Origin of the sequence: Bacillus sp. FJAT-47783 (genome assembly GCF_022808615.1) — a bacterium.
Taxonomy (GTDB): Bacteria; Bacillota; Bacilli; order Bacillales; family Aeribacillaceae; genus Bacillus_BZ.
The window spans coordinates 57672-115342 of record NZ_JAKZKS010000009.1; the positions used below are offsets into that span (position 1 = coordinate 57672).

Annotated in this window: 62 protein-coding genes and 1 pseudogene (1 of these 63 only partly in view); 28 read left to right on the forward strand and 35 right to left on the reverse strand. The window is 36.4% G+C overall.

Annotation, left to right across the window (positions count from 1 at the left end):
• The first annotated feature begins 321 nt into the window (after nt 1-321).
• From MLD65_RS08550 to MLD65_RS08560, 3 genes are all read left to right on the forward strand, one after another.
• Entirely contained in the window at nt 322-741 is a 420-nt protein-coding gene (locus MLD65_RS08550; protein WP_243291454.1) for an HIT family protein, read from the forward strand.
• Between the two features lie 189 nt (nt 742-930).
• On the forward strand, nt 931-2013 hold the full coding sequence (gene serC / locus MLD65_RS08555) for a 3-phosphoserine/phosphohydroxythreonine transaminase (RefSeq protein WP_243291455.1): 1083 nt from the start codon (nt 931-933) through the stop codon (nt 2011-2013).
• A 144-nt stretch (nt 2014-2157) separates the two neighbouring features.
• Complete coding sequence (locus tag MLD65_RS08560) at nt 2158-2685, forward strand: tryptophan transporter (RefSeq protein ID WP_243291456.1); 528 nt, start codon at nt 2158-2160, stop codon at nt 2683-2685.
• A gap of 157 nt (nt 2686-2842) precedes the next feature.
• On the opposite strand, the gene yhzF is transcribed toward MLD65_RS08560, so the two are convergent.
• Nucleotides 2843-3034 (reverse strand): membrane protein YhzF, encoded by a 192-nt coding sequence (gene yhzF, locus MLD65_RS08565; protein ID WP_243291457.1) that lies wholly within the window; start codon nt 3032-3034, stop codon nt 2843-2845.
• Between the two features lie 149 nt (nt 3035-3183).
• Between yhzF and MLD65_RS08570 the strand changes: the two genes are divergently transcribed.
• Together MLD65_RS08570 and MLD65_RS08575 are read left to right on the forward strand one after the other, a co-directional pair.
• On the forward strand, nt 3184-3555 hold the full coding sequence (locus MLD65_RS08570) for a YtxH domain-containing protein (RefSeq protein ID WP_243291458.1): 372 nt from the start codon (nt 3184-3186) through the stop codon (nt 3553-3555).
• Between the two features lie 285 nt (nt 3556-3840).
• On the forward strand, nt 3841-4455 hold the full coding sequence (locus MLD65_RS08575) for an HTH-type transcriptional regulator Hpr (protein ID WP_243291459.1): 615 nt from the start codon (nt 3841-3843) through the stop codon (nt 4453-4455).
• Here MLD65_RS08575 and MLD65_RS08580 read toward each other — a convergent pair.
• Entirely contained in the window at nt 4430-4768 is a 339-nt protein-coding gene (locus MLD65_RS08580) for a DUF1878 family protein (protein ID WP_243291460.1), read from the reverse strand. The genes MLD65_RS08575 and MLD65_RS08580 overlap by 26 nt on opposite strands.
• 443 nt (nt 4769-5211) lie before the next feature.
• On the opposite strand from MLD65_RS08580, the gene MLD65_RS08585 reads away from it, so the two are divergent.
• Together MLD65_RS08585 and MLD65_RS08590 are read left to right on the forward strand one after the other, a co-directional pair.
• Nucleotides 5212-5391: a hypothetical protein gene (locus tag MLD65_RS08585; RefSeq protein ID WP_243291461.1), complete on the forward strand. Its 180-nt coding sequence runs from the start codon at nt 5212-5214 to the stop codon at nt 5389-5391.
• A gap of 240 nt (nt 5392-5631) precedes the next feature.
• Nucleotides 5632-6495, forward strand: coding sequence for a peptidylprolyl isomerase (locus tag MLD65_RS08590; RefSeq protein ID WP_243291462.1), 864 nt, complete (start codon nt 5632-5634; stop codon nt 6493-6495).
• A gap of 237 nt (nt 6496-6732) precedes the next feature.
• Here the strand turns inward: MLD65_RS08590 and MLD65_RS08595 are convergent, their stop codons facing one another.
• From MLD65_RS08595 to MLD65_RS08625, 7 genes are all read right to left on the reverse strand, one after another.
• The gene (locus MLD65_RS08595; RefSeq protein ID WP_243291463.1) at nt 6733-6945 is read right to left on the reverse strand and encodes a sporulation YhaL family protein; all 213 of its coding nucleotides are present in this window, start codon (nt 6943-6945) and stop codon (nt 6733-6735) included.
• 119 nt (nt 6946-7064) lie between these two features.
• Nucleotides 7065-8009 carry a 3'-5' exoribonuclease YhaM gene (gene yhaM, locus MLD65_RS08600; RefSeq protein WP_243291464.1) on the reverse strand — a complete coding sequence of 315 codons (945 nt, stop codon included), beginning with the start codon at nt 8007-8009 and terminating at the stop codon, nt 7065-7067.
• 102 nt (nt 8010-8111) lie between these two features.
• Nucleotides 8112-9317 (reverse strand): MFS transporter, encoded by a 1206-nt coding sequence (locus MLD65_RS08605; protein ID WP_243291465.1) that lies wholly within the window; start codon nt 9315-9317, stop codon nt 8112-8114.
• A 6-nt stretch (nt 9318-9323) separates the two neighbouring features.
• Entirely contained in the window at nt 9324-12323 is a 3000-nt protein-coding gene (locus MLD65_RS08610) for an ATP-binding protein (RefSeq protein WP_243291466.1), read from the reverse strand.
• 9 nt (nt 12324-12332) lie between these two features.
• Nucleotides 12333-13568, reverse strand: a complete 1236-nt coding sequence (locus MLD65_RS08615; protein ID WP_243291467.1) for a metallophosphoesterase family protein — start codon at nt 13566-13568, stop codon at nt 12333-12335.
• A 356-nt stretch (nt 13569-13924) separates the two neighbouring features.
• The gene (locus MLD65_RS08620; protein WP_243291468.1) at nt 13925-15169 is read right to left on the reverse strand and encodes an ABC transporter permease; all 1245 of its coding nucleotides are present in this window, start codon (nt 15167-15169) and stop codon (nt 13925-13927) included.
• Complete coding sequence (locus tag MLD65_RS08625; protein WP_243291469.1) at nt 15162-16061, reverse strand: ABC transporter ATP-binding protein; 900 nt, start codon at nt 16059-16061, stop codon at nt 15162-15164. Before MLD65_RS08625 ends, MLD65_RS08620 begins: the two co-directional genes overlap by 8 nt.
• Before the next feature lie 111 nt (nt 16062-16172).
• Between MLD65_RS08625 and MLD65_RS08630 the strand changes: the two genes are divergently transcribed.
• A complete protein-coding gene (locus tag MLD65_RS08630; RefSeq protein ID WP_243291470.1) occupies nt 16173-16358 on the forward strand; it encodes a YhzD family protein in 186 nt (61 codons plus the stop codon).
• Nucleotides 16359-16447: 89 nt separating this feature from the next.
• Here the strand turns inward: MLD65_RS08630 and MLD65_RS08635 are convergent, their stop codons facing one another.
• Entirely contained in the window at nt 16448-17230 is a 783-nt protein-coding gene (locus MLD65_RS08635; protein WP_243291471.1) for an enoyl-CoA hydratase, read from the reverse strand.
• A 153-nt stretch (nt 17231-17383) separates the two neighbouring features.
• Between MLD65_RS08635 and MLD65_RS08640 the strand changes: the two genes are divergently transcribed.
• A complete protein-coding gene (locus tag MLD65_RS08640) occupies nt 17384-18442 on the forward strand; it encodes an FUSC family protein (protein ID WP_243291472.1) in 1059 nt (352 codons plus the stop codon).
• 311 nt (nt 18443-18753) lie between these two features.
• Nucleotides 18754-19368, forward strand: a complete 615-nt coding sequence (locus tag MLD65_RS08645; RefSeq protein ID WP_243291473.1) for a hypothetical protein — start codon at nt 18754-18756, stop codon at nt 19366-19368.
• A gap of 128 nt (nt 19369-19496) precedes the next feature.
• Here the strand turns inward: MLD65_RS08645 and MLD65_RS08650 are convergent, their stop codons facing one another.
• Together MLD65_RS08650 and MLD65_RS08655 are read right to left on the reverse strand one after the other, a co-directional pair.
• Nucleotides 19497-20027: a hemerythrin domain-containing protein gene (locus MLD65_RS08650; RefSeq protein WP_243291474.1), complete on the reverse strand. Its 531-nt coding sequence runs from the start codon at nt 20025-20027 to the stop codon at nt 19497-19499.
• A 246-nt stretch (nt 20028-20273) separates the two neighbouring features.
• Complete coding sequence (locus tag MLD65_RS08655) at nt 20274-20954, reverse strand: cyclic nucleotide-binding domain-containing protein (protein WP_279326015.1); 681 nt, start codon at nt 20952-20954, stop codon at nt 20274-20276.
• Between the two features lie 289 nt (nt 20955-21243).
• On the opposite strand from MLD65_RS08655, the gene MLD65_RS08660 reads away from it, so the two are divergent.
• Nucleotides 21244-21537, forward strand: coding sequence for a hypothetical protein (locus MLD65_RS08660; RefSeq protein ID WP_243291476.1), 294 nt, complete (start codon nt 21244-21246; stop codon nt 21535-21537).
• A 400-nt stretch (nt 21538-21937) separates the two neighbouring features.
• Here the strand turns inward: MLD65_RS08660 and moaA are convergent, their stop codons facing one another.
• The 4 genes from moaA to MLD65_RS08680 form a co-directional block, all read right to left on the reverse strand.
• Entirely contained in the window at nt 21938-22939 is a 1002-nt protein-coding gene (gene moaA, locus MLD65_RS08665; RefSeq protein WP_279326013.1) for a GTP 3',8-cyclase MoaA, read from the reverse strand.
• Between the two features lie 413 nt (nt 22940-23352).
• Complete coding sequence (locus MLD65_RS08670) at nt 23353-23661, reverse strand: hypothetical protein (protein ID WP_243291477.1); 309 nt, start codon at nt 23659-23661, stop codon at nt 23353-23355.
• Nucleotides 23662-23973: 312 nt separating this feature from the next.
• A complete protein-coding gene (locus MLD65_RS08675; protein ID WP_243291478.1) occupies nt 23974-25149 on the reverse strand; it encodes an MFS transporter in 1176 nt (391 codons plus the stop codon).
• A 342-nt stretch (nt 25150-25491) separates the two neighbouring features.
• Nucleotides 25492-26613, reverse strand: a complete 1122-nt coding sequence (locus MLD65_RS08680; protein WP_243291479.1) for a TIGR04053 family radical SAM/SPASM domain-containing protein — start codon at nt 26611-26613, stop codon at nt 25492-25494.
• Nucleotides 26614-26807: 194 nt separating this feature from the next.
• Between MLD65_RS08680 and MLD65_RS08685 the strand changes: the two genes are divergently transcribed.
• Nucleotides 26808-27512 (forward strand): Crp/Fnr family transcriptional regulator, encoded by a 705-nt coding sequence (locus tag MLD65_RS08685; protein WP_243291480.1) that lies wholly within the window; start codon nt 26808-26810, stop codon nt 27510-27512.
• Between the two features lie 170 nt (nt 27513-27682).
• Here the strand turns inward: MLD65_RS08685 and MLD65_RS08690 are convergent, their stop codons facing one another.
• Nucleotides 27683-28408 (reverse strand): YwiC-like family protein, encoded by a 726-nt coding sequence (locus MLD65_RS08690; protein ID WP_243291481.1) that lies wholly within the window; start codon nt 28406-28408, stop codon nt 27683-27685.
• A gap of 207 nt (nt 28409-28615) precedes the next feature.
• Between MLD65_RS08690 and ric the strand changes: the two genes are divergently transcribed.
• Entirely contained in the window at nt 28616-29314 is a 699-nt protein-coding gene (gene ric / locus MLD65_RS08695; RefSeq protein ID WP_243291482.1) for an iron-sulfur cluster repair di-iron protein, read from the forward strand.
• 54 nt (nt 29315-29368) lie between these two features.
• Here ric and MLD65_RS08700 read toward each other — a convergent pair whose 3' ends face one another.
• The 7 genes from MLD65_RS08700 to MLD65_RS08730 form a co-directional block, all read right to left on the reverse strand.
• Nucleotides 29369-30859: a coproporphyrinogen III oxidase gene (locus tag MLD65_RS08700; RefSeq protein ID WP_243291483.1), complete on the reverse strand. Its 1491-nt coding sequence runs from the start codon at nt 30857-30859 to the stop codon at nt 29369-29371.
• A 412-nt stretch (nt 30860-31271) separates the two neighbouring features.
• Entirely contained in the window at nt 31272-32135 is an 864-nt protein-coding gene (locus MLD65_RS08705; protein ID WP_243291484.1) for a Cof-type HAD-IIB family hydrolase, read from the reverse strand.
• 76 nt (nt 32136-32211) lie between these two features.
• Nucleotides 32212-33141 carry a DMT family transporter gene (locus tag MLD65_RS08710; protein ID WP_243291485.1) on the reverse strand — a complete coding sequence of 310 codons (930 nt, stop codon included), beginning with the start codon at nt 33139-33141 and terminating at the stop codon, nt 32212-32214.
• An 87-nt stretch (nt 33142-33228) separates the two neighbouring features.
• Nucleotides 33229-33930 carry a Crp/Fnr family transcriptional regulator gene (locus MLD65_RS08715; protein WP_243291486.1) on the reverse strand — a complete coding sequence of 234 codons (702 nt, stop codon included), beginning with the start codon at nt 33928-33930 and terminating at the stop codon, nt 33229-33231.
• Between the two features lie 23 nt (nt 33931-33953).
• Complete coding sequence (locus MLD65_RS08720; protein ID WP_243291487.1) at nt 33954-35864, reverse strand: heavy metal translocating P-type ATPase; 1911 nt, start codon at nt 35862-35864, stop codon at nt 33954-33956.
• A gap of 204 nt (nt 35865-36068) precedes the next feature.
• The gene (locus tag MLD65_RS08725) at nt 36069-36293 is read right to left on the reverse strand and encodes a heavy-metal-associated domain-containing protein (protein WP_243291488.1); all 225 of its coding nucleotides are present in this window, start codon (nt 36291-36293) and stop codon (nt 36069-36071) included.
• 468 nt (nt 36294-36761) lie between these two features.
• A complete protein-coding gene (locus tag MLD65_RS08730; RefSeq protein WP_243291489.1) occupies nt 36762-37115 on the reverse strand; it encodes a YlbF/YmcA family competence regulator in 354 nt (117 codons plus the stop codon).
• A gap of 208 nt (nt 37116-37323) precedes the next feature.
• Here MLD65_RS08730 and MLD65_RS08735 point away from each other — a divergent pair, with 208 nt between their 5' ends.
• Nucleotides 37324-37653 carry a thioredoxin family protein gene (locus MLD65_RS08735; protein ID WP_243291490.1) on the forward strand — a complete coding sequence of 110 codons (330 nt, stop codon included), beginning with the start codon at nt 37324-37326 and terminating at the stop codon, nt 37651-37653.
• 45 nt (nt 37654-37698) lie between these two features.
• Here the strand turns inward: MLD65_RS08735 and MLD65_RS08740 are convergent, their stop codons facing one another.
• Nucleotides 37699-38826 (reverse strand): DUF445 domain-containing protein, encoded by a 1128-nt coding sequence (locus MLD65_RS08740; protein WP_243291491.1) that lies wholly within the window; start codon nt 38824-38826, stop codon nt 37699-37701.
• Between the two features lie 120 nt (nt 38827-38946).
• On the opposite strand from MLD65_RS08740, the gene MLD65_RS08745 reads away from it, so the two are divergent.
• The 8 genes from MLD65_RS08745 to MLD65_RS08780 all read left to right on the forward strand — a co-directional run bounded on the left by MLD65_RS08745 (nt 38947) and on the right by MLD65_RS08780 (nt 46686).
• Entirely contained in the window at nt 38947-40323 is a 1377-nt protein-coding gene (locus MLD65_RS08745) for a YheC/YheD family endospore coat-associated protein (protein ID WP_243291492.1), read from the forward strand.
• 69 nt (nt 40324-40392) lie between these two features.
• Nucleotides 40393-41472: a YheC/YheD family endospore coat-associated protein gene (locus MLD65_RS08750; protein WP_243291493.1), complete on the forward strand. Its 1080-nt coding sequence runs from the start codon at nt 40393-40395 to the stop codon at nt 41470-41472.
• On the forward strand, nt 41472-42821 hold the full coding sequence (locus MLD65_RS08755; protein ID WP_243291494.1) for a YheC/YheD family endospore coat-associated protein: 1350 nt from the start codon (nt 41472-41474) through the stop codon (nt 42819-42821). Before MLD65_RS08750 ends, MLD65_RS08755 begins: the two co-directional genes overlap by 1 nt.
• Complete coding sequence (locus MLD65_RS08760) at nt 42818-43876, forward strand: YheC/YheD family endospore coat-associated protein (RefSeq protein WP_243291495.1); 1059 nt, start codon at nt 42818-42820, stop codon at nt 43874-43876. Before MLD65_RS08755 ends, MLD65_RS08760 begins: the two co-directional genes overlap by 4 nt.
• Nucleotides 43877-43983: 107 nt before the next feature.
• The gene (locus tag MLD65_RS08765; protein WP_243291496.1) at nt 43984-44193 is read left to right on the forward strand and encodes a YheE family protein; all 210 of its coding nucleotides are present in this window, start codon (nt 43984-43986) and stop codon (nt 44191-44193) included.
• 68 nt (nt 44194-44261) lie between these two features.
• Nucleotides 44262-44459 carry a hypothetical protein gene (locus MLD65_RS08770; protein WP_243291497.1) on the forward strand — a complete coding sequence of 66 codons (198 nt, stop codon included), beginning with the start codon at nt 44262-44264 and terminating at the stop codon, nt 44457-44459.
• A 101-nt stretch (nt 44460-44560) separates the two neighbouring features.
• On the forward strand, nt 44561-45436 hold the full coding sequence (locus MLD65_RS08775) for a PucR family transcriptional regulator (RefSeq protein WP_243291498.1): 876 nt from the start codon (nt 44561-44563) through the stop codon (nt 45434-45436).
• 119 nt (nt 45437-45555) lie between these two features.
• Nucleotides 45556-46686, forward strand: a complete 1131-nt coding sequence (locus tag MLD65_RS08780) for an ABC transporter ATP-binding protein (protein WP_243291499.1) — start codon at nt 45556-45558, stop codon at nt 46684-46686.
• Between the two features lie 55 nt (nt 46687-46741).
• Here the strand turns inward: MLD65_RS08780 and MLD65_RS08785 are convergent, their stop codons facing one another.
• Nucleotides 46742-46990, reverse strand: a complete 249-nt coding sequence (locus MLD65_RS08785) for a hypothetical protein (protein WP_347709283.1) — start codon at nt 46988-46990, stop codon at nt 46742-46744.
• Nucleotides 46991-47338: 348 nt separating this feature from the next.
• Here MLD65_RS08785 and MLD65_RS08790 point away from each other — a divergent pair, with 348 nt between their 5' ends.
• Nucleotides 47339-47557 (forward strand): alpha/beta-type small acid-soluble spore protein, encoded by a 219-nt coding sequence (locus MLD65_RS08790; RefSeq protein ID WP_243291500.1) that lies wholly within the window; start codon nt 47339-47341, stop codon nt 47555-47557.
• A gap of 206 nt (nt 47558-47763) precedes the next feature.
• Here MLD65_RS08790 and MLD65_RS08795 read toward each other — a convergent pair whose 3' ends face one another.
• From MLD65_RS08795 to MLD65_RS08830, 8 genes are all read right to left on the reverse strand, one after another.
• Nucleotides 47764-48024: a spore coat protein gene (locus tag MLD65_RS08795; RefSeq protein WP_243291501.1), complete on the reverse strand. Its 261-nt coding sequence runs from the start codon at nt 48022-48024 to the stop codon at nt 47764-47766.
• Nucleotides 48025-48039: 15 nt separating this feature from the next.
• Nucleotides 48040-48252, reverse strand: coding sequence for a hypothetical protein (locus tag MLD65_RS08800; RefSeq protein ID WP_243291537.1), 213 nt, complete (start codon nt 48250-48252; stop codon nt 48040-48042).
• 244 nt (nt 48253-48496) lie between these two features.
• The gene (locus tag MLD65_RS08805; RefSeq protein ID WP_243291502.1) at nt 48497-48919 is read right to left on the reverse strand and encodes a DUF2935 domain-containing protein; all 423 of its coding nucleotides are present in this window, start codon (nt 48917-48919) and stop codon (nt 48497-48499) included.
• 256 nt (nt 48920-49175) lie between these two features.
• Nucleotides 49176-49913, reverse strand: a complete 738-nt coding sequence (locus tag MLD65_RS08810) for an amino acid ABC transporter ATP-binding protein (protein WP_243291503.1) — start codon at nt 49911-49913, stop codon at nt 49176-49178.
• Nucleotides 49914-49948: 35 nt separating this feature from the next.
• Nucleotides 49949-50650 (reverse strand): amino acid ABC transporter permease, encoded by a 702-nt coding sequence (locus MLD65_RS08815; protein WP_243291504.1) that lies wholly within the window; start codon nt 50648-50650, stop codon nt 49949-49951.
• Nucleotides 50637-51452, reverse strand: coding sequence for an amino acid ABC transporter substrate-binding protein (locus tag MLD65_RS08820; RefSeq protein WP_243291505.1), 816 nt, complete (start codon nt 51450-51452; stop codon nt 50637-50639). The genes MLD65_RS08815 and MLD65_RS08820 overlap by 14 nt, the downstream gene beginning before the upstream one ends.
• A gap of 596 nt (nt 51453-52048) precedes the next feature.
• Nucleotides 52049-52363 (reverse strand): YbjQ family protein, encoded by a 315-nt coding sequence (locus MLD65_RS08825; protein ID WP_243291506.1) that lies wholly within the window; start codon nt 52361-52363, stop codon nt 52049-52051.
• Nucleotides 52344-52538, reverse strand: coding sequence for a hypothetical protein (locus tag MLD65_RS08830; protein ID WP_243291507.1), 195 nt, complete (start codon nt 52536-52538; stop codon nt 52344-52346). Before MLD65_RS08830 ends, MLD65_RS08825 begins: the two co-directional genes overlap by 20 nt.
• A 218-nt stretch (nt 52539-52756) precedes the next feature.
• Here MLD65_RS08830 and MLD65_RS18370 point away from each other — a divergent pair.
• The 3 genes and pseudogenes from MLD65_RS18370 to nhaC form a co-directional block, all read left to right on the forward strand.
• Nucleotides 52757-53305 (forward strand): annotated as a pseudogene (locus MLD65_RS18370) (protoglobin domain-containing protein); the annotation flags it as partial.
• 27 nt (nt 53306-53332) lie between these two features.
• Nucleotides 53333-54064 (forward strand): methyl-accepting chemotaxis protein, encoded by a 732-nt coding sequence (locus MLD65_RS18375; RefSeq protein WP_481748508.1) that lies wholly within the window; start codon nt 53333-53335, stop codon nt 54062-54064.
• A 475-nt stretch (nt 54065-54539) separates the two neighbouring features.
• Nucleotides 54540-55934: a Na+/H+ antiporter NhaC gene (gene nhaC / locus MLD65_RS08840; protein ID WP_243291509.1), complete on the forward strand. Its 1395-nt coding sequence runs from the start codon at nt 54540-54542 to the stop codon at nt 55932-55934.
• A 410-nt stretch (nt 55935-56344) separates the two neighbouring features.
• On the opposite strand, the gene MLD65_RS08845 is transcribed toward nhaC, so the two are convergent.
• Nucleotides 56345-56671 (reverse strand): winged helix-turn-helix transcriptional regulator, encoded by a 327-nt coding sequence (locus tag MLD65_RS08845; protein WP_243291510.1) that lies wholly within the window; start codon nt 56669-56671, stop codon nt 56345-56347.
• Between the two features lie 162 nt (nt 56672-56833).
• Between MLD65_RS08845 and MLD65_RS08850 the strand changes: the two genes are divergently transcribed.
• On the forward strand, nt 56834-57217 hold the full coding sequence (locus MLD65_RS08850; RefSeq protein ID WP_243291538.1) for a DoxX family protein: 384 nt from the start codon (nt 56834-56836) through the stop codon (nt 57215-57217).
• Between the two features lie 25 nt (nt 57218-57242).
• Nucleotides 57243-57671: the beginning of a VOC family protein gene (locus MLD65_RS08855; RefSeq protein WP_243291511.1), read on the forward strand. The gene runs 438 nt beyond the window's last position; only the first 429 of its 867 coding nucleotides appear in the window; its start codon is at nt 57243-57245; the stop codon falls past the right edge of the window.

The window sequence follows — 57671 nt, forward strand, 5'->3', positions numbered from 1 at the left end:
AAGTTCCCAACAGTTCAAGATGTATAAAAACCTCTTGATAAGGGGATGGTTACTTTGAACAAGATATCACCATTTAAATGACACTTTGTATAAAGTCAATCATTTTTATGGATAGTGTTTACGAATAAGTAAATGAGGTGTTTGTCAAAGACAATTGAACCCTTTTTCAACAGTCCGAATGATAACATTTCAATAGGAATGTTTGAAGGATCCCTCTTCAGGGGAACGGCAACTACGGTCCGTTCCCTTTTTAATTGTTTACATTTCCAACCATATCTCGGTGTGATAAGATAAAAGAAAAAGGGGAATAGGAGTGTTACAATGAGCGATTGTATTTTTTGTAAAATTGTCGAAGGTGAAATCCCTGCAGCAAAAGTGTATGAAGATGAACATGTCATGGCATTTATGGACATTATGCAAGTAACGAAAGGACATACACTAGTCATTCCAAAAGTACATAAGCAAGATGTTTTTGAATTAACACCTGAGCTCTCTCGCCATTTGTTTGAAGTCGTTACAAAGGTTGCCAAATCGATTAAAGAGACGTTTCACCCGGAAGGCTTAAACATCGTGAACAATAATGGCAAAGAAGCTGGACAAACCGTTTTTCATTACCATATGCACATTGTTCCGCGCTACGGTAAAGGAGATGGCTTTGGCGTCGTTTGGAAATCTCATGCCGAGCAATATACGTTTGATGACCTTCAACAGCTCGCTTCATCTATAAATGAAAAATTATAGTAATTTATTTGATGCCGGTTATCGATCGGCATCATTTTTTTGCAAAAAATGCATCACCACTCCTTTACACACTCTTAAAAAAACCATATTCGAAATCTCTTTCTATTCACTTTTCGAAAAATTCATATTTCAAGTATCTTTTTTTCATGGTAGGATGTAATAAAAACGTTTGATAGAGAGGGATTACAAATGAAACGAGTATATAATTTTAATGCTGGCCCTTCTGCTTTACCTTTACAAGTTCTTGAAAAGGCGCAAGCTGAACTGATCAACTTTAATGAAACAGGCATGTCCGTCATGGAGTTAAGCCATCGCAGTCAAGCTTATGATGATGTCCATAATCGTGCAAAGCAATTATTAAAAGACATTTTACGCATTCCAGATTCCCATGACGTACTATTTTTACAAGGCGGCGCAAGTTTGCAGTTTGCCATGGTTCCCCTTAACTTCCTTCCTAAACATAAAACAGGATATTACGTGTTAACAGGATCTTGGTCCGAAAAAGCGTTAAAAGAAGCGAGTAAAATTGGTCAGACAGAAGTCCTCGCTTCTAGTAAAGAGCAAAACTATTCGTATATCCCAGAGGTCGATGCTTCAACTGTTGACAATGACGGGGCTTATGTACACATAACATCCAACAATACGATTTATGGAACACAGTGGAAACAATTTCCGAACACTTCCATTCCGCTTATTGCTGATATGTCAAGCGATATTTTATCGCGAGAAATCAACGTGGAGCAGTTTGACGTAATCTATGCCGGTGCACAAAAAAACCTCGGCCCTTCAGGTTTAACGGTTGTAATTATAAAAAAAGAATTATTAACAGAAGTTCATGAACATGTTCCAACCATTTTAACCTATAAAACACATGCAAGTAAAAACTCTTTATATCATACACCACCGACGTTTTCTATTTATATGCTGTCACTCGTTTTAGAGTGGGTACAAGCTGAAGGCGGATTGCGTGCTGTTGAAGAAAAAAACAATAAAAAAGCAAAAATCCTTTATGATGTTATCGATGAAAGTGCAGGCTTTTATAACGGACATGCGGTTAAAGATAGTCGCTCAAACATGAATGTTACATTTACTCTTCCTAGTGAAGAGCTAACGAAACAGTTTTTATCTCAAGCAGAAAGTAAATGTTTTATTGGTTTAAACGGCCACCGCTCCATCGGGGGATGCCGTGCATCTATTTACAACGCAGTGACATTAGAAGCTTGCGAAGAGCTTTCAGCATTTATGAAAGAATTTCAACGCCAATATTCATAATATTGAATCACAACTTTTATTATCATAAAATTTCAAACTTTAAATTTTGCACTACCCTTGCTATAATGTTTATAAGTTTAGCTTAAGAGCCTCTTTCGTTAGCAAATGAAAGAGTAGTTGAGATTAGTAGAGGAGAGATGAGAAATGAATACGAGAGTTTTAGTGTCTTTATCTTTATTTGTCGCCATTGGTGCAGCACTTCACGGGATTATTCCACCTATTTTTAACGGAATGAAACCGGATATGATGCTATTAATGATGTTTTTAGGAATCATTTTATTCCCAGGGCTTAAAAATAGTTTCATTTTAGGAATTGTTACAGGCTTTTTGTCTGGCCTTACAAGTTCCTTTCCTGGTGGTTTTGTTCCGAACATCATTGATAAAGTGTTAACGTCTATTATTGTGTACGTTTTATATGTAATGCTTAAACGATTTGTCAAAGCATCACTTTCCACACTTATGATCACAGCGTTTGGTACGATGATTTCAGGAGTGATTTTTTTAACATCTGCTCTAACGATTGTCGGATTACCAGGCGGTGTTGGATTTTTACCATTATTTGTGGGAGTTGTTTTACCTGCAACCGTTCTAAACACAATAGCAATGGTGATTATTTATCCCATTGTTCAATCTATTTTAAGGCGCTCTCATTTTATTAGTGTAAGCAACTAACTGAACAATAAAATAAAGGGTCTGCGTTAATTGAAAACAAAATAAACATCAGTTCATGATAACAGAGATTCGGCTTTTAATGAATTTTATAATAAAATGAAACAACTTGACCATAACGATAACAACAACGAACCCGTCCACACTTGGCCGGGTTTCCTTATTGTATATAGTAAAAAATGAAGCCGAATAACAATGAAACGACACCACCTGCTGTTAAAGTTAACGCTCGTTTCCGTAACACTCGTTTTGGCGGATAAGAATTCGTCGTATTCGCTAATTTTAAATAGTGGATCGCACCGGCAAAAAACAACATTCCAATAATAATAAATAAAAAAATTAATCCAGCCAACTTATTCCCCTCCTCTATTCATAATTATGCAAATTGTTCCTAACCTATGTTTGTTCTGTTTAGAAGAAGGGAAAATAAACAAGTAAGACCTTTTCACAACGAATAAACTATCCTTACTGAAAATTTCTAAAAACGGAGTGATGAATGTTATGGCAAACAACAAATCGTTTTTCTTAGGGTTTATGATCGGAGGAATCATTAGCGGAGCTGCTGTTCTCCTTTCCACTCCTTCTTCAGGAAAAGATGTCAGAAATCGTGTTCAACAAGGTCGCAAAAGGCTAGATGACCTATTACAAGAGCTTAGAAAGGAAGGAAGCCATTTAAAAGAACAAATAACCGATTCTGCAAAAGAGAGCATATCGATTGTAAAAGATGTGACAACAGATATTAACAAATCCATTCAAGCATGGAAAAAAGATATTGAACCACATACGAAAGAAATTCAGCATGAACTAAAAGAAATCGAAGCGAAGATGAAAGAGCTAGAACAATCGATTCGACAAACAACTCTTAAATCATAACCCTTATAAGATGATTCTGAACCGTGCATCAGAATCATCTTTTTTATATATTGTTACAATATAGCAATCCTTCACCACTATTTTTTCGTATTTTTTCAAATAAAGCGTTGCTATCTTCAATAGTACAATAAGGAAAAATTATTTATTGAAAAATTTCGTAAATTTACATCTTTATTAATGTTTATTTTATTGGCATAATAGATATTAACAAACTTTGAAAGCAAAAAAGGATTCAATAACAAATTTCTTATGGAAAAGGACTAGAAATAAAGTAGGTGGGGGAATATGAAAAGGACGTATGATCAGTACACAGTGAAAGAAGCACTCTTATTTAGCCAACGTGTCGCTCAGCTAAGTAAAGCACTTTGGAAATCCATTGAAAAAGACTGGCAGCAGTGGATTAAACCTTATGATTTAAACATTAATGAACATCACATCTTATGGATCGCCTATCATTTAAAAGGAGCATCCATATCAGAAATTGCAAAGTTTGGCGTCATGCACGTCTCAACAGCATTCAACTTTTCGAAAAAGTTGGAAGAACGAGGTTACCTACAGTTTTCAAAAAAGGAAAATGATAAGCGGAATACGTATATTCAATTAACACCTCAAGGTGAAGAACTGCTCTTAAAAATTCTTGAAGATTATGAACCGACTAGAAATGCAGTTTATAAAGGGGCATTACCACTTCATGATCTGTACGGGAAATTTCCAGAAATAATCGAAATCATGACGATCATTCGAAACATTTACGGAGATGATTTTATGGAGATTTTCGAAAAATCATTTGAAAATATCGAATTAAATTTTGTTGAAGAAAACGGAAAGTTAAGAAAAAAAGAAGAGGATGAGTTTGAACCACTATTAAACGGGACTACAGATGGGAGAGTAGACGTTTAAAATCTTTCATTAAATCGATGAAAAGACCTTGGTTGAGCATTGCGTCAATTGTCTCATTCACCTCTAGTTTTTCATTCAGTTGACCTACAAAAAGCGTAAGAATATCTGTATAGTAAAGCAGGCCTTGCGCTTTTTGTTCTTTATGCTTTTGCTCAAGCTCTGTACATAGAGACATAATTTCATCGACTTCATTTCGTGATAATCCGTTTTGGACAACTAAGAAGTCAAAAGGATATTTTTGCTTGTTAGCTATTTTTAATAATAATTGCATATGATATTCCAATTTTTCTAACCTTATTTCAAACTCGTTCATATTATCCCATCTTTCCCATTTAAATCCGAATTACATCATATTTTATCCTATTTTTCGCTAGCGGAAAACACCCTTCTCCCTTTTCATCATAATATGTTATTTCAATAATTTAAACATGAATTTTCTCGACACTTCTCATCTCGTTCGTTCAATTTTTTATGTATTCAAATTCCTTCTTACTAGCTCATCACCATAACTTGGGAGTGACACAAAATCCATAACTTATTATCCATTGCAAATATCTATTTTACGTTCATAATTGCAAAAAAATAGGGAATTGATCTAAGTACATTTTTTATAGAAATTATCAACCCCGACTTTTGGTGATGAGCCTTCTTACTACATATATACTATATTTATACATTTATCGTTGAAAGTTTCAAGCTATCTTTTTCATAAAATATTTGTTAATGTAATATGTATGAGAGGAAGGGGGATCTCAAATGCTCTATTATTTTATCATTTTTGCAGTCTTTATTCTATTCTACATAAATAAACTGACAAACACTCTCTGTATCATTCGAGAGATTCCTGAGGAAAAACAGACAAATGTCTTTCGGACGATTAACGTCTTAATCACGATTTTACTGATTTCTTCATACATAGAAATTTTATACACGTAATACGAATGATACAAATTCATGAATCTCATCATTCATGAAAAAGTGATAGCTGACAGACATCCTACTGTCAGCTATTTTTATCATTTCTTTGGCACCTATTACGATTTTCTAAAACATTACAATTACAAGACAATTGCCATGATCACTCGGATCATAGTTGCAAAAAAACGTGCTTCATGTCAAAATGTGTTATATATGTTTTTTAGTTGTATTACATTTTGGGATTAGGAGTTGTAATGAATGAAGAAATTCGTACTAGCTACAGTGGCTGCAACAAGCCTCATTGTCACAAGTGCATGTAATAACGGCTCTAGTGAACTTATTGCCGAGTCAAAAGCAGGTGACATTTCAAAAGAGGATTTTTATGAAGCAATGAAAGACCGCTTTGGACAAGACATCCTTTTAGAACTCGTCCATGGAGTGGTTTTAGATGAAAAATATGACGTATCAGACAAAGAGATTGAAGAAGGTATTGAAGAATTACGTGCACAATATGGTGGTCAATTAGACCTCCTCATTCAACAGCAAGGTGAGGAAATTGTTCACGATATGGTGAAAGTCGATTTATTACGGAAAAAAGCAGCTGAAGATGCTGTGAAAGTAACAGAAAAGGACATCAAAGAATATTATGATTCGTTAAAAGGAAAAATCCGCGCAAGCCATATTTTAGTTGAAGATGAAAAAACAGCTAAAGAAGTGAAAAAGAAGCTTGATGAGGGTGCAAAATTTAAAGACTTAGCTGCTGAGTATTCAGCAGATCGTACGGCTCAAAACGGTGGTGACCTCGGCTGGTTTAGTAAAGAAGACATGGTCGAGCCTTTTTCAAAAGCTGCATTCGCATTAAAGGAAGGCGAAATTAGTGATCCTGTAAAATCAGACTTTGGTTATCACATCATTAAAGTCACCCAAACAGTAAAATCGTTCGATGAAATGAAAGACGATTTAAAAGAGGATGTTAAGCAACAAAAATTGAATGATCCTACTGTTATGCAAGAAGCAGTGAATAAAGCAATTAAAGAAGCAGACGTCAAAATTAATGACAAAGATTTAGAAGGTATCATTCAAACAGACGATAAGGACGAAAAAGAAAGTGATTCTAAATAATGTAAAAAAGCCTGGAATTGACTATGTCAAATCCAGGCTTTTCTTTATTGTTGTACCTTTTTACGCGAAACCCCAATTAGTAAGACATAGAGCCCAATTTATGAAAGAAAACCCCAAAGTATGAAAATAAAGCTCAATTTATGAAAATAAGGCCCAAATTATGAAAAAGAGCCCCAATTAGAAAGAAACCGTAAGCACCGAAATAAATAAAACAAGGTGCCGTTTTCGAACACCTTGTCACTGAGCTGAAGTCATATTATTATGCTCGTCTTGCTTTTGTTTTGCACGCTTTTCCCGCTCTTTTTTCATCCGTTCTAAATAAACATTTCCTTCTCGCTCGATAAATATCTTTTCTACTTCTTTCTCTTTTTTTGTTGTGCTATAAGCCATGTATGCACTATAAATGATACCGATTATACATAAATAGACCCACCAAGGTAGTATGACCATATTTTAAGGCTCCTCCTTTACCTTTTAGAGGTTGTTTAACATTTGTCCTTTTTTGGAACATCCACTTAGACAAGCTCTTACCACATCATATGCGAGGAGTCCTTAAATTATGATCTTCTTTATTTGTGAAAAGTCGGTTTATAAAAGGAACGATTATCTAGTGCAAAGATCCTTTCTGTAAACTCTCCTGGTTTCGTTTTTTCCAAAGCACGATCTAACATATTCATTTTCGCATCGATATTATCGATATAATGCAACATTTCAGCCTCTTTAATCATTGGCGGCTTAGGGCTTCCCCATTCTGCTTTCCCGTGATGGCTTAATACTAAATGTTGAAGAACCATCACTTCTTCCCCTTCAATTTGCAGTTCTTTTGCTGCCTCGGCTATCTCATTCACCATAATGGAAATATGGCCAAGTAAATTTCCTTCAGCTGTATAATTTGTGGCAATCGGTCCTGATAGCTCTGTTACTTTCCCTAAATCATGTAATATGACGCCGGCATATAGTAAATCTTTATCTAAACTTGGATAAAGGCTCGCAATGGCTTTGGCAAGGTCTAACATAGACACGACATGATAGGCTAAGCCTGAGGCAAATTCATGATGATTTTTCGTTGCTGCTGGAAAAGTAAGAAAAGCATTTTGATGTTTTCTTAGTAAGTGACGAGTGATTCGTTGTATTTTCGCATTTTTCATTTCAAAAACATATTGTGTTACCTTCTCCATCATATCGTCTTGAGCCATCGGGGCTGTTTCGATAAAATCGATGGCTGATACGTTTTCATGAGGCTGTACTAAACGGATATTGCGAATTTTCAATTGATTTCGTCCACGATAATGATGAATATCTCCGTATATTTTGACGATATTTTGAGCAACATAACTTTCCTCATCTTGCGGACTTGCATCCCATAATTTCGCTTCTATTTCACCTGATTGATCTTGTAAAATTAACGTTAAAAACGGTTTCCCATTACTTGCGATTCCTTTCGTAGAGGACTTAATTAATAAAAAGACATCTACTTGTTCGCCAACCTCAAATTGAACGATTCCCTTTGCCATATTTAAAGCTCCTTCCCCTGCTACTACGTACCCATAGTATATCATAGTTTTATGGATAGAAAGAAAAGGAAACAACGGAACAGCTGTTTCCATCCTTCCATATTAGGCTACTTGTTGTTTTATCCGTTTCCGAAGCCAAACTTTTGTTGAGATTAACGCAATGAGCATGACAAATGCTCCAAACAAATACGGTAAATGAAGATTTAGTTCAAATAAACTGCCCGCTAAGATCGGTCCTGCTACATTTCCTAAACTTAAAAATGAATTGTTCAATCCCATTATCATGCCTTGATTTTCTCCGGCAAGCTTGGAAATGAATGTATTCAACGCTGGGCGTAAAATGGAATTTCCAGCAAAGAATATCCCTGTTGTGATTAAGATCGTTGCAAAAGAGTTCGCAAAGGTCATCAAGACAAAGCCGATGGAACTAATGAAAAGAGAGCTCGTCACGACTTTTTCATCACCAAATTTCTCAACAAGCCTTCCGACAAGCCCACCTTGAATAACCGTTCCGATTATTCCAATGATTAAAATAATCACACCGACTGTTTGCGGACCGTACCCGTAACGTTCAAGCGCATAATAACCGAAAATCGATTGGAAATTGGCAAGCCCAAAGCTCATTAAAAAGACGAGTATGAGTAAAAACCCTACAGGACTTAGTAAAGCATTTTTCATTAAAGTCATTCGTCCCACGCGTGGCCCTTGATCATTTCGTGCTCGTTCTCGTGCTTCTTTTGAAAGCGATTCTGGTAATACTAATATTGAAACAAGCCCTGCTATCGTTGCCGCAATTCCAGCAAATAGAAACGGGTACGATAAATCAAATTCAGCTAACCAACCACCTATACCGGGACCAACAACAATTCCAAATCCCATAGCAGCTCCTAATATGCCCATTCCTTGCCCACGTTTTTCTTCAGTCGTCACATCTGATACATACGCCATAGCTGTCGGCATTAAAGCAGAACCAAATGTACCTGCTAAAATACGCGATAAATACAACATCCAAAAATCGGTTGCAAAAGCGAAGATGAATTCCGCTAAAGCAAAGCCCATAAGTCCAATCGTTATAAGCGGTTTTCTCCCGATTCTATCTGACAATCTCCCCCATATTGGGGCAAATAGAAACTGCATAAAGGCAAAAACCGCTACTAAAAAGCCTAATTCTGCTGCTCCAGCACCGAAAGCTTCGACATAAAACGGTAAGATCGGAATGACTAAACCAATCCCTACCATCACAATAAAAAGATTGAAGCTAAGCAGAAATAACGGTGTTTTCATATTCGATTTTGTCTTCCTATTCACTTGACATTAACCCCTTTTCATTTGTATCTGATCTTCATTTGAAGGAAGCCTATAAATTTCACTTTCGTAGAACGCGCTTGCTATATGATGATGACATGTAAATAATAAAACTTGGTAATCCTTTGACATCATTCGGATTAATTGTACCGCTCGTTTAAACCGTTCATGATCAAAGTTTACAAAGCTATCATCCACCATAATCGGTAATTTTACTCGCTCACTCATGTACTCAACGAGGGCAAAACGGATCGCGACATACAGCTGTTCCGCCGTTCCTTGACTTAATTCATTCGCATGAAAAAGCATACCATCCTTTCGTTTCACGAGTAAAGTAGGATGATCATCAAGGAGTAAAATGGATGTGTAGCGTGAATTTGTTAAAAATCGAAAATGCTGTTCTGCTTTTTTCAATAGCTGTGGTAATCGATGCTTCCGATGATGCTCTACTGTTTTCCTTAACAAGTCTTGAGCGACCGTATGAATGGCCCACTTTTTCGCTATTTGCTTCGCTCGAGATTTCTTCATCGCATATTCATACCTCAGCTCTGAATAAACACCCGATTCTTCAATTTTTTCTAGATGAATTTGCACTTCTGCTAATCGCTTTTGGCACGTTTCTTCCTTTTCCATGACTTCTGCTAAAGAAGCTTCGAGTGCTGTTTCTTCAACAAGTAAGTCTTCCTTGCTCTCCGGAAGCTCCTTAAGCTCTGTACTTGAAAGAAAACCTTTTGATTGGATTTGACTTTGAATCCATTGTAATTGCTTTTCAAGTTCGATTCGTTTTTCAAGCGCTGCTATTTTTTCTCGAAATTGTTCAACAGAATGGACATTTGCCTTATTCAATAACTCCCCTAATTCATGATGTAATTGTTCATATAACGTATGGACATCTCCCCACTCTTCTGTTACTCGTTCTAAAGCGGTTTTTGTTTGAACTAACCTTTCTAACGTTTGATTGAGCTTATGAATGGTTCGCTCAAGGTTGTCACGTTTTATCTTATATTTTTCGATGAACGGCGTTAACTCATTGTTAAATTCATTGATTTTCGTTTGCATAAACGATCTTTTTTGCTCGATCTGTTCTCTTTCTTTTAATCGTTTTTGACATTGAGCGATCATTTCATACCGCTCAAGGATTACATCGGCCGCAAAGTCCTCTGGTACGTTCAACAATTTGTATAATGGTCTCATCTCTTCCATCAACGTATGGAGCTCTTTTTCCCATTGTTCAAATTGCGATACAATTCGATCATAGGCCTGTTCTTTCTGGTCCACATTTAACCGTTCAAGTTCTATCTTCTGTTTCATTTGTTCTTCTTTTGCTAGCGAGAACTGTATGTGCGAAAGCCTTCTTTTCCAATCTTGAATTGCGGTTTCATGAACCGTTTCAACCATTTGTTTAAGCTCTGCCTGTCTTTCTTTTAAATACAGGAATAAATCGTCTTTTGCCGGCCGAAACATGAATGAAAAAACGTTCGCGAATAGAACACTAACAGCCAAGTATGGGAGATCAAGTAGAAAAAGAATAACGGCCGCAATAACACTCGCAATCGCAGTTGTCATGAATATTTGTTTAAATCTCTTTTGCGATTTTTCAAAATGCCGTTCACGCTTTCTTAATTGTTCACTTACTCGGTTGTATTCTTCTTGGCTTACATTGTATTGACTAGCTTGCTCGAGCTTTTCTTCTAGTTCATACTGCTCCTTTACTAACTGCTCATATTCAATACGGTTTAGCAATAAAGACTGGAATTTTTTTAATTGCTCTTCACTTTCTTCAAGCGCTTCCTTCGCTTTTTCAAATTGATCGTCCAACCATTGTTTTTTTGTCCAAAAGTGATTGTAATTTTTTACGAAGGCTTTAATCTTTTCCTTGACAATCATTGATGTATTTATATTTTCGATCACGGTCACATCGGTTGTTCCGAATAAATAGTGAAGATCTTCATGGATTCGCTCGGTTAATTGTTCCATTTCAAATGACAGGGATGTTTCCTCTTCAACATACTTGCGGATAAGGGAATAATTTTCTTTCAAATGGACGAATTGTTGCCAATCTTCCTCAATCCGTTCCCCTTTCATAGAAAATTGATCCCATTCTCGTTGTAACTCGTCTTTTTTTGTTTTCAGTGTATGTAATTGTCCTTCAAGCGGCTTAAGTCTTGCTAAAAGCTGTTCAAGACGCATACGGCCATTGTCTGGAAAGCTTTTTCGTTCAGGTAGTTTTTCCAGTGATCGTATGCACTCATTTCGTTGTTCCAATAAAGGAAATATCGCGTGTAGCTTCCCGACTCTCTTTAATTTCGACTGAATCTGTATTTTCTCAGAACGAAATTGCTCAAGCTCATCCTTTATTGTTTCCCTTTCCTTTAATAAACGTTGATAGTCATCTTCATATGCTTTCGCATTGACTAATGCTTCGTTTGTTTGTTTCAATTCTTCTAACATCGTATTTAATAGCGGTTTCCGACCATTTGGCTTATAGAGCTGCTCTTTTTTCTTCTCTAATTGATCTTGTAGAAAATATAGAGCATCCGAGCCAAACATGGTCGATAAAAATAAATACTTGCCTAATGCTTCACGATTTAATTCATATACATGCTGTAAGCCATTTAAGTCAAAAGAGAAAATCGATGTATAAGTCGATTTATCCATCCCTTTTAATAACTCTTGTAATTCAGATTGTTGTTTAATATGACCATTTTCATCATAAACAAAACAATCTCCTGTTGCTTTTCCAGCAATTCGTTCAACGGTTAAAACCGTATGTTCGTCTGTTTCAATGAGTATCGATCCACCATATTTTCCGCCTCGCTTCGGCTCATACCGCTTTTCATTTTGTTGCTTCGTTGGAAAGCCAAACAAAATACTATGGATAAAAGACATTAATGTCGATTTTCCTGCTTCGTTTTCTCCATAAATAATTTGAATTTCTTCGTTGGAAAGCGGAATGTGTTTATTTTCAAACTTTCCATACCCGTATATAGTAAGCTCTTTAAACTTCATTCCATCACCTTACTCTGCATTTGTTTTTAACCATTCGTGAAAAATTAACATTTTCGCTTCTTGTATGATTTCTTCCTTTTCTTCACGTGAAAACGACTCGATGTATCGCCTTGCCGCTTTATTTTTGTATAATGGTTGCAATGCTTCATGGACATCGTAATGCTCCAAAACTTCTTCAATATCACGCGTGAAAAGAGAAAACTTTTCTGTATACTGGGCTGTATCACAAGTAGCTTGATTATGTATGGCTAATACCCAAATAAAGTGACGTTCCTGCCCATCTTCTTCTTCGTTCACCATTTCTACTAAATCATCCAATACACCGTCTTTCATAAGTTCATCATAAAGACTCGTGTGCCCTGTTAATCGTAGTGAACAAAATGTATGGATTCCTTGTTGTTGGATCACAGTTTTTAAAGATTGGATCGATTCGATTAATTGTGTAAACGAACGAATGGATTCCATCTTGATTTCGTACTCACGAAAAATAATCGGGGCTGTCGGGATAAACTGATAATTTGCTCCCGTTTCCTTTAGTTCAACGAGATAAATACCTTTCTCTCCTAGCTCCTTTAAATGCCTTCCTTGAATATTCCCTGGGTAAACAATAACAGGCGTTTTATCATGCAACACTTGTCGCTTATGAATATGTCCGAGCGCCCAATAGTCGAAATCCTTTTCTATTAAATCAGAGAGACGAAACGGACAATACGGCTCATGTTCACGTTCGCCAGCGATACTCCCATGTAATAACCCAATATGAAAAGGAGTGTTTGCCGTTTTGTTATATCGCTTACTCATATTTTCTGTTACAACTCGTTCTGGATAACTATATCCATAAAGACTTGCAAGAGGTTCTCCATCTCGTTCGTAACAAACACATTCAACATCTTCGTCAGAAAAAATATGTACGTTTTCTGGTAAATCTAAATGAATAGAATTTCCTTTTGTATAATCATGATTTCCATGAATAATATACACGTTAATGCCCTTTTCATATAACCGCACCATTTGCTTTTGAAAAAAAAGCTGCGCTTTCAAGCTCCGGTCTTTTTGATCGTACACATCACCTGAAATTAACAAAAAATCAACCCGCTCTTTTATCGCAACATCAATCGTTCGTTTGAACGATTGAAACGTACTTTCCTTTATACGTTGAAAAATGGCGTCCGGTAAATGGTTCATGCCTATAAAAGGGCTGTCTAAATGAAGATCGGCTGTATGAATAAATGTAACTTGCTTCATTCGCTTCCCATCCTTTTTCTACTACTGCATTCATTCTATCACGCTAAGGAAGCGAATGCACGTTCTGACAAAGAGGGTTAATAAAGTGAATCTTCATTCAGTGGTTTTTTTCTTCCCCTACTGAATGTTAGTCCCTACGGGATGACCTAAAGGCCCTTGTGACCCACAGAACGCGGCGCTCTTAGTCTATGTTCTTTATTTTTAGACCTGCCCCACCTATCTTCTGTTCTTTACTACAAAATCTTGAGGTGGGGTCTTACTGCCCGTTAAGAGCGGGATAAAAAAATCCATACAATTTATAAAAGGCTGACAGCCATAAATCCAGTATTCCCTTGGACTTTGGCGTCAGCCACCGATTATCTTTCTTTAATTATTTGTATCGCCTTTTTAATATCTTTAAAGGATGAAGATTTTCCGTAAAGAAGCACTCCACCTTTATATACTTTTGCCCCAAACCATGTGAGTAAACCAATCGTTAATACGAGTAAACCGATTGATAAAGCAATTTCCCATATTGGGACATGGACCATTCCAACACGTAAAAACATGATCATCGGTGCAAAGAACGGGATGAATGATGTCACTTTAATGAAGGTAGCTTCTGGACTGGATAAACCAAACATCGCAATCATAAAGGCGGCAACAACAACAAATGTTAATGGAGTAATCATCTGTTGTACGTCTTCAATTTTGGAGACGAGTGAACCTAAAAATGCCGCTAACGTTGCGTATAAGAAATAGCCTAGTACAAAAAAGACAATGGCATAACTAAACGTTTGTATCGGTACGTCACTGAATTGAAAAAATCCTTCAATGGATTGGTTATTGTCACTGTTGATTTTCATTGATGCAAAGCCAACTGCGGCAATCAATACAAATTGTGTAAGACTAAGCAAGGCAATGCCTAGTATTTTTGCAAACATTTGTTGAATCGGTGCCATACTCGACACAAGAATTTCCATGACCCGCGAGGATTTTTCAGTCGCGACTTCCATGGCAATCATATTCGCATACATGATGACGGCAAAATAAATGACGAATAATAAAATGTAAACAAGCCCTCTCGCTTGATCCAACTCTTCTTCCGATTTTGCCGTTTCCAGTAATGCAACTTTTTCCATTTCAACAGGTATAAAGAGCTGTTGCAATTTTTCCGCTTCCACTCCTAACTGTTTCGTGCCAATCGCTAGCTTCATTTGCTGTAGCGATTGTTCAATCGCACGATGTAATTCGGAGTCTGTGATCGATTTTGCATAGTACGTAGCTGTAGGCAACCCTCCTTCATCTGTATTTAACACAAGGTAGCCGGTCAGATCATCATTTAAAACGTCTTCTTTCAAATCAGATACACTTTTTTTCGACTGTTGTACCTCAATATCGGCGTAAGCGGTCATTTGTTGTTCAAAGAGGGGATATAACGCTTTAGTTTCATCAATAACGGTAATTTCTTTTAATTCTTCTTTATCAAAGAGGGAAATAATATGATTAATGTTTGTAAGTCCAACAATAAAAAGAAGGGTAATAACCGTTGAAATAATGAACGATTTCGTTTTTAGTTTAGAAAAATATGTATGCCCAAGCATAATCCAAAACTTATTCATACGAGGCACCTACCTTTTCAATAAAGATATCGTTTAACGAAGGCTCTTCAAGTGAAAACGTTCGAACAAACCCTTTCCCATATAGTGCCTCAAAAATTTTCTTCGAAATTTCTTCTCCTTCAATCTGTAATTCCATTCCTTCTGGAGTCTTTTTATATTTTGTCACACCTTGGATGTTTGCTAGGAAACTGAGATCAAAATCGGCGTGTACGGTTACATTTTTCTTCCCAAATGAATGTTTAATGTCTTTCAATGAACCGTGTACAACCGGCTTTCCTTTTTGCATAATGCATAAAAATTCGCAAAGCTCCTCTACATGCTCCATACGGTGACTTGAAAACACAATAGATGTTCCTCTTTCTTTTAAATCAATGACTGCATCCTTTAACATTTCAACGTTTACTGGGTCAAGACCACTAAACGGCTCATCGAGAATGAGCAGCTTCGGTCGATGAAGAACGGCCGTAATGAACTGAATTTTTTGCTGATTCCCTTTAGATAATTCTTCTACTTTTTTATTCGCATATTCCGGCACTTTAAATCGCTCGAGCCAATACGCCAATTCTCTCAAAACGGTCTGCTTATCCATCCCCTTGAGGCGTCCTAAATAAACAAGCTGATCTTTCACTTTCAACTTCGGATAAAGGCCCCTTTCCTCTGGCAAGTAACCAATTTGCTCACTCTTTTCATAGTTGATCGTTTCCCCATCCCACGTAATTTTGCCATCTGTTGGCGATAAAAGGCCTAAAATCATTCGAAAAGTAGTCGTTTTCCCTGCACCATTTGCCCCTAAAAAACCGAAGATTTCGTTTTCAGGAATTTCGATTGACAAGTTGTCAACCGCTGTAAAATTACCAAATTTTTTCGTAACATTTTCAATTTTAAGTGTCATATTGTTCCACCTCTCCACACGTTACTACGTTTTATTCACTCATTATGTTTCAAAAAAGCAGGAATTTTACGATAAAAATTGAAGTACTTAACTGGGGAAGGAGGATGGAAGATGGCAACATATACATTAACGGTCTTTAGTAAATCTGGAGAAAAGTTACTTGACGAAACCTTTGAAGCTGCCGATGAAAAGGAAGCGAAAAAGATTGGCACAGAAAAGCTCCAGGAAAAAAATTATTTAGACGCAACACATCGTTGTACTTCTCCTACTGGGAAGCTTATTTTATTCCATCGCTAAAAGTTACAGCAGCGGGCCAACCCGCTGCTGAAGCTTTTTTTATCCCACTCATAACGGGCAAAAAGCCCCCCACTGAATGAAGTATCAATTTATTTTCCACTAAAAGTAGGTCTACGCTTTTCCAAAAAGGCTCGAATTCCCTCCTGATGGTCGGAAGTTTGTCTCATTTCCCCTTGAAAATGCGCTTCAAGCCGTAAGCTTTGCTGTAAACTCGGTTCATTCATTTGAACAAAAATTTCTTTACTTGCAACCATCGCTTTTAGCGGTTTATTCAGTAATCGTTCTTTTTCTTTTTCCAATTTATCCTCTACACGTTCCTCAAACACATCATCAATGATCCCTAATTCAAGCGCTGTCGTTGCAGCATGCGTTTTACCTTCCCATATAATTTGTTTCGCCTTTCCTTCTCCTAGACGCTTCGCCATGTGGAAATGCCCGCCGCCATCGGGAATAAGGCCTATGTTAATAAAGTTCATGGCAATTTTCGCATCGTTATGTGCGTATACATAATCTGACGCTAATGCAAGACTTAATCCTAATCCAGCAGCTGCACCATGGACAAGACTTACAGTGACAGCTGGAAGTCGATAAAGACTTAGTGTTATATGTTCAATCTTCTCCATAATTTCTTTAAACCTATCGTTGTTACTAGATTGAAGCATTGTTTTAATGTCTCCACCTGCTGAAAAAGCGCGACCAGCACCTGAAATAAACAAAAGTGGCACTTTCGCTGACTCGACAATGGATAACGCTTTAGATAAATCTGTAAGCATTTCTTCATCAAGTGCATTTAGCGAATCTGGTCGATTAAGCTGTAAATGTGCATAGCTTTCTTGTAATAATAGATTAACCGTTCGAAATGTTTCTCCCATAATCTTTTCCTCCTTTGTTTTACATCTTAAATAATTTCTTACTTCATTCAGAAAATTCCTGCAAATTTTCATAAAAAGATTGATTTTACGTTTTTGGTCTAAAATAAATCATATATAATAAAGGCTAGAAAGTATGTTAGAGGAGAAATCTTTATGACTAGGAAGTTTCGTTTCAATTTTGTTGGAGGCAGAGTCATTAAAACTGGTATCGCTATTTTCATCACAGTGATCATCTGTCAACTGTTTGAGTTACCGACAATTTTTGCTGTCATTACCGCTATTGTCACAATCGAACCGACTGCACATGATTCAATTAAAAAAGGAATGATTCGTTTTCCTGCGTCTACGATTGGTTCGGCTTATGCGATGACTTTTACATATTTACTGGGGCATTCACCATTTTCCTATGCACTTTCGGCCATGTTTACCATTGTCACATGCCAAAAATTGCGCTTAGAAGCAGGAACACTTGTCGCAACGATCACGGCAGTTGCAATGATTCCCATAACTGAAACTGGCTATTTAAGTGCTTTTTTCACACGGTTAATGACAACGTCTGTCGGAATCATCGTCTCTACCTTTGTAAACTTTTTTATACTCCCGCCTAATTATTCACCGTTCATTAACAAGCAGATTCATACCTTGTTTCATAAAGTGGCGGAATTATTGGAATTAAGACAGAAAGAACTCACTGGGGAAAAAACAGTAAAAAAAGTGACATTGAAAAACTTTGACGTTTTATCGAAAGATTTACATAAAGCGATGACATTTATTCATTATCAACAGCAAGACTGGAAATACCATCGTCATACGAAGATGGAGATGCGCCAGTTCCACCTTGAGCAAAAAAAGCTCACCATTTTACAGCAAATCAATTATCACCTAGGAAATTTACTTTACGTGTCTGTAGATCCATCTGAATGGACAAAGGATGAAAAGGAACTACTATCAAAAACGATTCGTTCTATTTCATCTATTTTAAAAGATTTTTGTCACTCAATACCGAAAGAGCATTATGAACTCATTGAAGAATTGGACAGAAAATTTTGGACGGTTAAGCACGATTTAAGTGAAATAAAACCGAAAAAGTATCGGCACCACTTCAACCCAAAAACGGTCGTGCTGTTTGAAATTTTATCGATCCATGACATGATAGAAGAATTGGAACCGATCTGCAAACAACCTGGTCGGTTGCAAATGTTAGAACAGTAAAGGGGCTGTATGAAAAGTCCTTAAAATGAAGAAAGTGGCGAAAAACGAGTTGTTTCTCTCCACTTACTTTTATAGTTTTTCAATTATGATCTGAAAGTAGCTGGCGGATGTCTGCTAATTTTAGTATGTTGTGGGCTAATGCCTCCCGTAAATAAATTTGCATCATGAGCAATTGCCCATGATGCGATATGTTGACTTAGGAAAATTCACGAATAAAGTAAGTGGAATTCAAAATGGAAAAAGATACAGCTGGTCATGGTGGTCGTAAATGGAAATTAAAAGATAAAAAAAGTAAAGAAGGGCGTCGTTAGATGAAAATGGAAGAATCTTATCTAAATAAAAAGTATCCTTTTATACAATCTTATAGTGAATTAAAATATTTAATTCATAATAAGTCTGTGATTGACTTAATAGATGAATTTGAAAATATACAGTCTAAGTTTAAATTATCGAGTTTCCTTATAGATAGATTTCCTAGAAAGATTGATTCACCTTTATTTTTTGAATGGTTTGATGTACATTTTTTAGTAGATGGTTCTGTTGAAGATAATAAACTTTATTTTGAAATTGAAAATATCTTTTTAAAAGTTACTAAAGTTTTATCTATGTACAGTCCCATTTGGATAGAAACTTCATATGGTTATGATCCAGAAGGAATTCCAGAAGAGATTTTAACCGAACAAGAAAAAAATTTACTAGATTCAATTAAAGGAAAAGAAGTTTTATCAATTCAATCACAAGAAATATATGATTTATTACTAAAGTTAAGCTTTAGAGGATATATTCGTTCAATAATTTATTTACCCGATTTAGAAGCAATACTTTCGATTAATGATTTAGTTGTTGAAGTAATTGCTTTTAGAGATACATCAATTTTCGAAACTATTTGTAAAACTGAAGGATTGTACTTTAGAAAGAATGATTAGGTGCTAGAGAAGATTATAGATAAAAAGGGCTGTCCATAAGTCGATTTCTCCACAAATGGACGCCCTTTACATGTTTAAGCCAAAATTTCAAAATAGAAAAAGTGACAAAAAAAAGCCGACTAAATTTATTAGTCAGCCTCACACTTCAGCAATTTTTTTGCAAGCTCCTCTTTCTCTTTATTGGATAAAAGTTTTTCTGCCATCGGAAAGAGCACCTGTTCTTCTTTTGAAAAATGATCCGTTAAAATATTGTAAGCATTGATCACATATGAAGCTAAGTCTTTTGCATCATGAGCGTTTATTGTTTCCGTTTTCTTTAAAAATGTCATAATATATTCTTTCGCCTGATCATGCTCATACTCCATTACGGCGATTGGTCCTACATCTTTTCCAATATAGCGAGCCACCATCGGGAAAAGAACTTCTTCTTCTCGATGAGAATGGAGTTCTAATTCTTGAAAAAATTGTTGCACATTCTCTCGCAAACGTTGAAGCGCTTGTTGAACTTCTTTCTCTTCACCCTTCGATATCTTCTCTGCCTCAACAAATAGTGCATATTTCTTCTCGTTTAATGGTCCATGCTCTTGTTTTAATTGCTTGAGAGGTGGACATAATTCAACCGGCTCATCTCTCATCATGCCACATGGTGAAAATTCCATCGCTTCTCCCTCTTTTCTATTAATCTTTTCTTCATTATTGTAATCGAGGTCGCAAATTAACGATGTGATGTAAATCATCATATCGAAAAAAAGCGTTCCCGCAAGTTAGGTTCAAATTCACGCAAGTTTTGAAAAGAGAGTGCAAATCATGAAAAAAAGCCGCAAGTCATGAAAAAGTCCGCAACCCAGTGTACCATCCAGGTTCCTTATTTGATCATCTTCCATCTTAATATCGCATCAAGAATCTTACTCGATATTACAATAAGAAATCGGACATCCTTCGCAATTAATTTGACGTTTTAAGTAATCGATACTATGAATAATAATTTTTCTCCCTTTGAACGATACAATTCCTTTACTTTTTAATACATTCAATTCTCGGTTAACACTTTCCCGTGATGTCGAGCTAAAATTGGCCAAGTCTTGATGAGTAACCGAAACATCTAACAATATCCCATTGCCTACTTCCTCTCCATAACTATTGGACATGCGAATAAGCGTCGAATAAAGTGCTCCTTTTTTTCCGTATAAGACGAGATCACGAAATTTCGTATGTTGTTTTCGAAAATGATCGGTCATCATTTTTAAAAATTCGACCGCAAATTCACCGTTTATTAGCATTTCTTTTTCGATGGATTTATTTTTAATCACTAATACTTCACTATCTTCCAATGCTCGACCGTTAAATAAATATCGGCCATTACTAGAGAAAACCATCAATTCTCCAATGACTGCATTCGGTCCGCATAAACGTAAACAAAGCTCTTTTCCATCACCAGAAAATTTACTGATTTGAAACTTACCAGAAACGACAACAAAAAAGTTTTCCCCTATTTGTCCTTCTTGAAATAAAAACGCTCCCCTTTTTACTGGAAGATTCATATAGGACAAGTTCTTTAACTGTTCAAAGTGCTTTTGATTTAACATGTTTGACACCTTTATTTCCCCCTATTCGAGTAACATGAGCGAGCTTTCCAAACGCCTCGTTATGATCTTTAAGTTCACTATAAAACATTTATTACCACGAACAGTGTGACACATGTCACAAAAACAACTTAAATGTGATATAGTTCACATTTTTGTCATTTCTAATAAAAATAGATGTACACATAGGTGTTAAAAGCAAAAGAAGCTTTACAAAAAAATACATTTATTATATAAATATATTGATTTAACATATTTTTTGTATAATTTATTATTTTAGGAGTTGTTAAGGATGTTTGTATTAATAGGCACTATTACCATTACAAGTATTGGTCTTTTTGTATTGTTTAATTGGTTAATGGGTTATAAAAAAGGGAATATTGTCATTGATTTTGATGAACGCTATTTCAATCAAAAAGAATATGTAGAAGCTATTAAAAACAAATTAATAAATGAAGGTAGAAACGTTCAATATATTGGCGGTGGTAAATTTATCATTGATGGAAAAAAATATTTATTCATCGAAAGAAATGTTAGTATGGGAAGAGTTCCAATGCAAAGAACAATTCTTAAACTTATAAAGTGAAACTTCATTCAGTGGGGGTCTTACTGCCCGTTAAGAGTGGGATAAAATAGATTTATTCAACTAACTGGTCTTTAATTGAATAAAATAAAACCCATATGCGCACGATCAGCCTCAGACAAAAATGTTCTTACGCCTTAAAGGCGCTTTCTGCCTTTAAGGCGTCACGTTTTTGACTTGAGGGGCCAGGTGGCTTTCGCTAAACATCGAAGGCTCTATTTGCCCTTGAAAGTTTTATTAAAAAAATATAAATTCAGATATTAAAATGAAAAACGCTTAGATTGATAACCAAGCGTTTTTTGTGCTACATATAATTTTTTTCACATGTGATTATTAGTGTTTTTCTCCACGTTATCCGAACTACTTAAATGTAAATTCGCCTCTCTATAAAAAATGCTTCTTTTTATCCTCCAATATAGGACATTTCAATCCGTTTTCCTCGTATCGTCGCCTGTTTTCCTCGCTCTTCTGAATAGCGATCGTCCCGATTCTCCCAAACATGCCGAATAGTAGTAAGCAATTCTTCATCAGATGCGCCATTCCGAATACTTGCCAGCAAATTCGTTCCTTTCGCTGAAAATAAACACGTATACAACTTGCCATCGGCTGAAATGCGACTACGTGTGCAATCGGAACAAAACGCAGCTGACACTGAAGATATAAAACCAACTTCGACGTTTGTGCCGACATAACGATAACTTTTTGCAACTTCACCGAAAAACTTTGCTTCTACCGGTTCCAATGGAAATTCATTTGTAATCAGTTTATAAATTTCTTTACTCGTAACGACTTCATCTAACTTCCATCCATTAAGAGAACCGACATCCATATATTCAATAAAGCGCAAGGTGATCCCTTTTTCTTTAAAATAGCGGGCCATTGGTAAAATTTCGCTATCGTTCATTCCTTTTTTTACAACCATATTCACTTTCACGGTTAAACCTTGATTGATCGCCTCTTCAATTCCTTCTAAAATTGCTTCTGATTTGATCCTTCTACCATTCATTTTCATAAAAACATCGTTATTTAATGCGTCTAAACTAACGTTTACTCGGTTTATTCCAGCTTTTTTGAGCCGCTTCGCATACTGCTTTAACAAAAATCCGTTCGTTGTAAGCGACACTTCTTGAAGACCCTCGATATTATTTAACATCGAAATAAGAACATCGATATCTTTTCGAAGAAGAGGCTCTCCGCCTGTTAAGCGAATTTTTCGCACCCCAAACCGAACAAAAAGTTTCGCTAAGCGAGTTATTTCTTCGAAAGTCATGATTTGCTCACGTTTCATAAAACAATATTGTTTTCCTTCTGTTTCAGGCATGCAATATATACAACGAAAATTACACCGATCGGTTACCGACATGCGTAAATCTAATAACGGGCGTTTATAAGTATCTCGCAACAAGTTTTATCCCTCATTTCTCATCAAAAGGTCTTATTTATAATGGTACATAAAGACGTAACAAGCCAATGTGAAGTACGTCACACTTTATTATATGTTCAAGTAATGTTCGAAATCATCTAGTTTTGACTTACACTCATTTTACTAAATTTGAAATGTTTTGTCTTACGATCGAAAGGTAAGGAAACTAAAAACATCTTCACAGGAGATGAAAGTATAGAGGATTATGATCGATGTAGAAATTAGAAGAAAGAATCACAAAACAGCCGTTTTGTGATTCTTCTAAATAAAGTGAAACTTCATTCAGTGGGGTCTTACTGCCCGTTAAGAGTGGGATAAAATATTAGTCGAAATGTTAAGCTAAATTTCTAAATAAATTCCTTTTTTAAAGAATCACTATTTTTTCAAATTCATATTTAAAGTGGAAAACTAATATTTTTTAATTGCTCTTTTAAATAATCACGATAAACCTTATTATTAGTTTGGAACTTTTCTGGGTATCTTTTTGGTTGAAAAATTACTGCACCATCCTTAATCCATTTATCTCTATAAATACGATGAGTTTCTTTTACTGGCATCAAATCACCATCTTCCATTTCAACATAGTCATCGTATCCGAATTCAAAACCATAGCAAACACATATTTCAAAAGATCCATACCCATCTTTATCATAAGCAGGCTCAAATAACCCTTTAAACCCACATACAGGACACATATATTTCATAGACATTCCCCTTATTAGTTTAAAAAGTATCCATATCTTTTGTCACTGCTTTTTCCCCATTGATTGATAGCATCAATGTAAGCAGTAGCGATATTAGAGACGAACAAAAGCGTAGGTCATTCGCTAAAGCGTCGTACAAACTCAGGCGACGTTTCAGTCGATGTTGACTTATCGTACGGATGAAGTGGGAAGTTTGCTAGTCGCTAATGCCGGCGTGACAGAAAAAAATCCTCCTCATACAGTCAGCCGATACGGACTTTATGAGGAGAATGGTTTGAAATTCTTATTTGAATTGTTTATAACTTCCTAAGACTAATTTGTCACAACCTCAGCAGTTCTTACATTTTTCTTTCCAAAGACTAATCGATTGAATAAGAAGCAGATAATTGCAAATAAACTGAGTAAAATAAATCCGAGCATGTAAGAACCCGTTGCATCTTTAACAATTCCCATCAAAATAGGTGGGAAAAAGCCTCCTAATCCACCCCATGCACCGACAATACCTGTTACGGCTCCGGTTTCATTTGGGAAAAGTTGAGGAACGAATTTGAAAACAGCTCCGTTTCCTAAACCAGCCATAATCGCGATGAAAAGACATGCCGCTGTCATCACGATTAGATTTTCCATACCGAATGCGATAATAAGCGCTCCCATCGCCATTCCTGCATAGACGATCGTTAAGATACGTTCTGCTCCTAATTTATCGCTAAGATTTCCGCCAATTGGACGTGCAAATGTTGCGATCACCGTAAAGCCAGCGGCACGTAAGCCTGCATCAACTGGAGTCATCCCATATAAGTCAATAAGCAATGAAGGCAAATAAATACCAAATGCTACAAATGCACCGAATGTCACAAAATAAAAAAGTGACAATGTCCACGTATGTTTATACTTTAATACCGATAAAGAATTAAGCATCGTTTTCTTTTCCTTCGGCTTAGGCATTTCAGGTGTAAAAAACCAAACGAGGATAAGCATGACGACAACTGGAATAATGAGTCCCCAGAACGCCCATTTCACTCCAAAGAAAGCTGCAATGGATGGTACAGAAAAGCTTGCAACGGCTGTTCCGATATTCCCCATTGCATTAATTCCTAACGCTGTACCTTGCTTTTCTGGTGGTGTGAGCTTTGAAACAAACGCAATGGAAATCGCAAACGATGTTCCCGCCATACCAATAAAGAATGCCCAAAACATTAACATTTCAAATGAATTAGCAAATCCTGCACCGACGAGTGGAACGATAATGAATAGCAATAATAAGGAAAAAAGCTTTCTTCCGCCGAAGCGATCCGTTAATATCCCAAGTGGAATCCTCATGACCGATCCTAGTAACACGGGAGTCGCAACTAAAATACTTTTTTGAGTAGACGTTAACCCATACATCTCTTGGAAAGTGCTTGCTAACGGTGAAAATACAGCCCAAACCGCAAACGCAATGGTCATGGCTAACGTCGTAATCGGCAATAATGCTTTTTGTTTGTTCATTTTTAGAACCTCCTGAATTTAGGCTAACAACAAACCTAAGTTTTGTTACTTTCATCATAAGCAAATGAAAAGAAAAAGTTTGTTAAACACATCACATTTCTAACTCATTTCACATTTTTGTAAAAAGTTTAATTCCCTTAACCCAAGATTCAGCACAAGGGCATTGTTCACCCTCGGGCAAAGTGTTCTTCATCCCTTTATAGGATGAAGGTTATTTGACCTCGAGGGGTAGGTGGCTTTCGCTGGACAAAGCTCCATTCATTGTATTTTCATTTAACTTTCTGAAACAATAAAAAACTGGCCCTCATAAAACTGAACCAGTTTTTCTTACAAATATTCATGTCACTTTGATGTCATCTTTTTTTCCTTTCTTAATTTATTCGGTATATAAACACAATAAGGCTCACTTTCTAAGTAATCGCCTGTCATTGCATATGCACGTGATCGGGAACCACCGCAAACATATCGAAATTCACAAACACCACATTTTCCTTTATATTTATCCGGATTTCTCAAATCCTGAAAAACTGGGGAGTTTCGGTAAATATCTGCCAATTGCGTTTCTCGTACATTTCCAGCTTTGATTGGCAACAATCCACTTGGATAAACATCACCAATATGTGAGATAAATAGAAAGCCGTTTCCATCATTCACTCCTTTTGGAGCACGACCGAGCCCGTCTACTTGTCCCGTTATGCCTTTCATTAGTACATCTTCATACCGGATATCATGGTCCTGTTTATGGTTTTCTCGCATCTTTTGCTGAAGGACAACACGGCGATAATGCTGTCCAGCGGTTGTTTTAATATCAAAAGGGACTCGTTTACTCGTTTCATACAGCCATTTAAATACTTTTTCATGCTCGACAGGTGAAATCATATCCTCATCCTTCCCCCGTCCTGTTGGGACAAGAAAGAAAACACTCCAAAGTACGCATTTAAGCTGCTCAATCAGTTCAACCATTTCATCTAATACTTCCACATTATAGCGGGAAATGACCGTGTTAATTTGGACAGGAATCTCCAGCTCATGCAAATATTGTATCGCTTTGATCGTTAAATCAAATGAACCACTTGTTCCCCGAAAATGATCATGAATTTTAGCATTTGGACCATCTAGACTAAATGCCCAGCGTGCTAATCCGATTTTTTTCGCTTTTTGAATCGCTTCTTTTGTCACGTTTGGCGTTGCACTTGGTGTCATCGAAACACGCAACCCTTTAGCAATCGCATATTCCGCAATATCATATACATCCGGTCTCATTAAAGGATCTCCACCAGTAAACACTAAAAGTGGTTGATCCATTTCGTATATTTGATCGATTAGTTTTTTTCCTTCTTCAAACGTTAACTCACGGGGATCACGATGATACTGTGCCTCTGCACGACAATGAAGGCACTTTAGCTGACACGCTCTCGTTACCTCCCAAATAACAATAAATGGATTTTCATGGAAGTCTCTCATAGACTCACTCCTCCTTCGCTATTGATTGTAAAATAAAGAAAGAGGGGCTCATGTGATACACATCACAAAAAGACTTTTGTCATACAATTGTCACTTACTTAGTAATTTTTTTTCATTCAACTTGAACAACTATGATTTACTTCACAGATTCTTTTTTATAGCATAATAAAATGAAATGGAAGGGAGATGTCTACATGAAACAGAACTGGATTCAACAACGATTAAAAGATGTCCCACTTTTTCGTGAGTTATCAGACGAAGAATTAACGACAATAATGGACATTTCACAAGCCCGTATGTATAAACAACGATCATTTGTCTTTATGCAAGGTGATCCGTTAGAGCGTGTGTATTTTATTCATTCTGGATCAGTGAAAATATATAAAACAGATTTAAATGGGAGAGAACAAATTGTTTCAGTTTTACAAGCAGGTGAAATGTTCCCACATGCCGGTTTTTTCAGAAAAGGGAGCTATCCAGCACATGCGGAGGTGGTTGAAGAGGCCGTCTTAATTTCAACTCCCATTGCAGAATTTGAGCAAACACTACTTAAAAGTCCTGAATTATGTATAAAGTTATTTCGTGTCATGGGTGAAAAAATCATTGACTTACACAACCGGTTAGAAGAACAAGTTCTTCATAATACTTATGAACAAATTATCATGCTCCTTTTGCGACTTACAAAAACAAATGCTGTTGAACAGTCCCACTATTACCGCCTTACATCTCATTTTACAAACAGGGAATTAGCGAATATGATCGGGACAACTAGGGAAACCATCAGCCGAACATTCAGCCAGCTAAAAAAGAAAAAGATCCTAGACACCGACGATAACGGATTTTATTTAATCGATAGAGATCAATTAGAAAAGGAACTATTTTTCCCATTTGAAAAATAGTATCCGCCTTGATCAGCATCAGACCAAAATGTTCTTACGATGAAAAGGCGCTTTTTTGCCTTTACGGTGTCACGTGGCGCTGGACAGCGAACATTCCATTACACTGGAAACTTTATCAAAGAATAAGGGTGCCCAAACCGAATGGGACACCCTTTTATATTGAAATCGATTTATAAGAGAACGAGCATCGCAATGCAAAAGTAAATCGCATTTACAGTCTCCATAATCCCAACTTTCATAATTGTCATCTTTTTTCCATATAAATAAACAGCACGAAGAACACTTGGTACATAAAGAATCGTAAAGAGTGAATACCCCGACATGATTAATACAATTATTAACAATATGTGATATCCCCATGAAAACCATTTAAACATTTCGTTTTTCTTTTCCCGAATCATCGTTTTCACGTAAAATGTACTTCCGATAAAAAAGAAGAAGCAAAATATACTGACTAGAAAAGCATCGAATGTTAATTCGCCACTTCCAACATAATAACTAGTTAGCGCTCCAATACAAAACGACATAATAGCCGCAACATCGTTTATAAAAGCCCGTTCGTTTTTCTTCTTTGCATAATAAAGATTGATGAAAAAGAATGGGACCATTGCGATTCCAAAATAAATAAGTTTTATATTATAAAAGAGAAGAATGAGTAGCATCGTAATGGCAATAAAAAAATAACGATAAAACCATTGTAAATACTCTTTTTTTCTCTTTATTTTAAACGACATTAATAATGGATATGTCGCTAAATATAAAAATAACCATCCAATAAATAATGGAATATGAAACCATGAAAAACCACCCGCGTATCCCCCTAATAAAAATGGTATGACCAACATAGCCCAAGCGCCGTGTTGTTTTGGAAGTAGTAGCTTTTTAGAAGCACCCATTCTCTTTTCGACTCCTTTCTCCGTGCAAACCTTTTTTACTTTTTTAGTATATCGAAAAAGTTACCGCAGCAACGTGTTCGTTATCACACGTTGAAAATTTGACACATTTTATTAAAAATTTGTTAATGTTTGTGATATGTATCACGACCTTATCGATCAATACGCGATATGATTACGATGAAATCAAAAACAAACGGAGGGTTAAAGATGGAAAAAACCTTTACAGAACAATCAACAGTTGGAGAAATCGTTGCTGCGTTTCCAAAATCAAGTGATTTTTTCAAATCAAATAGAATTGACTTTTGTTGTGGAGGTAATCGACCTTTAAAAGAGGCTTTAACAGAGAAAAATTTACCGGTTGAAGACATTGTTCAACAATTAAATGAGCAGTTTCAGAATGCTAATAAGAAAGTTGAAAAGAATTGGGAAGAAGCGACGTATTCGGAATTAATTGAACATATTGTCCATAAACACCACCGTTACCTAAATGAAGAGCTACCACAACTTAGTCCTTATGTCACGAAAGTGTTACGCGTTCACGGTGGCGAACAACCTCATTTAGTAAAGATTCATAAGCTATTTAATGAGTTAAAAACAGAACTAGAGCAACATCTAATGAAAGAGGAAGTACAAGCATTTCCCCTTATCTTACACTATGAACAAGAGCCGACACCAGAAAATGAAGCAGCCATGAAAAAAGTTATTTTCGAGCTCGTTTCTGAACATGACAAAGCAGGAGACATCATAAAAGAAATGCGGGACATAACGAATGACTTCACACCACCAGCCCATGCTTGTGGAACATACCGACTTGTTTATAACCGACTAGAAGCATTGGAATCAGATTTGTTTGAACATATTCATTTAGAAAATAACATTTTATTCCCGCGTATTCTTAATGATTAACTTTTCCACATTAAAAACGCTTGAACGGATTCCATCCATTCAAGCGTTTTTAATTTAAGAAAATAACTCTTCTAATATGTTTATTTTCTCTTTTGTATAATGCTCATAGCCTTCATTATAGGATTTTGGGTCTTTCGGGTTGGCAAAATGTGAGATTTTACCCGTTTTTGGATGAACAAATTTACTGGATGCACCACAACCAAGTCCGATAATCGTTTGTTGTTCCTCCATAATCATAATGTTGTAAATACTGTCTTGCCCTTTTAGCGCATAACCAACATTTTCTAAATTCCCTAAAATATTTTTCATTCGGTATAAGTAGTACGGTTCATAGCCATGTTTGTCCGTCCACTCTACCGCACGATCCATCATTTGTTCAATTTCTTTTCGACTTGCCACTTTATACTTTTCTTTATTTTTCGTCATTTCCGATGCACGTTTAAACGATAACGTATGAACCGTTAACGACTCTGGCATTAATTTTTCCGTTTCACTTAATGTGTAATCGAATTCTTCTACACCTTCACCAGGTAAGCCGATGATTAAGTCCATATTAATATTGTTCATTCCCATGCTTCGAGCTAAATGGAACTTCTCGATTGTTTCATCCACCGTATGATGACGACCAATCGCTTTTAACGTTTCTTGAATATATGATTGCGGATTTATACTAATCCGGTCAATATTCCATTTCTTCAACACTTCAAGTTTTTCCGGTGTAATCGTATCTGGTCGACCTGCTTCAACGGTGATTTCTCGAATGTTTTTTACATTAGGAAATGATTCATACATTTCTTCATATAATAAATCCATTTCCTCCGCTGTAATACTCGTCGGTGTTCCACCACCGTAATACACCGTCGTAATGTTCATCCCTTTTTCCTTCAACCATTGACCGATTTGGCGCATTTCAAAATGTAAACCACCTAAAAATGAATCGACTTTCCCTTGCTTTCCGTTAATTGCATATGCAGGAAACGTACAATAGGCACATTTTGTCGGACAAAACGGAATGCCAATGTATATACTTACTTCCTTTTGAAGCTTGTACAAATCTGGGACTACACTTAATTGCCGATCGACAATTCGTTCCATTAATTGAATTTTTTCGTCTGTTATTAAATACTCTTCTTTTAATTGGCGGCGTATTTCTTCTTTTGAATACCCTTGTTCCATTTTTTTATGAAAAAGCTTTGTCGGACGAACTCCGGTTAAAATCCCCCATTTTTGAATAATGCCGGTAAAGTCTTGCATGAGTACTAAGTAAACGTAGGACAATGTATTTTTCACTTGTTTGAAGCGCTCTTTTTCTATCGTATATTGCGCAAGCTCTTTTTCGTGCTTCGCTTCAAATGTCTTTCCTTCCGCTTCGAGTTGACCAGCTATTTTTACAAAGTCATGTTGATCTTCAATGGAAAAAGAAACGATGATATTCGATTCTGCGTTGTCAAAAACAACCTCTGGATCTTCATAAAACAAATTTGATATTAACTGGATTGGACGATGGAACCGCTCATCTTGAATACCTTTTATTTGAATACGCATGTAATCACCTTTATCGTTAAATTCAAAACTTCTTATAGTGTACAGAAGAGACGGCGCTCGGTCAACAAGAGAATGTAACCAGTGAGGTGGTTGTTCGGAATGTAAACAAAACTCTTAATAGAAAATTCTCAGAGTGAAAACGTTATTATTTTATGGTTGGTAACATTATAGAGGTTTACGAGCAGGAATTGCACGAGTTTTTGAGTTAATTGCATCACTTCCGGGGACAATTGCACGAAATCTTACCTTAATTGCACGAATCTCAAAATAATTGCACCTCTGATTACTTAATTGCATATGATAATCCTTATTTGCACATATTAGTCTTTATTTGCACAAAAATTCACTGAATTGCATGATCCCCCCTAAAATCCACACGTCCTAAAACAAAAAAAGAGCGCATCATGCGCCCTCACTCACTTTTAATACGTTCTAAAAACTTAATACGTTGCTGTTTTCGAAAATGCTCTTTTACCATATAGGCGACTCCTTGGTCATCATTGCTTCTTGTTATCCAGTCTGCTTTTCTTTTCACTTGAAATGGCGAGTTGCCCATTGCTACACCAAGGCCAGCCTGCTCAATCATTTCCGTGTCATCGAGTTCACAGCCGATCACAACCATTTCTTCAGGGCTAATATTTAAATGCTGTCCAAGGATTTTTAAACTTGATGCTTTTGAAACTCCTTTAGGGACTACTTCGAGCTTTACTTCATTGACTTTCACAGTATCAACATTTGGAAAGGCATCACACAAAATTTTCTGCACTTCTTTTAATTCCGAAGGGTCTCCAAAAAAAATATCAATCTTCGGCGTCGCAACAGGGTCATCTCTTAACGCCTCCCCGAGCGATTCGACAAATTGAATCGGATAAAAGAGTGGATCAGCTGTATTTAAAAGCGTTTTACTCATTAAATTAGATGTGACTTTTTTCCGGTTCCCGATGGAGAAACGTTCATGAATAATACGAATGTTACAAGAAAAATTTTCAAGCACTTGCACGATATTAAATGTTCGTTCTTCTGGTATCCGTTTTACAAACAAAGGTTGGTCTAAACGATTGGCAATAAACGCACCGCTATGTGTAATAAGTTTTGTATCTAATTTTAAGGCCTTCGCAAGCTTCTTCGCTGATTGAAAATGCCGGTTCGTCACAAGGGTCACGTAGACTTCCTTTTTTTGGACAAATTCAATCGCTTCTTTCGTAGAGCTTTGAAGGCGACCATTTGATCGAAGTAACGTTCCATCAATATTTAACGCTAGTAATCGATAAATCACATGTTGGTCCCCCTTCTCATGGTGTCTAATCCTAATATGAGATTATGTCCTCCTCCATGAAAATAGAACCATTCGATCAGATTGCTTTGTTCTGTCTTTTTTTAATAGAATGGACACTTAACCAATGAGCACCTATTGTACCTGTTCCGAGTAAAACACCGAAAATAATAAAAACAAAGCCAATGAGCTGTAACGATGAAATATGTTCTCCTAAAAACAAATAGGACCCGATTAAGGAAAAAAACGGTGTTAAATTAATGAAAAGGGCGGTTTCACCTGGACCAAGATGATAAATAGCTCGATTGTACATGCTATGCCCGATAGCGGTTGCAAGCACAGCCGATGCGAGAAAGATAGCCCAAACCGGAATCGTCCCCTTTTGTAACGTTTGAAATCCATTCGGTTCCATGATGATACTTGTGATAAACAGGGCGATAGAACCGATTAAAAGCATCCATCCTGTCATAAGTCGTGAATGAAGGGTGGCTGTTCCTTTTTTAATAAAAATGAAACTAATCGCTTGTGCTACAACGGATAAGAAAATGAACAAGTCCCCTTTTGAGACACGAGCGACTTCGTTATTCCCGTTTAAAATAATAAATGAAACACCTAAAAACCCTAGTGAAATGCCGAGAATTTTTGACAATGTAAGACGATCTTTTAAAAAAAGGGCAGCAAAGAGTGTTGTCATTAGCGGAACTAATCCTAATATGAGTCCCGCATTAGAGGCAGTCGTATAGGATAAACCGACCGCTAAAAACAAATGATGACCCAATACACCGGTAACGGAAGCAATACTAATATAAATCCATTCCATTTTGGTCATTTTTCGCATTTCTTTCGCAACCATGACCATCATCATAACGACAAGCCCAGCAATAAAAATGCGAAATGCCGTAATCGTCACAGGATCAAACACTTCCACAATGACTTTAATCGCGATCACATTAAATCCCCATAACATCATAATGCCAAGCATCAGTAAATAAAGAAGTGCTTTTGACATTCTTCATCACTTTCCTCTTCATAAAATTGATTTCCCAATTTTAACAAATTTCAAGAAGAATGTCTTTTATTTTATCTTCATAATATTTCAGATAAGTAACAATCCATCTAAATCGACTATTTCAATCCTTTTATGGGCCTTTTGTTTTATGTAGCCCTGATTTTCTAGATGAGTTAACTTTCGGCTGATAGTTTCAGGGGTAGTTCCTAGATAAGAAGCTAGATCTTTCTTACTCATAGGTAGTACAATTTCGTTTGATTGATGATTATTTAGACATTCTGCTAAGAATAGAGCAAGCCTCGTTTCAACCTTTTCGGTAGCAAACCGTGCAGCTTGTTTTTCTGACAGCTCTAATCTGACTGAAAATTCATTGAGTATTTTCAATGAAATCGATGGGTATTTCATCAGTAATTCTTGTAATTTTGCTCTTTTAATTATACAAACCTGGGTTTCCTTTGTGGCTTCCGCATACGCTTCATGAAGGGTTTCATTAAATAGAGCGAGTTCTCCTGTGAAATTTCCTGGGACTAATAAACGGACCAACTTTTCCTTTCCAGATTCAGATAGTCGATAAATTTTTATTTCACCCTTGTATACAATATAAAGTGAATCTGACGGATCCCCTGCACGATAAAGTATTTCTCCTTTTTTATATGAAACAGATTCGACCACCTTCATAATTTCTTCCATATGTTCATTTTCTAAATGATTAAAAATAGGTACGAGAGAAACACACGATTTGTTTGTTCCTCGAGAACAAGCATGGATATGCGTTTCATTTCCATTCATGTTTTCCACTCCAATCAACGAGCTTATGTTAAGATTTTACCTTTTAGCTGTGCCGTCAAGCCTGCTAAACCTTTGGATATTTTACGTTGGAACTTGATTAACCTCATCGCATTCAGAATAACAAGCAATACACTGGCCTCATGAATAAACATCCCTAATGCTAAATGCACAGATTCATTTAGTACTCCTAATAAGAGTATAAACACGATTGCTACAGCAAAGTAAGTGTTTTCTTTCATGTTGAAAGTGGTTGCTTTAGATAAAGAGTATGCGTGTGACAATTGTGTAAGCTTATCAGCCATTAAGACGATATCTGCTGTTTCCATTGAAATATCGGTACCGCCTTCTCCCATTGCTAGTCCGACTTCGGCAGTAGCAATAGCAGGTGCGTCATTAATCCCATCCCCAGCCATCGCAACGACATGACCTTCTGCTTTTAATTTCTTCACGAACTCTACTTTATTCTCAGGCAATAATTCTGCATGGTATTCATCTATCCCTAATTGTTTGGCAACGATTTCAGCAGTATATTGATTATCTCCTGTCAGCATAATAATTTTTTTAATTCCGTTTTTTCTCATTTCTACTAGTGAACTCGGAGCATCATCCCGAATTTGATCAGCGATTGATAAAATACCGGCAATTTCACCATTTATGGCTGCAAATATTGCAGTATTTCCAGCCTTTCCTTGGCTAACTGCATAACTCATAACCTCTTTGGAAATATTAATCTTCTCAGCCTTCATTAATTTCTGATTTCCAACAACTATGTCGTGTCCTTCCACATTCGCTATAATCCCATTTCCTTTTATAATTTTTCCGTTTTTCGGTTTACTAGTAATGTTCAATTTTCTTTCTTTGGCTTCTTTGACTATGATTTGGCCTAAAGGATGTTCTGAGATGGTTTCTGCTTGCGCAACCAATCGAAGCAAATCATTCGTATCCATCTTTTTAAATAACTTAATAGCCGTTATTTCTGGCTTTCCTTTAGTTAGCGTACCTGTTTTATCGAAAACAAGCGTATTCACTTTAGCGAATTTCTCCATAACGTCTCCACCTTTAATCAGAACCCCATTCTTAGCTCCGTTGCCAATGCCGGCAACATTTGATACGGGAGCACCAATCATTAAGGCTCCTGGACAAGCGATCACTAGAAAGGTAATCGCCATGTGCAAATCCTTTGTTAAGAGATAGACAATAACGGATAAAGCAACAACTGCTGGCGTATAAATGGTAGAAAATTTTGTTAGAAATTTCTCAGTTTTTGATTTTGATTCTTGAGCTTCTTCGACTAGTTCAATGATTTTAGTAAAAGTAGTATCATCCCCCACTTTTTCCGCAACGATTTCGATATAACCATGATCAACAATCGTTCCACTGAAGACGTTATCGCCGATTTCTTTTGATGAAGGTACTGATTCACCTGTAATGGACGATTCATTTAAAAACGCTTGGCCAGAAATAACCCTTCCATCGACAGGAACCTTTCCACCGGATCGAATCAGCACATGATCGCCTTTTTCTACTTCTTCAACGGAAATCGTTACATGATTTCCGTTGCGAATTACAACAGCCTCTTGTGGTGCCATATCGACTAAACGCTTTAAAGAAGAACGTGTTTTTTCCAGTGTTCGTCTTTCTAAATAGTCCCCGAATAGAAATAAAAATGTCACGACCGATGACTCCGTAAACTCTTGAATATAAAAAGCACCGAGAACAGCTATCGTTACTAATAATTCTATACTAAAAGCTTTCATTCTTAGTGACTGGTATGCTTTAATTGCAATAGGAATACCAGCAATAATGGTTGCTAAAATAAGAACAATGGCTTTTATATCACCATTCCCCATAAACCCAAATAACCCCCCCAAGACAATTAAAATAAATGAAATCATCATCATTTGATTTTTATGTTTATGAATGGCTGTCAGCATCCCTGTTTCGCTCCTTTCTTCTCAAACGATTGCCTCGTTTCTTTATATGTAAATGATAAATTTTTTTCTGTTTAAAAGACTTGACCATAATCAAGTTTCTCGATATTTCTTTTCAATAAGCTGATAAAGAGGAAAAAAGACTGATAACCATTTATTCTTGGTTACCAGTCTTTTTGGTTTAACCTTTTATCATTCAGAATGTAATCATGAAGAAGCCTTAGTCGACAGTACTTGATAACCTAATTTTTTAATCATTTCTTTTAATTGACATGCTTCAACTCGAGATTCATCAAATTCTGTTCGTACCTTACTTGAGTTAAATAACACCCTTGCAGAAATTATTCCATTTGTTTTATTCAGCGTTGTCTCGATTTTTTTAATACATGATGGACAAGTTAGTGGCTCTAATTGAAAGACGGCTTTTGACATTCCTCTTCCTCCCTTGTTTTTCTATATTTTTATTTTAAGTTAGCTCTATAAAATAGTAATTGATAAAGATCAAGTTTCGTGATAAAACGAACATTGTGATAACGGAGTTGATGGAATGGCTTATAGTCAACATAGCCACGATCAAATATAAATAGCGTCAAATTCGATGAACGTTTTTAACTCTTTGTTACCTTTTAGATGTTTCGTAAACTTGTTGGAAGTTTCTAAAAAAACATTTTAAGCTTCTATTAATAAATGTTGACAACTATCTAGATGGTTTAATTGGACAATACACCTTGAGTTTAAAAACATAAGAAAAAGGTTTTTATTTTGATGGTTTTCTGAAACTTTATATTAAGCCTACCTTTTCGCTAACCATAAACGAACGACTAACAAAGATCGCTCCTTTGTGTTTCCTATAAAAAAAGAGATGCAACGAGGCACCTCTTCATTTCAGCGTATACCATTTTATTGTTGTAAATTACCGTAAAGTTCTTCTAGTGGTTTCATAATAATTTGGTTTAGTTCTTGGATTAACATGCTCATCCGTTGTTCTGCTTCCATTAATTTTCCGATTTTCTCATGCTGTTGCACAAGTTGAACAGATTTTTGTGCTTGCTCGACTTCTTCTTCTGTAATATCTTCACCATTCATTTGTTTTTGTTGTAGCTTTAATTGAATGTCGCGGAAGTTTTCAAACATTCTACGTGCGGACTCATCCGCTTCCACTTCACTATATAATTTCTGTAAATTTTTGAAATCATCGTTTTCTCGTAATGCTCTTTCTAAATTATACGCTACATCATGTACATTAACTGCCAAATTTAAAACCTCCTAATAGGGTTATCCGAATATCTCTACTGGCTTTCGTAAGACCTCTCCACTATAACAAACATCTCAATAACATTCAATGAAACTTGTATTCATATATGTATGTCATGATAGAAAAATGATGAACAAAATCTTCGTTTAGGTATTTACATGCACAGTCTATTATAATAAAAGATAATCAAATATATCGGAGGGTATCATGTATACATTACAGTCAGTCGCAGAGGTACAACAATTCATTGAACAGAACCCGTTTACATTTTTATATGTATCAAGAACAAATTGTTCCGTTTGTCATGCACTTCTACCGAAAGTAAACGAGATGCTTACAGAGTTTCCAACCATACAAACTGGGTTTATTAATGCTGATGACGTCCCGGATATTGCTGGATATTTATCCATCTTCACTGTTCCTGTTCTCCTTTTGTATGTGAACGGAAAAGAAATGATTCGAGAAGCTCGTTTTGTTCAAATGAATGATTTAAAAGATAAAATGGCAAAAATTTATGCTTTAGCAAATGAAGAATAATTTTTTAAACGGAAAGGCTATTCCGAAGCTACTCGGGATAGCCTTTTACATCATCAACACAATCACAGCTTGTACAAGTCCGATCATTCCACCTAGTAAGGCGCCTAAATACGTAATCATTTTAAATTCACGTTTTGAAATCGATAAGACCATTTCTTCTAACCGTTCGACCGAAAACGCCTCTACTTGCTCTTTGACGATTTGGTCTATGTTCATCATTTGCATAATCGCACCAATCCGCTCACTAATATATCGACTTATATAATGTGTAAGCTTCGGAACAACGTTATCTAGAACAAGATGTAAATACGGACCGCTAACTTCTACCAATTTCATTTTAAATAGTTTTTCAATCGGAATTTCTTGAACAATCCGATCGGCGATCGACATACTAACAGCTTCTTTGTTCCACTTTGCCGTCAATTCATCAATCGACCTGTTGGATAGTTTATCCCATTCCTTTTCCAAAATGTTCGTAAATAATTGCTTCGTTCCTTGATGGCGGAAAAACTTCGTAATCTCTGGTTGAATTTTCTCTTCAATGCTCGTATTGCCGAGTAACATTTGAATCATATTTCCAAACATACCGCGTTGTAATAAGAAATCATCAATCATCTTTTTCAGCCTTTTTTTTCCTTCCTCTGTTTCAAAATAAGCAGCCCCTTTATCTGAAATGTAAGCCCCAATTTGAGGAAGGAGTGATTCAATTTGGTCATTCCACTCGTCAGTTAACAATTCTTTTAATGGTTGATTCGAATTTAATAAATGGTTCACCTTTTGTTGAATAAACGTTTTTAGCTTCGTTTGTGCCTTTTGATCTACGTTTTCCAAACCAAAAGACTGTAGTAGCTCTAAAACGGTTTCCTCTCGATTACACAGTAGCGAAATTTCTTTTTCAAAAACGGCTGTCAAGTTGGATTGAAACGCAGGGTTTTGTAACTTTTTTTTAATCCCTTCAGGTGTGACTAAATGATCGACTACCATTTTCCCGAGCTGTACGGCAAGCTCATTTCTTCTTTTCGGAATTAAACCAGGTGTAAATGGGACACGTTTCCCAAATAAGTAAAGCGGTTTATAAGGTCTAAAAAGCATTTTAATCGCTAATGAGTTCGTGACGCCACCAATAAGCGCCCCAATAACCATCATCATGAGCATAATCGATAACACTTTCATACACATCTTCCTTACGATAAAATCACGATATTTTTTTCGATACATACGATAATATAACAATATTTGCCTAAGTTACTATTATAAAACTTGTCACTCATTCAATGCAAATGAGGTATAAAGATGACCATTGTTAAAACAACCTTATTCCCGATGAAAGAACAAAAGCCATTTCATTATGTGCAAATAAGTGATGCTTTGCAAACACAATGCCACGCATCCTTAACTTCAAAGGCTCACTTTCAATGTAGCTCAGAAACCATTTCTGCTCGTGTTAGTTTTATTCACGATGAACGGCCCGTTGTTTTTGCTAATCAATCGTTTTATCACGAGCTTCATCTCCCTTTTACGGAGATTCCCATACAAATTAGCTACGATCATAAAACGAATACATTTTCTTTCGGTCCTATTATCGCTATTTTAACGGATGTCGTTCAAAAGAAAAAGTCTATCCATTCTTTTGGCAGCATTCATGAGTTTTGTGAAGAAATGGCCTCCTACTCGAAACAACATGGTGCTTTTTTATACGTAACTACATTATCAAAGTTTCAAGAACATGCTGTTGAAGGCTATTATTATGAAGATGGCGATTGGAAACATGATACACTACCTCTTCCACATGTCATACACAACCGCATTCATTCGAGACGATTTGAATTATCTCATAAATTTAAGAATTTTACAGAGAAACTCATGAAACAAAACGTTCCCATATTCAATCATCGCTTTTTAAACAAGTGGGAAATACACGGAATTTTAGACGAAAACCGTCACCTTCAACCGTATCTTCCTAAAACCGCCTTAGTCGATTCAAAGGGGATTTTACAAACTTATTTAACCGATTTTCAACATGTATTTGTTAAGCCGATTCACGGAAGTCAAGGTCGTAATATTTTACAAATTCTCCAACATCCAAATGTTTATGAAGTCAAAGACTCCTCTCATTCAGAAACTCGCTCATCACGATATGACCTATTTGGTGAACTGTTTGAAGATTTGTATGCACGTTTCAAAAAAGAACCGTATATCGTTCAAGAGACGATACCTGTTATCACATACAAGAATCGGCCACTTGATTTTCGCATTTTATGTCATAAAAATGGACCTCACACGTGGAAAATAACGTCTGCCGTTGCTCGAGTTTCAGCCGAAAACCAATTTGTATCAAATATTGCAAAAGGGGGCGAACTTTATCGTTTAAAGACGATTTTGCCAGAGCTGTTCGACTCTTCGACAAGTTATCATGTCCGGAAGCTATTATATGAAATTTCTTTAGAAGTAGCACATACCATCTCACAACAAACGATTGGAGAATATGCAGAGCTTGGCATTGATATAGCGATTACGAAGGATGGAAAACCGTGGATTCTTGAGGTGAATACGAAGCCCTCTAAAAATATGGATCTGTCCAAAAGCACAGCGATTCGTCCTTCCGCAAAAGCGGTTGCCGACTACAGTTTTTTCTTGAGTGGTTATGAAAGGAAAAAAGGAAGCATATAATGGTGCAATAGATTTACCCTCATCTTCTTTTAGGTGAGGGTAAGATTACGTCGTTTGGAGGAATGAACGATGGCTATTTTCACATTAGGATTTCTCGTTACACGATTTGAACATGAACAAGCCTATTTCACCAATGTGGCGAAAGCAGCCATTGATGAAAAGATCGAATGTGTTCGATTTCAACCTGACGACATTGATTTATCGTTAAATATGATTTCGTGCTTACGCTTTAACACGAAATCAATGAGTTGGTCACCTTCATCCGAAAGCATTCCTCCATTTATTTATGACCGCTGTTTTTACGGACAAGATCGCGCCTCTTTTATTCAAAAAAAACTTGTCCAACTGTTAAAAAACAAGCCTGAAATTACGTTTCTTGGACATGGCTTACCGAATAAATGGAGCTTATATACATCGCTTAAACGAACAAACGTAAGCACACTTTTACCAGAAACGATACTCGTTCAAAACGAAAGCGTCGTATTTGACTATTTATCAAAAGAAAATGCTTGTATGTTAAAACCACTATCAGGGGCAAATGGAACAGGTATTGTCACGATTCATAAACGTGATGAACAATTTATTTTCTTCTATTCGACAAACAAACAGTCGTATCACCGAAAAAATAGTGCCAAGCGTGTAGTAAGTAGAATCGTCAAGCAAAAACGTTACATTCTCCAGCCACTACTCCCACTGCAAACGAAGGAAAATAAACCTTTTGACCTCCGCCTCTTTGTCCAAAAAGACGAGCATGGTAAGTGGTGTGTGCGTGGAAAAGCGATACGAATCGGACGGAAAAATAGTTTCGTCTCAAACCTTTCGAAAGGAGGAACGATTCACGATTTTAAAGACTGGCTACAAACAATCAGCCTGCCAAAAAGACAAATTTTAATGGAGAACATTCAATCTATGCTCGCAACGTTACTTCCGATATTAGATCAACATTATGAGCCATTATTTGAAATCGGGATTGATGTAGGCATTCATTTACAAGATGCCTCCATTTGGATTATCGATATTAATTCAAAACCAGGGCGAAAGATTGTTTATGAAACCGAACCACATAAACAAATGGAAATTTTTAAAGCCCCTCTGTTATACGCAAAATTTTTACGAAACGAACAAACTTCCGTAAAGGATGGGATGTGATGATATATAAAATTATACCGGTGGAAAATGCTCAAAACATCGTTGTACTCCCTTTCTATTTAGAATCTCCTTTTCTAAAAGAAATTCACTACGGTCAAAAGATGCAATCTTGTCGTATACTTAGCCATTACGATCACAATAACACGGTTTATGTTTCCCAAAATTTATGTGAAGAGCTCCTCCTTCCACCAAACATGGAGACAAAAATAACCATTTGGCATAATCGGTTAGTTTTTGGACCGTTAGTCGGCATTTTAACAGCTGGATTTACGAAATCGTCATTAAGGCCTGCCGGAAAACGTTCGATTTTATTTGCAAAATATATTGAAAGTGGAAAAGGAACAGGTGCAAACGTTTTATTATTCGGTGCACATCAAATCAATTGGGAAGATGAAACGATTGAAGGGTATACGTTTACACAAGATGGATGGAAAAAAATAAAAGCCCCTTTTCCAAATGTATTATACAATCGTCTCCCAAATCGAAAAGTTGAAAATCTCGAATCATTCACATTCTTAAAATCGAAACTGACAAACGACTACCACATCCCAATGTTTAACCATCATTTTTTTAATAAATGGGATACGTTTAAGCTATTATCAAAGTCAAAAGCCGATTCGTATTTACCAGAAACTTATGCTTCTCCATCCATTGAAGAAATAGAAGGGATGTTACAAAAACATACGATTATCTTTTTAAAACCTATTAACGGAAGTCTTGGGTTAGGTGTTTATAAATTGATGTATTCACCGGAAAAGAATTGTTATTACTGCCGATATGTAGACAAAAAAAATGAAAAGCGATTAACGAAATATTCCTCTCTTCATGCTTTTTTAAAGAGTACATTTCGAAATCGCGATCTCAAACATTACATTGTGCAACAAGGCATTAAATTGCTTCAATTCAATCAAAACCCGATTGACTTTCGCATTCATGTAAACAAAAATGAGCATGGACAGTGGATTCTTTCCGCAATGGCGGCAAAAATTGCTGGAAAAGGCAGTGTAACGACACATATTAAAAATGGCGGAATGATTAAAACAGTTCATGAAATACAGAGCCTTATCAATCCTTCTTTTTCGTTAGCAAACTTACTAACAGAAGCTGCATTCACCATTTGTTCGTCCTTGGATCACCAGCTAGATGGGACGATTGGAGAAATCGGTTTTGATTTTGGGATTGATCGTTTTGGGAAAGTATGGTTATTTGAAGCCAATTCAAAGCCAGGACGCTCTATTTTTCAACATGAAGCATTACAAAAGGAAGACATTCGAACAAGAGAAATCGTCTTTCAATACGCCGAATACTTAATGCAGAAATCCATCCATTTAAGAGCTGGTGTGCAATGACTCAAAACCATTTTCTCGTTGCCATATTGACAGGTGAATCCACTCCTCCTTCGCCGTTTAAAGGGAATGTCCATTTATTTAAGCATCTTCAGGAAAAAGCCTTACAATACGGTGGATTTACGTATGTCTTTACGAGCCAAAACGTTCAAGACCATCATATAGTCGGGTATTACTATAACGTTTTGCAAAAAAGATGGGTACAAAAAAAATTTCCCTATCCAGATGTCGTTTACAATCGCTATCCATTCCGTGAAAATGAATCATCCCTTTTGTCCCTATTTGAACGCTTTGACGAGTTACATATCCCCATTTTTAATCGTTATTTTTTTAATAAATGGGATGTGTATACTTGTTTAATGAAAAATAAATCCGTTAAACGTTATCTCCCAAACACAAAACTTGTTCACCATGTACAAGATATAACATCATTTTTACAAAGCTACCGCTCAATCTATTTAAAGCCCGTTCAAAGTAGTCAAGGAAATGGCATCATCAAAGTTGCGGCAAAAGGTGAGGGGCAATATGTCATTCAAACCGTCCAACATAAGACCATTGTCTTTTCGATTGAACAGCTATTACATACAATCTTACAGTTCATGACACATTCCCCTTATATTATGCAAGAAGAAATCATGACCGATACACTTTACGGCAAAAAGTACGATTTGCGGCTCTTCGTTCATCTTCACGAAAAGATGTACTCGCCTTCTGGAATTGGCGTTCGCGTAGCCGATAGGCAAACCGTTACGACACATGTACCAACTGGTGGAAAAATTGTTTCCTTTAACGAAGTTCACGCACGAATTGATCCAAACCAGCTAGGCGATATATGTCATGAAATTGGGCAAACGTTATGTGATCAATATGGACTGATTGGAGAATTTTCATTAGATATGGGCAGAAGAAAAGATGGCCAATTATTCGTGTTTGAAGTGAATTCGAAACCGATGAAGTTCGATGAACCGCTAATTTTTCAACAAGGTATTCATCGACTCATACAACTGTTTCAACAGCTATCTAATCAAGGAGCAAGAAATGTATTACATGATGGCTAGTTTAAGCAAGTTTGCTATTAACATATTTTACTTATACCGTTGTTAAAGGAATTAAACGAGCCATCACGTATATTATATATAAGCACTTATAATAAGGAGTGATTCAATTGATCACCCATTTTCAATGGAAGCCACTTATAAAACAGGCGAATTTACCAGGTTGGCGCATTTCTTTTTTCTTTAATGGTGTTCATTATGATGCTGTTTATCATAAAACAGGTGAAATCGAATGGGGACAAACACCTCCACCTAAAGATAAAGAGCATCAGCTTAAATCCCAAATTCATGACTTGATGCTTTTTCATGTGTATGACTAACGTTCTGAAATAATTTTGTTCTTTTTTCACAAACTAATAACGAACTTACCGTTATAGGAGGCGTTGTTATGGAGAAAAAAGAACGAGATGATTTGCAACATGAAGGAAGAGACAAAGCTTTCATGGATGTTGATCGAATGATTAATGAAGGGCTGTCAGGTGGATCTGTTCATTATCGATATGAAATGGCAAACATTGAGGAAGCACGTGATTTAGAACAGGAAGAACCGCCATACGATTGTAAAAATGGAAATGACTGTCCTTAATTTCTGTCTAGTGGCATCTCGTCACTAGACTTTTTTCGTTATAATAGGTTTGATTAAAGACTATCACCGAAGAGTTAACCGGTTCAAAGGAGTTATCATTCATGATTGAGCAATTACAAAAAATGTACAACGATGACTTTACGACACAATTCAATAATTCGAATGAATATATTTGGTTTCAAACAAAGGAGAAAGAAGTATTTGGGATCAAACACCATCGTCTAAGCGAAAACGAGCTTCAGTTGTTATCGATGATCGCAGAACGGTACGATTCCATTCAAAAGACGAGTTGTACATTTGGGAAATGGTATGAATACATATACGAAAACAAAGCGATGAACGAATCGATTTCATCTGTTCGATTTTATTATTTCATAACAGACCGAGCCGTTGAAGAGAAAGATTTATTCGTAGAAACGATTTCCGGGACGATCACTTCTCCCTCTGTCGTTTGGTTAAATGAACAAAGCGGTTGGATTGTCGATGAATCACCTGAAAAAACAGCGATGACAGAAGAATTATACGAAATCACCCAGTCTATCACATCAGATTTTTTCATCCAAGTAACACTATTTATCGGACAATTACATCCAGTGAATGCCTCCCTTCGAAAAAAAATAGTTGCAGAAACGGAACTTATTCAAAAAATTCCGCGTAGCTTTTTTAAACGAAATAGCGTTTTAACTTTCTCAGATGTGATCTCGTTATCGTTTCTTATGGGAGAAGATATCATTAAGGCAAACGTTTTATCTCATTTTTTTGGAGAAGCATTACAAGAAAAAGAACTCACCATAACGATCAAATTATTTATCGAAAGCAACTTAAATGTGACCCAAACGGCGAAAAAAATGTTTATGCACCGAAACAGTGTTCAATATCGAATCGATAAATTCATTGAATGGACAGGCATTGATATACGCAAATTCCGTGAAGCATTAGCCGTTTATTTGTTCATTTTACACAGTGAACTAAAGTGACTTTGTCATACTTGCACAAATAATCATTTAAAATCTTCGTGCAACTTGTCCATTTACGAAAGCTTCTGTATTCGGCTAAACTGAATGTAACAAAAGCGGAAAAAAGAGGAGGAGCTTAAATGGCAGAACTTCGTTTAGAGCATATTTACAAAATTTATGATAACAAAGTGACAGCTGTTAAAGATTTTAACTTACATATTAAGGATAAGGAATTTATCGTATTCGTTGGTCCTTCAGGCTGTGGTAAGTCGACAACATTACGTATGGTTGCTGGCCTTGAAGAAATTTCAAAGGGTGATTTTTATATTGACGGCAAACGTATGAATGACGTCGCACCAAAAGATCGTGATATCGCGATGGTATTCCAAAATTATGCCCTTTATCCCCATATGAACGTATATGATAACATGGCATTTGGATTAAAGCTTCGTAAATTTCCGAAAGATGAAATTGATCGTCGTGTAAAAGAAGCGGCACGTATTTTAGGTCTTGAGCAATATTTAGATCGCAAACCGAAAGCATTATCAGGGGGGCAGCGTCAGCGTGTAGCATTAGGGCGTGCCATCGTCCGTGATGCAAAAGTATTCTTAATGGACGAGCCGCTTTCAAATCTAGATGCAAAGCTTCGTGTACAAATGCGTGCTGAAATTTCTAAACTGCACCAACGCTTGCAAACAACAACGATTTACGTAACCCATGACCAAACAGAAGCGATGACGATGGCAACAAGACTTGTTGTGATGAAAGACGGGATTATTCAACAAGTTGGAGCACCGAAAGATGTATATGAAAAACCAGAAAATATTTTTGTCGGTGGATTTATCGGCTCCCCTGCCATGAACTTCTTCAGCGGAAAATTATTGGATGGAAAATTCCAAATTGGAAGTACACTGTTAGAAATTCCAGAAGGTAAAATGAAATATTTACGTGAAGAAGGATATGTAAATAAAGAAATTATTTTAGGTATTCGCCCAGAAAATATTCATGATGAGCCTTTATTTATCGAATCTTCAAAAGGCTCTACCGTAACTGCTCATATCGAAGTAGCTGAGCTAATGGGCTCTGAAACAATGCTATATTCCCAAATTGAAGGACAAGATTTCGTTGCCCGTGTTGATTCACGCTCCAACATTCAACGTGGTGAAAATGTTCAATTAGGATTTGACATGAACAAAGCCCATTTCTTTGACAAAGAGACAGAGCTTCGCATTCGGCCAAAAAGTGAAAAACGCACTCTAGAAACGGTATAATTTTTTAAGAGGCTTAGCTCTGAGCTAGCCTCTTTTTCATTTCATTAAATCCCAATTATGATTCATGCATAATATACAACTCTTCATACCCACAATTTCCGCAAAAATACAAATGAACGCATTGATGTTGTTCAAGAGAATGAACATATCCATCAAACAACTTCATCATATCAATGTCCATATAAGCACTGTAATCATCTAAAAAATCTGTTACTTTCCCATTATCATGAATGACATGTTTGCAATGTGGGCATGTTCGCTTTACATCTTTCAATCCATTGCATAATGAACAAATGGCCATCATACCAATCTCCTTTAAGATGCTGTTGTTACGTTTATCATTTCGCTTTTTTCATAATTTCATGAATCAATATAACTACATAATTTACCACTTTATTTTTTCGCATACTTTTTCGATAGAACCTCATACTACAAATAAATCAAACGAACAATCGCTTAAGCGACATTGTTCAGAGGTCAAAAGTTAGAAAATCACGGTCAAATAGCCGATTTCAATTATCCACAGGGATCAAAAAGGATGACTACACTGGGTTAAGCCGAGCAGGCTATGAACATAAGCGAGTTCATATGCTGGTGCAACTCCAGCTAACCCAACCATTATAAAAAACAAACTTAAAGGAGTTGATATGTTATGCCACAACAACAAAATCGTAGCAACAGCTCTAACCAATTAGTCGTTCCTGGTGCACAACAAGCAATTGACCAAATGAAGTATGAGATCGCCAATGAGTTTGGTGTCAACTTAGGAGCAGAAACAACAGCTCGTGCCAACGGATCTGTTGGAGGAGAGATTACGAAACGCTTAGTTGCAATGGCTCAACAACAAATGGGCGGTTACCAACAACAATAACAATTTCATAAATGGCTATGGGGGGCACGAGTTTTCGTGCCTCCTTTTTTTGTACGGATTCGTCATCATGCAAACGGTGAAACATTATCGGTGTGCGCCGATTCCTACTAGTCCCACCTCGACTTCTCAATAAGTCTCTATATTAAATAACAAAAAAGCATAAAAAAAATGAAAGGGAGGCCACTGAAGACCTCACCTAGTCAATCTTACTGGGGCTGAGATAATTGCGACTTAATTTGTTGTATTTCATTTGGATTAGCAGGTCCTGCCGGCTGATAAAACCCTTTTTGAACCGCATACTGATAGACAGTACGTTGTCTTCCTTCATCAGCATTGCGAATTTGAATTAGAGCTTGACGAAGCTGTTCATTATCTGTCTGAGCAATATAATTTGCATACCCAGTTAAACTCGCATTGATTTCTGATAAATAATCATTCACCATATCTTTATCCGTAAATTGTGGCATGTTACGTCCTCCCTCTTATTGTAAAAATCCCATTAATTTTTGTTGAGTAGCCCTTGCTTGCTCTGCATCACGTTGAAACATTTGCTTGAGCTGAGGGTCTTGGCACGATTGGGCATATGATTCTAATTTATTGGCAACGGTCGCATGCCCCCCAATTAAATGGCGTAAATGCTGTAGCTCTAAATGGGAAAGCTGCCCTTGCGGCTGAAATGCACCAGTTTGATTCATCATATTTTGGTTCATATTTTGATTTTGCCCCTGATTCATTTGATTTTGCATCTTGTCTACCTCCTAATCATGATTACAATATGTAATATTCCAAAATCAACCAAGATTATACAAAATGAATCAATAAACAAATTTTCAAAACATTGCCACATGAATCATTCAAGCCTAAACAATACGCTCCATTTTTTTACACCCAAAAAAAGGATAGCCATTTACTATCCTCTTTTACATGAATCCTATTTGTTTACGTATATAATATCGTTTGAGCAATCCCGACAAAATATTCTGACTCCCGAATAATATGCTTTAACACAACAATTGCCGTCGGATTCGATTTTATTGCCTCACTATTTTTCATTAGCCCATTCAAAAATGAAATAAACTGTAAGCTTTGTTCTAAACATGTTTTGACAAGTGTCATTAAGTCACGGTAAAGCGCTACGGTAAACATCCCTTTGGAACGAGTGACAGTTTCAATAAACCGAACAACTTGCTGATACGTTTGTAAAAATGCATGTTCCCACTGTTCTAACTTCGTTTCATACGATGGCTCTAAACCTTTCACTAATTCACGTATCACAACGGTATGCTCTTCTTCTTGTTGCTTCCAAAACTCACATTCATCTAATACCCTAAGAGGCAATTGATTTCCGTAGTAGTATTGCACAACTACTCCCCCCTCGTCCGTTCCTCACTTCAATGTATGGATGATCTTTTTGAAAAAGAACGTTTAAGTAAAATCTAGTTAAGAAAAAAGCAAGGACTTTTGGATCAGCCCCGGCAAGCAAATGCTCTTACGACGAAAAGGCTCTTTTTTCCTTTACGGCGTCACAAGGGCTAGGTGGCTTTCCCTAGTCAACGAAGACTCCATTACTTCAAGAAAACTTGACCATAATAACAAAAAAGAGCAGGTATTTTTCTACCTACTCTTGAATAAGCTGTAAAAATTTTTTAGTCCGTTCATTTTTAGGATTTGTAAAAAGGGCTTGAGGTGTCCCTCGTTCAACAATGACCCCTTGATCCATAAAAATCACTTCATCTGCTACTTCTTTAGCAAATCGCATTTCATGGGTCACAACTACCATTGTCATTCCCTCTTGGGCTAAATCTTTCATTACTTTTAATACTTCGCCTACAAGCTCCGGGTCAAGTGCTGATGTTGGTTCATCAAATAGCATGACTTTCGGTTCCATCGCTAATGCTCGTGCAATCCCAACACGCTGCTGCTGACCACCTGATAACTGAAAGGGATAATAATCTTTTTTATCAAGCAATCCAACTTTTTCAAGAAGTCTTTCAGCTTTTTGAACAGCCTCTTCTTTCTTCACTTTCTTTACCGTCATCGGCCCTTCAATCACATTTCCGAGCGCTGTTTTATGTGGGAATAAATTGTAGTTTTGAAACACCATTCCTGACTTTCTCCGAAATGAGGCGATTTCTTTTTTTAAATGAGATTGAGAGAAATCGATCTCTTGATCATCTAAACGAATCGTACCAGTCGACGGTATTTCAAGAGCATTCAAACAACGTAGGAAGGTCGTTTTTCCAGACCCAGATGGACCAATGACAACGACTACTTTCCCTTTTTCAATCGTTAAATCTAGTCCCTTTAACACTTCAAGTTGATCAAAACGTTTTGATAAGTTCTGAATCGTAATCATCTTAAAACTCCTTTATCTTACTAAAGGCATTCCTATTATTTTGCAACATATCGATCCAACCTTGCTTCAAGGTATTGTTGAACAATGGATAATAAGAAACAAATAATCCAATAAATAAGAGCAGCCTCTGAATATAACAGTAAAAATTCGTATGTCGTTGATGCGATTTCTTGAGCTCTACGGAACATTTCTGTCACTAAAATTAACGACGCTAATGACGTATCCTTGACAAGACTAATAAACGTGTTTGACAAGGGTGGAATCGAAACACGTGCCGCTTGTGGTAAAACAATTCGATTTAGCGTTTGTGTGTACGACATTCCGAGCGTGTAGCCTGCTTCCCACTGGCCTTTCGGAATGGATAAAATTGCTGCACGAATAATTTCAGATGCATATGCACCTACATTTAAAGAAAATCCGATGACAGCTGAAGGAAACGGATCAATGGTAACACCTATTGACGGCATTCCATAAAAGATAATAAAAAGTTGTACTAATAATGGTGTTCCACGAATAATGGAAACATAAATTCTTGCGATCCACTGAAGCGGTTTAATGGTTGAAATACGCGCTAATGCTGTTAACACAGCAAGAAGCAATCCAAGTACAAAGGAAATGAGTGTTAACGGCATTGTATAATACAAAGCTCCCTCCAACATCGGCAGAAGGGAACTTTGGGCAATTTCGATTAAACGCTCCAAGCGTTCAGGATTGTTCAATACGTTATTCAGATACATCTTCACCAAACCATTTCTCAGAAATTTCCTTTAACGTTCCGTCCTCTTTCATATCTTTAAGAGCACCGTTTACAGCTTCAACAAGCTCTTCATTCCCTTTTCTAAACATGAAAGCACTCTTAGCCGCATCGTCACTTTCTGCAACCATTTTAATTGGCGCATTAGGTTTTTGTTTTAAATAATCAAGAACAGAAAGCTTATCATTGATCGTTAAGTCGACACGGTTAGACGTAATTAATTCAATGGCTTGATTAAAGCCTTCAACGCCAACTAATTCTGCACCGTTATTTTGAGCTAATTCACCGTAGTTACTTGTTAAAGATTGGGCTGCTTTTTTCCCGTCAATTCCTTCAAAAGACTCAATGTCATTGTTGTCTTTATGGACAACAATAACTGCTGTTGAAACCGTGTATGGAGTTGAAAAGTCATACTTTTCTTCACGCTCAGGTTTGATTCCCACTTGGTTTGCAATCATATCAAAGCGCTCAGAATCTAAGCCGGCAAACATTGCATCCCATTGTGTTTCCATAAATTCCACTTCAAGATCTAAACGTTTGGCTACTTCCTTTGTTACTTCAACGTCGTAACCTGTTAATTCCCCACTATCGTCATGGAATGTGAATGGTGGATACGTACCCTCTGTACCAACACGGATCACTCCGTCTTCTTTTATTTTTTCGTATAAATTATCATCCTCTTTAGGTACTGCTTGTTCTTTTTGTCCTTCATTTGTTGCATTGCATGCTGCAAGTACAAATACAAGACCTGTAATGATAAATAAGGACAGCCAAAATCTCTTCACGTTAAAACCCCCAGTATTCTTATAGGATATAGATACTTATGAATCATATAGGAGATATTTATGGTTGTCAATGGATTTGTTTGGTACTATTTTGCCCTTACTTATTAATAATATTTTAAAAGAATTTGTAATTAATTTGCCTACAGTGTTCAATTAGTAAAAAATAGTTGAACGAAAACACTCGTGCTACGAGTGAGATATAGCTTCCCTTGTATGTAAACGCTAACAAAAGATTAAATGAAGGTTTCTTCGTGAAAATGATGGTACTTTTAGACGAAAACATCCCTTTTCGATCCAAAAGGAGGAGCATTAATCTGGTATTTGCACCAAAACAGTGATTAATTGCACGAGTTCGGACTACTTTTGCACGAGAATTGAATTTATTTGCACGAAATCCAATTTTATTGCACATAAGCTATCCTTTTTGCATCAATAAATCCTTTTTTGCATCTCAAATTTATTTATTGAACGAAAAACCCCTTAATTGCACTTCAGATCCTAATTTTTAACCAAAATTGATGTTTCCCTACTCCTTTTAAATTACAACTTTAAAAATAAAAAACCTTAGAGAATGACTCTCCAAGGTTAGAATTACGTTATTCAACAACAACCGCCGTACCATAGGCGATAATTTCTGATGCGTTTTGCATGACAGCAGATGTTTCAAGACGCATCTCAATGATGGCATTTGCCCCTTTTTGTTTGGCATCTTCAACCATTCGACCAATCGCTTTTTGTCTCGCTTCTTCCATCATTTCTGTATATTCTTTCAATTCGCCTCCGACAATTGTTTTAAGACCTGCCATTATATCTTTTCCAATATGTTTTGATTGAACTGTACTTCCTCTGACAAATCCTTTTAATTCTTGAATTTCCTTTCCTGGTACAAAATCAGTAGTTACGATAATCATTTTCATTTTCCTCCTTTTTCTCATGTACTCGTTCTTTTATCAAAAAAATAATAATGGAAATAAAAGCTAAGAATGAAATAACGATGAACGTTACGCCTGTAAAAACATGAATAAACAAAAAGAAATATCCTGTTATTTGTGACAAAATTGCGACTATTAACAAAATATTTTTCAATTAAATCTCCTTCTCTCTACACCTTCTCTAATTATTACGTTCAAACCGGAAAAAGGTTTCAATTTGCATACATGATTTTTCAACCACTTCAATACTTATGCACGTTCCTTTCAAATCTTTCGTAATTTCCAGTAAATACTTCGTATATATATCCGATATAAAAGGTAGTCATTATTCGATCTGAATACACGAGTAACAAAATAAAGGAGATATAATATATGGCATTTCAATTATTTAAAAAGAAAGAGAAACCATCTACTGATTCTATTTTTTCACAAGAAATCGATGAAAGTGGCATTACGTTAAAGTTGGAAAATGAAACATATAAAAGGCAATTAAAGTTAGTTCGATTAACTAAACATGATTTAAAGACAGCACGTTTATTAAGACCGTATATTGAAGAGAACATCCACTATATCACATCAGCTTTTTATCAAGGCATTGAAAATGAACCAAAATTAATGGAAATTATTCAAAAATACAGCACCATTGATCGATTAAAAGGAACGTTAGCCAAGCATATCTTACAAATGTTTAATGGTCGACTAACAGATGAAGATGTAAAGCGAATGTACAAAATCGCTCATCGCCACGTACTTATTGGCCTCGATGAAAAATGGTACATGGCATCGTTCTCAAATTTTTTTACTGCCATTTTAGAAACGGTTTCGGAGCGATGCAAAACGGTGGACGATTTACAAACAGCTACGAAGTCAATCATGAAGCTCATTAATTTCGAACAACAGTTAGTATTAGAAGCTTATAAACAGGAATATGAACAGCTTCGTAAAGAAATGGAGCACGAAAAACGCCAGCTTGTTGGACAAGTTCAAACAACGTCGATTCGATTAGCTTCTTTGACGGAGGAAACGACGGCATTCATTGAAGAAATCAATTCTCAGTCAAAAGATTTCGCGGATATTGCCTTAGGCCGTTATGAAATTGCAACATCAGCTGAAACAGAAGCCCATAATGGTAAAAGCGAATTACAGAATCAATCAGATTTAATGACACTTATTAATAATCGAACAGATGATATCGCTCATAAAATGAAATCGTTAGAGCAAGCTTCCGAAAAAATTAATCATGTTGTCTCCATCGTAACGTCAATTGCCGAGCAAACGAATTTATTAGCATTAAATGCTGCGATTGAATCAGCTCGCGCAGGTGAATACGGAAAAGGCTTTGCTGTTGTCGCAAGCGAAGTTCGAAAATTAGCGGAGGAAACGAAAAACTCTGTCCTTGGTGTATCAAACTTAATCCAAGAAATTCATCAACAAATTGACAGCATTTCCTCATCCATTAAAGATGTAACAGAGCTTACCGGAAAAGGGTCTTTGAAAATGAAAGAAATGATTCATTTCTTTGATAGCGTGTTAAAACTAATTGACAACAATAAAAATCAAAGTGAAAAAACGAAAGAAGAATTACAAAATTTAACGAAAGTCATTGATGATGTCACAGAATCCATCTGTCAAATTACCGAAACGTCCGAACAACTAAAAGAAATGGCAGAAAATATTTAACTTCAAATTGAGCTGTCTCAGTAGAAAAGTTTAGCCACTTGCCTATGGGACAGTTTCTTTTATTCCAAACAAAAGGAAATTTCCACTATTCCTTTCTCCCTTTTATCCTTTAACGTTTTGATATTGCAAAATAACAAATTTTTTCTCTTTTTATTGACATATACATCTACCTCATCTATATTTAAATTAGTTGTTAACTTTCGTACACAAAAGCGTAAAAGCTGAAAAGCGTTTAAGTATAAAGTGATGTATGGGTATTTTCACCCCCACTGATTGTTAATGACCTAAAGGACTTTGTGACCCAAAGAATGTGGGTTACACAGAAGTGGCCACAGGACGTGGCGCTCTTAGTCTGTGTTCTTTATTTTCGGGCCATTACGGGCAGTTGTTCCCCACCTATCTTCTTTGCTTTTCTACAGAATCTTGAGGTGGGGGTCTTACTGCCCGTTAAGAGTGGGATAAAGGAGTTACGAATATGAAATCAACATGGAAATTTTCACAAGCTATCTTCGCGTTACTATGTATTTTAGGCATTATTTTTATGAGCTTATTTTGGTTAAAAACGGAGCCACACTTACCTTTATTTCTCTCCATCTTACTCATCGCTTCCCTTTCTTTTATGAAAGGAATGAGCTGGAAGGATCTTGAAGGTGGAATTGTAAAAGGAATTCAAAATGGCGTACAGCCCATCATCATTCTTTCATTAATCGGGATGTTAATTGGTGCATGGATGATTAGTGGTACGATTCCAACCATTACCGTTTGGACGTTATCGATGTTCCAGCCTGATCTATTTTTTATGACAGCGATTTTATGCTGCATGATTATTTCCACATTAATTGGCAGCACATTTACAACGGTTAGTACAATTGGCGTGGCTCTTATTGGTGTAGCTGAACTTGCCAATATTCCACTTGAAATGGCCGCTGCTGCAATAATTTGTGGAGCAGCCTTCGGTGACAAAATGTCTCCAATGTCTGATACGACAAACTTTGCATCAGGTGTGGCGAATGTAAATATTTTCACACATATTCGTCATATGACGAAAACAACGATTCCGAGTTTAATCATTACCTTTGTCTTTTTTTGGTTGATTTCAAAACAAATTACGATTCAGCCTGAAACATCTGGGAATATTTTAGCGATGAAAGAAGCGATTCGCGAACATGTCCAAATCTCATTTTGGACCGTGATATCACCACTCCTAGTCATTGCTCTGGCGATGATGAGAAAGCCCGTTATTCCTTCTTTAACAGCTGGAATATTGAGTGCTTGTCTAATCGCTTTACTTATACAAGGAATATCGTTTGGCGAGTTTTTACAAGTTCTTCAAAACGGTCCTTCCGTCTCGACTGGTGTTGAAGAAATCGATCGGATGCTCAACCGTGGTGGTCTACAATCGATGATGTGGTCGATCTCGCTCATTATGATTGCATTTGCTCTCGGGGGATTGTTAGAGAAGACAGGCATTATCTCTACATTATTAGAAGGGTTCAAAGAAAGAATGAAAACGAAGGGACAAGTCATTTTTTCAACCGTCCTCTCATCCATTGGTGTAAATCTTGTTACAGGCGAACAATATTTATCTATTTTAATCCCTGGTCAATCATTTAAACCGTTATATAAAAAGTACGATATTCCGCTCCCATACTTGTCTCGTTCGGTCGAAGATGCCGGGACGTTAATAAACCCATTAATTCCTTGGGGAGTAAGCGGTGCCTTTTTAGCCGCGACTTTAGGGGTAGATGTGATTGAATACTTACCATATGCTGTTTTCCTATACATCTCACCGATCATGTCAATACTGCTAGGGTTTCAATTGTCACGAAAAGAACGCACCAACAAAATTCCACTTAAAAATGTCTCATAATGTTTTAAAAGGGCTATCTCATTAAGTCAAAATTCAGGCTTTGAGAAGCCTCTTTTTTTATTTTAGCTTAAAACGCAAAACCCTGTTTCAATTATTTTATATGTATAGAATCGCAAATTTTCTTATTCAAATCGAGACGAACACTTATTATTGAACAAAATCACTGACGCGATTTTGTTCAGACGTCAGAATCACCGCTTTCAAATATACAAAAGTATGACTATACTAGAAAAGTTGACTTATTATACCGATGAAATAGGAAGTTTGCTAGCCGCTATCGCCCAGATCTAGGCGAACCAACTATAAACAAGATTGTCCAAAAGTCGAGAATTTTATAATTTCCTACCTAGCAAATGAAAAGAGCGTGTTTTGAAAAAAGATAAATCAAAACACGCTCTTATTATATTCCACTATATTTCTGTACCTTCTAGCTTTACCCAACGCTTGGACCAATTCTCTATTTCTTTTAAAACAGGTTGTAACGACTTCCCTTTTTCTGTTAGTGAATACTCAATAATAACGGGTGTTTCCGGTATGACATTTCGCTTAATTATTCCTTGATGTTCCAAGTCTTTTAACCGATCAGACAAAACTTTTCCACTAATCCCAATAGAAGATTGGATGGTGCTAAACCGTTGCGGTCCGGACATTAATTGATAAATCACTAAAGCTGTCCATCGTTGACTTAATAGCGAGATAGCATTCTCGAAGCGCGGACAAATATTCGATTGTTCCATCTATTCATTCACTCCTTACCTATACTATATCACTTTTAATACTAGAAATTAAATTATTAAAAGAAATAAAGTTTCTTGACAAAAACAAGTTATTAAATTAAACTAACTTACATAAAGTAACCAAATTAAGAGGAGGAGTAAATACTATGAAAAAAAAATGAAATAGGTAACGTTTTTGTACGTGTAGTGTTAGGGCTTATTTTTTTCATTCATGGATTATCGAAATTTCAAGGGGGGCTAAATAATACAGCAGGATTTTTTGATAGTATCGGGATTCCTGGGTTCATGGCTTATGTTGTTGCAACAATAGAATTAATCGGTGGTATTGCACTGATTCTAGGTATTGGAACACGAATTGTATCTCTGTTATTCGCTGTTATTATGCTAGGAGCCATTGCTACAGTAAAACTTCCCGCAGGGCTTCTTGGTAATGGTCAAATGGCAGGATATGAACTTGAGTTGGCATTATTGTCCATGTCTATCTATCTTGTTTTCGCAAATAAGTATGCTTTCTCTATTGAAAACAAACTTTTTCGTTCCGAATAAATAGATAATATTAGGAGGTATGTGGATGAGATTTCATCGTAAACCAAATATTTTTGTTAACCATGTGAAAATTAAGATAGAAAATTTAGAGCGCTCCCTTAACTTTTATCAAGAAGTAATCGGTTTTAAAATTCTTGAACAAACAAAATCAACGGCTAAATTGACAACAGATGGGAAAACCAGTGTGTTGTCGATTGAACAACCGGAAAATGTTGTACCAAAGCAAGGCAAGACGACGGGGTTATATCACTTTGCCCTACTTTTACCTCACCGCTCAGATTTAGCGAATATTGTAAGATATTTTGTTGAAAAAGGGATTCAATTTGGATCATCAGACCATCTTGTAAGTGAAGCTCTCTATTTATCAGACCCAGATGGGAATGGAATTGAAATTTATGTAGACCGTGACCCTTCTGAATGGAATTGGAATAACGAAGAAGTGGTAATGGCCGTA

What these genes read in the sequence shown, in the direction of transcription:
- MLD65_RS08570 (WP_243291458.1), top strand. Translation starts at nt 3,184, where the DNA reads ATGGCAAACAACAAATCGTTTTTCTTAGGGTTTATGATCGGAGGAATC.
- MLD65_RS08760 (WP_243291495.1), top strand. Translation starts at nt 42,818, where the DNA reads ATGACTCAAAACCATTTTCTCGTTGCCATATTGACAGGTGAATCCACT.
- MLD65_RS08680 (WP_243291479.1), bottom strand. Translation starts at nt 26,613, where the DNA reads ATGAGAGACTTCCATGAAAATCCATTTATTGTTATTTGGGAGGTAACG.
- MLD65_RS08615 (WP_243291467.1), bottom strand. Translation starts at nt 13,568, where the DNA reads ATGAAGCAAGTTACATTTATTCATACAGCCGATCTTCATTTAGACAGC.
- MLD65_RS08715 (WP_243291486.1), bottom strand. Translation starts at nt 33,930, where the DNA reads ATGAATGGAAATGAAACGCATATCCATGCTTGTTCTCGAGGAACAAAC.
- MLD65_RS08755 (WP_243291494.1), top strand. Translation starts at nt 41,472, where the DNA reads ATGATATATAAAATTATACCGGTGGAAAATGCTCAAAACATCGTTGTA.
- MLD65_RS08720 (WP_243291487.1), bottom strand. Translation starts at nt 35,864, where the DNA reads ATGCTGACAGCCATTCATAAACATAAAAATCAAATGATGATGATTTCA.
- serC (WP_243291455.1), top strand. Translation starts at nt 931, where the DNA reads ATGAAACGAGTATATAATTTTAATGCTGGCCCTTCTGCTTTACCTTTA.
- MLD65_RS08735 (WP_243291490.1), top strand. Translation starts at nt 37,324, where the DNA reads ATGTATACATTACAGTCAGTCGCAGAGGTACAACAATTCATTGAACAG.
- MLD65_RS08815 (WP_243291504.1), bottom strand. Translation starts at nt 50,650, where the DNA reads ATGTATCTGAATAACGTATTGAACAATCCTGAACGCTTGGAGCGTTTA.
- MLD65_RS08725 (WP_243291488.1), bottom strand. Translation starts at nt 36,293, where the DNA reads ATGTCAAAAGCCGTCTTTCAATTAGAGCCACTAACTTGTCCATCATGT.
- MLD65_RS08785 (WP_347709283.1), bottom strand. Translation starts at nt 46,990, where the DNA reads ATGATGGCCATTTGTTCATTATGCAATGGATTGAAAGATGTAAAGCGA.
- yhaM (WP_243291464.1), bottom strand. Translation starts at nt 8,009, where the DNA reads ATGGCAAAGGGAATCGTTCAATTTGAGGTTGGCGAACAAGTAGATGTC.
- MLD65_RS08550 (WP_243291454.1), top strand. Translation starts at nt 322, where the DNA reads ATGAGCGATTGTATTTTTTGTAAAATTGTCGAAGGTGAAATCCCTGCA.
- MLD65_RS08630 (WP_243291470.1), top strand. Translation starts at nt 16,173, where the DNA reads ATGGCAACATATACATTAACGGTCTTTAGTAAATCTGGAGAAAAGTTA.
- MLD65_RS08580 (WP_243291460.1), bottom strand. Translation starts at nt 4,768, where the DNA reads ATGAACGAGTTTGAAATAAGGTTAGAAAAATTGGAATATCATATGCAA.
- MLD65_RS08660 (WP_243291476.1), top strand. Translation starts at nt 21,244, where the DNA reads ATGTTTGTATTAATAGGCACTATTACCATTACAAGTATTGGTCTTTTT.
- MLD65_RS08590 (WP_243291462.1), top strand. Translation starts at nt 5,632, where the DNA reads ATGAAGAAATTCGTACTAGCTACAGTGGCTGCAACAAGCCTCATTGTC.
- MLD65_RS18375 (WP_481748508.1), top strand. Translation starts at nt 53,333, where the DNA reads ATGGAGCACGAAAAACGCCAGCTTGTTGGACAAGTTCAAACAACGTCG.
- MLD65_RS08640 (WP_243291472.1), top strand. Translation starts at nt 17,384, where the DNA reads ATGACTAGGAAGTTTCGTTTCAATTTTGTTGGAGGCAGAGTCATTAAA.
- MLD65_RS08585 (WP_243291461.1), top strand. Translation starts at nt 5,212, where the DNA reads ATGCTCTATTATTTTATCATTTTTGCAGTCTTTATTCTATTCTACATA.
- ric (WP_243291482.1), top strand. Translation starts at nt 28,616, where the DNA reads ATGGAAAAAACCTTTACAGAACAATCAACAGTTGGAGAAATCGTTGCT.
- MLD65_RS08610 (WP_243291466.1), bottom strand. Translation starts at nt 12,323, where the DNA reads ATGAAGTTTAAAGAGCTTACTATATACGGGTATGGAAAGTTTGAAAAT.
- MLD65_RS08750 (WP_243291493.1), top strand. Translation starts at nt 40,393, where the DNA reads ATGGCTATTTTCACATTAGGATTTCTCGTTACACGATTTGAACATGAA.
- MLD65_RS08595 (WP_243291463.1), bottom strand. Translation starts at nt 6,945, where the DNA reads ATGGTCATACTACCTTGGTGGGTCTATTTATGTATAATCGGTATCATT.
- MLD65_RS08740 (WP_243291491.1), bottom strand. Translation starts at nt 38,826, where the DNA reads ATGAAAGTGTTATCGATTATGCTCATGATGATGGTTATTGGGGCGCTT.
- MLD65_RS08800 (WP_243291537.1), bottom strand. Translation starts at nt 48,252, where the DNA reads ATGAATCAAACTGGTGCATTTCAGCCGCAAGGGCAGCTTTCCCATTTA.
- MLD65_RS08790 (WP_243291500.1), top strand. Translation starts at nt 47,339, where the DNA reads ATGCCACAACAACAAAATCGTAGCAACAGCTCTAACCAATTAGTCGTT.
- MLD65_RS08645 (WP_243291473.1), top strand. Translation starts at nt 18,754, where the DNA reads ATGAAAATGGAAGAATCTTATCTAAATAAAAAGTATCCTTTTATACAA.
- MLD65_RS08670 (WP_243291477.1), bottom strand. Translation starts at nt 23,661, where the DNA reads ATGAAATATATGTGTCCTGTATGTGGGTTTAAAGGGTTATTTGAGCCT.
- nhaC (WP_243291509.1), top strand. Translation starts at nt 54,540, where the DNA reads ATGAAATCAACATGGAAATTTTCACAAGCTATCTTCGCGTTACTATGT.
- MLD65_RS08775 (WP_243291498.1), top strand. Translation starts at nt 44,561, where the DNA reads ATGATTGAGCAATTACAAAAAATGTACAACGATGACTTTACGACACAA.
- MLD65_RS08560 (WP_243291456.1), top strand. Translation starts at nt 2,158, where the DNA reads ATGAATACGAGAGTTTTAGTGTCTTTATCTTTATTTGTCGCCATTGGT.
- MLD65_RS08825 (WP_243291506.1), bottom strand. Translation starts at nt 52,363, where the DNA reads ATGATTATCGTAACTACTGATTTTGTACCAGGAAAGGAAATTCAAGAA.
- MLD65_RS08770 (WP_243291497.1), top strand. Translation starts at nt 44,262, where the DNA reads ATGGAGAAAAAAGAACGAGATGATTTGCAACATGAAGGAAGAGACAAA.
- MLD65_RS08690 (WP_243291481.1), bottom strand. Translation starts at nt 28,408, where the DNA reads ATGGGTGCTTCTAAAAAGCTACTACTTCCAAAACAACACGGCGCTTGG.
- MLD65_RS08655 (WP_279326015.1), bottom strand. Translation starts at nt 20,954, where the DNA reads ATGTTAAATCAAAAGCACTTTGAACAGTTAAAGAACTTGTCCTATATG.
- MLD65_RS08780 (WP_243291499.1), top strand. Translation starts at nt 45,556, where the DNA reads ATGGCAGAACTTCGTTTAGAGCATATTTACAAAATTTATGATAACAAA.
- MLD65_RS08745 (WP_243291492.1), top strand. Translation starts at nt 38,947, where the DNA reads ATGACCATTGTTAAAACAACCTTATTCCCGATGAAAGAACAAAAGCCA.
- MLD65_RS08685 (WP_243291480.1), top strand. Translation starts at nt 26,808, where the DNA reads ATGAAACAGAACTGGATTCAACAACGATTAAAAGATGTCCCACTTTTT.
- MLD65_RS08575 (WP_243291459.1), top strand. Translation starts at nt 3,841, where the DNA reads ATGAAAAGGACGTATGATCAGTACACAGTGAAAGAAGCACTCTTATTT.
- MLD65_RS08635 (WP_243291471.1), bottom strand. Translation starts at nt 17,230, where the DNA reads ATGGGAGAAACATTTCGAACGGTTAATCTATTATTACAAGAAAGCTAT.
- MLD65_RS08620 (WP_243291468.1), bottom strand. Translation starts at nt 15,169, where the DNA reads ATGAATAAGTTTTGGATTATGCTTGGGCATACATATTTTTCTAAACTA.
- MLD65_RS08625 (WP_243291469.1), bottom strand. Translation starts at nt 16,061, where the DNA reads ATGACACTTAAAATTGAAAATGTTACGAAAAAATTTGGTAATTTTACA.
- MLD65_RS08810 (WP_243291503.1), bottom strand. Translation starts at nt 49,913, where the DNA reads ATGATTACGATTCAGAACTTATCAAAACGTTTTGATCAACTTGAAGTG.
- MLD65_RS08700 (WP_243291483.1), bottom strand. Translation starts at nt 30,859, where the DNA reads ATGCGTATTCAAATAAAAGGTATTCAAGATGAGCGGTTCCATCGTCCA.
- MLD65_RS08795 (WP_243291501.1), bottom strand. Translation starts at nt 48,024, where the DNA reads ATGCCACAATTTACGGATAAAGATATGGTGAATGATTATTTATCAGAA.
- MLD65_RS08650 (WP_243291474.1), bottom strand. Translation starts at nt 20,027, where the DNA reads ATGGAATTTTCACCATGTGGCATGATGAGAGATGAGCCGGTTGAATTA.
- MLD65_RS08710 (WP_243291485.1), bottom strand. Translation starts at nt 33,141, where the DNA reads ATGTCAAAAGCACTTCTTTATTTACTGATGCTTGGCATTATGATGTTA.
- MLD65_RS08845 (WP_243291510.1), bottom strand. Translation starts at nt 56,671, where the DNA reads ATGGAACAATCGAATATTTGTCCGCGCTTCGAGAATGCTATCTCGCTA.
- MLD65_RS08675 (WP_243291478.1), bottom strand. Translation starts at nt 25,149, where the DNA reads ATGAACAAACAAAAAGCATTATTGCCGATTACGACGTTAGCCATGACC.